This is a genomic window from Pseudomonas sp. BN417 (assembly GCF_029871205.1).
Lineage (GTDB): Bacteria > Pseudomonadota > Gammaproteobacteria > Pseudomonadales > Pseudomonadaceae > Metapseudomonas.
In genome coordinates this window covers 57,672-110,880 of record NZ_SSOJ01000069.1, presented here as the reverse complement: position 1 = coordinate 110,880, position 53,209 = coordinate 57,672, and the positions used below count along the sequence as shown (strand labels likewise).

The 53,209-nt window shown below is 65.8% G+C and carries 44 protein-coding genes and 1 riboswitch (1 of these 45 running past the window's edge); of the genes, 11 read left to right on the top strand and 33 right to left on the bottom strand.

What is annotated here, in order from left to right; genetic code table 11:
- Positions 1-696: 696 nt before the first annotated feature.
- The 9 genes from E8F11_RS07850 to E8F11_RS07810 all read right to left on the bottom strand — a co-directional run bounded on the left by E8F11_RS07850 (position 697) and on the right by E8F11_RS07810 (position 9,889).
- Positions 697-1,410, bottom strand: coding sequence for a PqiC family protein (locus E8F11_RS07850; protein ID WP_280288280.1), 714 nt, complete (start codon positions 1,408-1,410; stop codon positions 697-699).
- Positions 1,411-1,552: 142 nt separating this feature from the next.
- Positions 1,553-3,811 carry a DNA topoisomerase IV subunit A gene (gene parC, locus E8F11_RS07845; protein WP_280288275.1) on the bottom strand — a complete coding sequence of 753 codons (2,259 nt, stop codon included), beginning with the start codon at positions 3,809-3,811 and terminating at the stop codon, positions 1,553-1,555.
- A gap of 7 nt (positions 3,812-3,818) precedes the next feature.
- Positions 3,819-4,343, bottom strand: a complete 525-nt coding sequence (locus E8F11_RS07840; RefSeq protein WP_280288274.1) for a TIGR02281 family clan AA aspartic protease — start codon at positions 4,341-4,343, stop codon at positions 3,819-3,821.
- Positions 4,340-5,323 (bottom strand): esterase-like activity of phytase family protein, encoded by a 984-nt coding sequence (locus tag E8F11_RS07835; RefSeq protein ID WP_280288273.1) that lies wholly within the window; start codon positions 5,321-5,323, stop codon positions 4,340-4,342. Before E8F11_RS07835 ends, E8F11_RS07840 begins: the two co-directional genes overlap by 4 nt.
- On the bottom strand, positions 5,320-7,209 hold the full coding sequence (gene parE, locus E8F11_RS07830) for a DNA topoisomerase IV subunit B (protein ID WP_280288272.1): 1,890 nt from the start codon (positions 7,207-7,209) through the stop codon (positions 5,320-5,322). Before parE ends, E8F11_RS07835 begins: the two co-directional genes overlap by 4 nt.
- Before the next feature lie 14 nt (positions 7,210-7,223).
- Positions 7,224-7,889, bottom strand: coding sequence for a YqiA/YcfP family alpha/beta fold hydrolase (locus E8F11_RS07825; RefSeq protein WP_280288271.1), 666 nt, complete (start codon positions 7,887-7,889; stop codon positions 7,224-7,226).
- 10 nt (positions 7,890-7,899) lie between these two features.
- A complete protein-coding gene (cpdA, locus tag E8F11_RS07820) occupies positions 7,900-8,715 on the bottom strand; it encodes a 3',5'-cyclic-AMP phosphodiesterase (protein ID WP_280288270.1) in 816 nt (271 codons plus the stop codon).
- Positions 8,716-8,825: 110 nt separating this feature from the next.
- Complete coding sequence (locus tag E8F11_RS07815; RefSeq protein WP_280288269.1) at positions 8,826-9,281, bottom strand: DUF1249 domain-containing protein; 456 nt, start codon at positions 9,279-9,281, stop codon at positions 8,826-8,828.
- Positions 9,272-9,889, bottom strand: coding sequence for an NUDIX domain-containing protein (locus tag E8F11_RS07810; RefSeq protein WP_280288268.1), 618 nt, complete (start codon positions 9,887-9,889; stop codon positions 9,272-9,274). The genes E8F11_RS07815 and E8F11_RS07810 overlap by 10 nt, the downstream gene beginning before the upstream one ends.
- A gap of 195 nt (positions 9,890-10,084) precedes the next feature.
- Here E8F11_RS07810 and E8F11_RS07805 point away from each other — a divergent pair, with 195 nt between their 5' ends.
- Positions 10,085-10,825 (top strand): DUF3298 and DUF4163 domain-containing protein, encoded by a 741-nt coding sequence (locus E8F11_RS07805; protein ID WP_280288267.1) that lies wholly within the window; start codon positions 10,085-10,087, stop codon positions 10,823-10,825.
- Here the strand turns inward: E8F11_RS07805 and cytX are convergent.
- Both cytX and thiC read right to left on the bottom strand, forming a co-directional pair.
- Positions 10,782-12,083 (bottom strand): putative hydroxymethylpyrimidine transporter CytX, encoded by a 1,302-nt coding sequence (cytX, locus tag E8F11_RS07800; protein WP_280288266.1) that lies wholly within the window; start codon positions 12,081-12,083, stop codon positions 10,782-10,784. The genes E8F11_RS07805 and cytX overlap by 44 nt on opposite strands.
- Positions 12,084-12,208: 125 nt before the next feature.
- Complete coding sequence (gene thiC / locus E8F11_RS07795) at positions 12,209-14,092, bottom strand: phosphomethylpyrimidine synthase ThiC (RefSeq protein WP_280288265.1); 1,884 nt, start codon at positions 14,090-14,092, stop codon at positions 12,209-12,211.
- Between the two features lie 76 nt (positions 14,093-14,168).
- Positions 14,169-14,275, bottom strand: a riboswitch (TPP riboswitch).
- Positions 14,276-14,494: 219 nt separating this feature from the next.
- On the opposite strand from thiC, the gene E8F11_RS07790 reads away from it, so the two are divergent.
- Positions 14,495-15,940 (top strand): TolC family outer membrane protein, encoded by a 1,446-nt coding sequence (locus E8F11_RS07790; RefSeq protein WP_280288264.1) that lies wholly within the window; start codon positions 14,495-14,497, stop codon positions 15,938-15,940.
- Between the two features lie 150 nt (positions 15,941-16,090).
- Here the strand turns inward: E8F11_RS07790 and E8F11_RS07785 are convergent, their stop codons facing one another.
- Positions 16,091-17,197, bottom strand: coding sequence for a polyamine ABC transporter substrate-binding protein (locus tag E8F11_RS07785; protein ID WP_280288263.1), 1,107 nt, complete (start codon positions 17,195-17,197; stop codon positions 16,091-16,093).
- A gap of 158 nt (positions 17,198-17,355) precedes the next feature.
- Here E8F11_RS07785 and E8F11_RS07780 point away from each other — a divergent pair, with 158 nt between their 5' ends.
- Positions 17,356-19,326, top strand: coding sequence for an FAD-dependent oxidoreductase (locus tag E8F11_RS07780; protein WP_280288262.1), 1,971 nt, complete (start codon positions 17,356-17,358; stop codon positions 19,324-19,326).
- A 61-nt stretch (positions 19,327-19,387) separates the two neighbouring features.
- A complete protein-coding gene (locus E8F11_RS07775) occupies positions 19,388-19,978 on the top strand; it encodes a cupin domain-containing protein (RefSeq protein ID WP_280288261.1) in 591 nt (196 codons plus the stop codon).
- A 165-nt stretch (positions 19,979-20,143) separates the two neighbouring features.
- Here E8F11_RS07775 and waaA read toward each other — a convergent pair whose 3' ends face one another.
- Both waaA and E8F11_RS07765 read right to left on the bottom strand, forming a co-directional pair.
- The gene (waaA, locus tag E8F11_RS07770; RefSeq protein ID WP_280288260.1) at positions 20,144-21,412 is read right to left on the bottom strand and encodes a lipid IV(A) 3-deoxy-D-manno-octulosonic acid transferase; all 1,269 of its coding nucleotides are present in this window, start codon (positions 21,410-21,412) and stop codon (positions 20,144-20,146) included.
- Between the two features lie 189 nt (positions 21,413-21,601).
- A complete protein-coding gene (locus tag E8F11_RS07765) occupies positions 21,602-22,486 on the bottom strand; it encodes a LysR family transcriptional regulator (protein WP_280288259.1) in 885 nt (294 codons plus the stop codon).
- Between the two features lie 92 nt (positions 22,487-22,578).
- Between E8F11_RS07765 and E8F11_RS07760 the strand changes: the two genes are divergently transcribed.
- The 4 genes from E8F11_RS07760 to E8F11_RS07745 all read left to right on the top strand — a co-directional run bounded on the left by E8F11_RS07760 (position 22,579) and on the right by E8F11_RS07745 (position 25,919).
- Complete coding sequence (locus E8F11_RS07760; protein WP_280288258.1) at positions 22,579-22,911, top strand: multidrug efflux SMR transporter; 333 nt, start codon at positions 22,579-22,581, stop codon at positions 22,909-22,911.
- A 95-nt stretch (positions 22,912-23,006) separates the two neighbouring features.
- Positions 23,007-24,182 carry an FAD-dependent oxidoreductase gene (locus tag E8F11_RS07755; protein ID WP_280288257.1) on the top strand — a complete coding sequence of 392 codons (1,176 nt, stop codon included), beginning with the start codon at positions 23,007-23,009 and terminating at the stop codon, positions 24,180-24,182.
- Positions 24,179-24,988 carry an aldo/keto reductase gene (locus E8F11_RS07750; protein WP_280288256.1) on the top strand — a complete coding sequence of 270 codons (810 nt, stop codon included), beginning with the start codon at positions 24,179-24,181 and terminating at the stop codon, positions 24,986-24,988. The genes E8F11_RS07755 and E8F11_RS07750 overlap by 4 nt, the downstream gene beginning before the upstream one ends.
- A 25-nt stretch (positions 24,989-25,013) precedes the next feature.
- Positions 25,014-25,919 carry a metal ABC transporter ATPase gene (locus E8F11_RS07745; protein WP_280288255.1) on the top strand — a complete coding sequence of 302 codons (906 nt, stop codon included), beginning with the start codon at positions 25,014-25,016 and terminating at the stop codon, positions 25,917-25,919.
- A 175-nt stretch (positions 25,920-26,094) separates the two neighbouring features.
- Here E8F11_RS07745 and E8F11_RS07740 read toward each other — a convergent pair whose 3' ends face one another.
- The 6 genes from E8F11_RS07740 to msbA all read right to left on the bottom strand — a co-directional run bounded on the left by E8F11_RS07740 (position 26,095) and on the right by msbA (position 34,367).
- Complete coding sequence (locus tag E8F11_RS07740) at positions 26,095-27,300, bottom strand: acyl-CoA dehydrogenase family protein (protein WP_280288254.1); 1,206 nt, start codon at positions 27,298-27,300, stop codon at positions 26,095-26,097.
- 10 nt (positions 27,301-27,310) lie between these two features.
- A complete protein-coding gene (locus E8F11_RS07735; RefSeq protein ID WP_280288253.1) occupies positions 27,311-28,591 on the bottom strand; it encodes an acyl-CoA dehydrogenase family protein in 1,281 nt (426 codons plus the stop codon).
- Positions 28,592-28,696: 105 nt separating this feature from the next.
- Complete coding sequence (gene hldE / locus E8F11_RS07730) at positions 28,697-30,118, bottom strand: bifunctional D-glycero-beta-D-manno-heptose-7-phosphate kinase/D-glycero-beta-D-manno-heptose 1-phosphate adenylyltransferase HldE (RefSeq protein ID WP_280288252.1); 1,422 nt, start codon at positions 30,116-30,118, stop codon at positions 28,697-28,699.
- A gap of 63 nt (positions 30,119-30,181) precedes the next feature.
- The gene (locus E8F11_RS07725; protein WP_280288251.1) at positions 30,182-31,600 is read right to left on the bottom strand and encodes a PIG-L family deacetylase; all 1,419 of its coding nucleotides are present in this window, start codon (positions 31,598-31,600) and stop codon (positions 30,182-30,184) included.
- Between the two features lie 4 nt (positions 31,601-31,604).
- Positions 31,605-32,501 carry a GNAT family N-acetyltransferase gene (locus E8F11_RS07720; RefSeq protein WP_280288250.1) on the bottom strand — a complete coding sequence of 299 codons (897 nt, stop codon included), beginning with the start codon at positions 32,499-32,501 and terminating at the stop codon, positions 31,605-31,607.
- A 63-nt stretch (positions 32,502-32,564) separates the two neighbouring features.
- Positions 32,565-34,367: a lipid A export permease/ATP-binding protein MsbA gene (gene msbA / locus E8F11_RS07715; RefSeq protein ID WP_280288249.1), complete on the bottom strand. Its 1,803-nt coding sequence runs from the start codon at positions 34,365-34,367 to the stop codon at positions 32,565-32,567.
- 107 nt (positions 34,368-34,474) lie between these two features.
- Here msbA and E8F11_RS07710 point away from each other — a divergent pair, with 107 nt between their 5' ends.
- Together E8F11_RS07710 and E8F11_RS07705 are read left to right on the top strand one after the other, a co-directional pair.
- Positions 34,475-35,125 carry a toluene tolerance protein gene (locus tag E8F11_RS07710; RefSeq protein WP_280288248.1) on the top strand — a complete coding sequence of 217 codons (651 nt, stop codon included), beginning with the start codon at positions 34,475-34,477 and terminating at the stop codon, positions 35,123-35,125.
- A complete protein-coding gene (locus tag E8F11_RS07705; RefSeq protein ID WP_280288247.1) occupies positions 35,122-36,351 on the top strand; it encodes an O-antigen ligase family protein in 1,230 nt (409 codons plus the stop codon). Before E8F11_RS07710 ends, E8F11_RS07705 begins: the two co-directional genes overlap by 4 nt.
- 222 nt (positions 36,352-36,573) lie before the next feature.
- Here the strand turns inward: E8F11_RS07705 and E8F11_RS07700 are convergent, their stop codons facing one another.
- The 13 genes from E8F11_RS07700 to glnE all read right to left on the bottom strand — a co-directional run bounded on the left by E8F11_RS07700 (position 36,574) and on the right by glnE (position 52,040).
- The gene (locus tag E8F11_RS07700) at positions 36,574-37,449 is read right to left on the bottom strand and encodes a glycosyltransferase (protein ID WP_280288246.1); all 876 of its coding nucleotides are present in this window, start codon (positions 37,447-37,449) and stop codon (positions 36,574-36,576) included.
- Positions 37,450-37,457: 8 nt separating this feature from the next.
- Positions 37,458-38,414 (bottom strand): glycosyltransferase, encoded by a 957-nt coding sequence (locus tag E8F11_RS07695; protein ID WP_280288245.1) that lies wholly within the window; start codon positions 38,412-38,414, stop codon positions 37,458-37,460.
- A complete protein-coding gene (locus E8F11_RS07690; protein ID WP_280288244.1) occupies positions 38,411-39,319 on the bottom strand; it encodes a glycosyltransferase family 2 protein in 909 nt (302 codons plus the stop codon). Before E8F11_RS07690 ends, E8F11_RS07695 begins: the two co-directional genes overlap by 4 nt.
- Complete coding sequence (locus tag E8F11_RS07685) at positions 39,309-41,066, bottom strand: carbamoyltransferase (protein WP_280288243.1); 1,758 nt, start codon at positions 41,064-41,066, stop codon at positions 39,309-39,311. The genes E8F11_RS07690 and E8F11_RS07685 overlap by 11 nt, the downstream gene beginning before the upstream one ends.
- 5 nt (positions 41,067-41,071) lie before the next feature.
- Positions 41,072-42,529, bottom strand: a complete 1,458-nt coding sequence (locus tag E8F11_RS07680; protein ID WP_280288242.1) for a lipopolysaccharide kinase InaA family protein — start codon at positions 42,527-42,529, stop codon at positions 41,072-41,074.
- Positions 42,526-43,281, bottom strand: coding sequence for a lipopolysaccharide kinase InaA family protein (locus E8F11_RS07675; RefSeq protein ID WP_280288241.1), 756 nt, complete (start codon positions 43,279-43,281; stop codon positions 42,526-42,528). The genes E8F11_RS07680 and E8F11_RS07675 overlap by 4 nt, the downstream gene beginning before the upstream one ends.
- Complete coding sequence (locus tag E8F11_RS07670) at positions 43,278-44,015, bottom strand: lipopolysaccharide kinase InaA family protein (protein WP_280288240.1); 738 nt, start codon at positions 44,013-44,015, stop codon at positions 43,278-43,280. Before E8F11_RS07670 ends, E8F11_RS07675 begins: the two co-directional genes overlap by 4 nt.
- Positions 44,012-44,827 (bottom strand): lipopolysaccharide core heptose(I) kinase RfaP, encoded by an 816-nt coding sequence (rfaP, locus tag E8F11_RS07665; protein ID WP_280288239.1) that lies wholly within the window; start codon positions 44,825-44,827, stop codon positions 44,012-44,014. The genes E8F11_RS07670 and rfaP overlap by 4 nt, the downstream gene beginning before the upstream one ends.
- Positions 44,824-45,945 carry a glycosyltransferase family 4 protein gene (locus E8F11_RS07660; protein WP_280288238.1) on the bottom strand — a complete coding sequence of 374 codons (1,122 nt, stop codon included), beginning with the start codon at positions 45,943-45,945 and terminating at the stop codon, positions 44,824-44,826. Before E8F11_RS07660 ends, rfaP begins: the two co-directional genes overlap by 4 nt.
- Complete coding sequence (gene waaC, locus E8F11_RS07655; RefSeq protein ID WP_280288237.1) at positions 45,945-47,006, bottom strand: lipopolysaccharide heptosyltransferase I; 1,062 nt, start codon at positions 47,004-47,006, stop codon at positions 45,945-45,947. The genes E8F11_RS07660 and waaC overlap by 1 nt, the downstream gene beginning before the upstream one ends.
- Positions 47,007-48,050 carry a lipopolysaccharide heptosyltransferase II gene (waaF, locus tag E8F11_RS07650; RefSeq protein ID WP_280288236.1) on the bottom strand — a complete coding sequence of 348 codons (1,044 nt, stop codon included), beginning with the start codon at positions 48,048-48,050 and terminating at the stop codon, positions 47,007-47,009.
- Between the two features lie 93 nt (positions 48,051-48,143).
- Positions 48,144-49,067 (bottom strand): branched-chain-amino-acid transaminase, encoded by a 924-nt coding sequence (gene ilvE, locus E8F11_RS07645; RefSeq protein WP_280288235.1) that lies wholly within the window; start codon positions 49,065-49,067, stop codon positions 48,144-48,146.
- Positions 49,068-49,109: 42 nt separating this feature from the next.
- On the bottom strand, positions 49,110-52,040 hold the full coding sequence (gene glnE / locus E8F11_RS07640; RefSeq protein WP_280288234.1) for a bifunctional [glutamate--ammonia ligase]-adenylyl-L-tyrosine phosphorylase/[glutamate--ammonia-ligase] adenylyltransferase: 2,931 nt from the start codon (positions 52,038-52,040) through the stop codon (positions 49,110-49,112).
- A 280-nt stretch (positions 52,041-52,320) separates the two neighbouring features.
- Between glnE and aceE the strand changes: the two genes are divergently transcribed.
- A protein-coding gene (gene aceE / locus E8F11_RS07635; RefSeq protein ID WP_280288233.1) for a pyruvate dehydrogenase (acetyl-transferring), homodimeric type crosses the window boundary here: on the top strand, positions 52,321-53,209 show its 5' end (the start). It continues 1,757 nt past the right edge of the window; 889 of the gene's 2,646 nt are visible here — the first part of the coding sequence; the start codon lies at positions 52,321-52,323; its stop codon lies off the right edge, out of view.

Sequence of the window (53,209 nt, the reverse complement as noted above, 5' to 3'; positions counted from 1 at the left end):
TTAGCTGTTGCAGCACCGAATAGAGGCGTCTAGTACGGCTCTTTCAGACCTCCGCGCCTGCCTAATATAGCCCTCACCCCCGGCCCCTCTCCCTGAAGAGGAGAGGGGTGACTCGCGCCGGCGAGGAACGAACAGTCCTGAAGCCAACAGCGGCCTGAAACTGAGCAGAAGAGGTGGGGCAGCGACTCTGCCCCGTCAGGAGGCCGAGCGGAAGCGTTGCAGAGGGGGACGAGCGGCATGGATGCCGCGAGAGGCGTGCGGGGCCCCCGGAGCAATGATGGAGCGAGGGAACCCGACGAAGTCGGGCCGGATGCAGGGGCGAGCGTTCTTGGTTACTTCTTTGGCGTTTGAAAGAAGTGACTCGCCGAAAGGCGAAACAGAGATTCGAACCCCGCTCGATAAGCAGCTTGGCTCAAGACGTTCTCAACACTTAATGCAAACATAGCCAATGAATTCGCCCCCTATCGGGACATGCTTGCCTCACCTTCAGGAGCGACGAGTCTTTCGTAGGTTGGCGCTGAGCGCAGCGATGCCCAACTTTTCCACGCCAGGTCCGTTGAGCTGCGCGGACGCCGCCCGGCCCAATCTACGGGAAGACCGTGGGCCCCGATAGGAAAATGCCTTCAGAGGGATACGAGCTGCAGCGAACAGAAAGAAAAAAGCCCGCAAATAGCGGGCTTTTTCGTGATCTCGCAATCAGAAGCGGAAGACTTCCACATCCGTGCGCACCGGCGCCGCCATCGGGATCTTCGGCGGCTGCGGCTCCTTGGTCTTGGCCGGGGTGGCGGGTGCCGCCGGCTTGCGCGGTGCCTCGGCGGCTACCGGCTGGCCCTCAAGCGGCTTCACCGCAGCGGCCAATTGCTCGGCCAGCTGCTGCAGCAGTTGGCTCTGGGCCCGCACCTGATCGGCAGCGGTTCCGGCATGGGCCTCTTCCAGACGCACCAGGCGGCTGTCACGCAGCTTGCCGGCACGGTCCAGCAGGCGCCATTGCGCCTCCAGCACGGCCGGCCGCTGGGGGCCGGAGTCCAGGCGGCTGATGTTCAGCAGCACCTGGACCTCGGGGGTGAAGCCGGGGTTGCCCGGGGCCAGCACCAGGCGCTGGCTGTCCAGGCGCCAGGACAGCTGGCGCAGCAGCACCTGGTCGATGTCTGCCGCCAGACTGCCCGCCCAGCGACCATCCGGGGCGGCGGTGAGGCTGCCGTCGGCCTGACGCTGCAGGAGGGTTTCGCGCTGCAGGTAGTCGGCCACCGTAACCGGGCCGAGCAGCACTTGTATTCCAGCGTTCTGCGACGGCACTTCGGGAGTGCCGGCATCCAGCTGGAACATGGGAACGGGCGGGCTATGCACGCAGCCGGCGAGACCAAGCAGGCCAGCCAGCATCAAAGCCAAGGGAAAACGCACCACAGTCATCAATCTCACCCACGGCCGCCTTGTGGGCAGCCTGCAGTCGTATTCAATCATTCATGCCACGGACAAGGGTGGCGAGGGGACATATCATCCGTCAATGTGACGCGGGACTCCAGAGCCCCACGTCATTTCGTCGGAATCAAGGTCAGGCGAGCGCCTCCACCAGCAGCGCATCGACCCGCTGAAAGCCGCGGGGCAGCTTGTTGCCACGGCGCCCGCGCTCGCCTTTGTAGTGCTCCAGGTCATCGGCCTTGAGCGACAGGGTGCGCTTGCCAGCCTGCAGGACCAGGGTTGCGCCGGTCGGCAGAACGGCGAGATCCGTGAGGTATTCCTCGCGGTTCGCCACCCGATCGCCGGGGATGCCGATGATCTTGTTGCCCTTGCCCTTGGCCAGCTGCGGCAGGTCGGCGACCTTGAACAGCAGCAGGCGGCCTTCTGTGGTCACCGCCGCCAGCCAGTCTTCTTCGACACTCTGCACCGGTCGCGGCGCCACCACCTTCGCCCCATTGGGCAGGCTGAGCAGGGCCTTGCCCGCCTTGTTCTTGGCCTGCAGGTCGGCACCCTTGACCACGAAGCCGTAACCGGCGTCCGAGGCGATCACGTAGGTGGCGTCATCCTCCGGCAGCAGCACGCAGTCGAAGCTGGCGCCCGGCGGCGGAGTCAGCCGGCCGGTGAGCGGTTCGCCCTGGCCGCGGGCCGAAGGCAGCGAGTGGGCGGCCAGGGAGTAGCTGCGACCGGTGGAGTCGATAAATACCGCGTACTGGTTCGAGCGGCCCGGCGCGGCGGCCTTGAAACCGTCGCCAGCCTTGTAGGACAGGCCGGTGGCGTCGATGTCGTGCCCCTTGGCGCAACGCACCCAACCCTTCTCGGAGAGCACCACGGTTACCGGCTCGGTGGGCATCAGCTCGGTTTCGGACAAGGCCTTCGCCTCGGCACGGGCGACGATCGGCGAACGACGGTCGTCGCCGTAGGTCTCGGCATCCTTGATCAACTCGTCGCGCACCAGCTTCTTCAGCTTGGTGTCGCTACCCAGCAGGGCCAGCAACTTCTTCTGTTCCTTCAGCAGCTCGTCCTGTTCGCCGCGGATCTTCATCTCTTCCAGCCGCGCCAGCTGGCGCAGGCGGGTATCGAGGATGTAGTCGGCCTGGATTTCGGTGAGGTTGAAACGCTCCATCAGCACCAGCTTGGGCTGGTCCTCGGTGCGGATGATGTGGATGACTTCGTCCAGGTTGAGGAAGGCGATCAGCAAGCCGTCCAACAGGTGCAGGCGCTTTTCCACCTTGTCCAGGCGGAACTGCAGGCGCCGGCGCACCGTGCCGATGCGGTAGGTCAGCCATTCGCTGAGCAGGGTGCGCAGGTCCTTGACCTGAGGCTTGCCGTCCAGGCCGATGACGTTGGTGTTGACCCGATAACTGGATTCCAGGTCGGTGGTGGCGAACAGGTGCTGCATCAGCTCATCGGCATCCACCCGGTTGGAGCGCGGGATAATGACGATGCGAGTGGGGTTCTCGTGGTCCGATTCGTCACGCAGGTCGGCGACCATCGGCAGTTTCTTCGCCTGCATCTGGCCGGCGATCTGCTCCAGCACCTTGGCACCGGAGACCTGGTGCGGCAGCGCGGTGACCACTATGTCGCCGTCCTCGACGCGATACACGGCGCGCATGCGCACCGAGCCGCGGCCGGTCTCGTAGATCTTCAACAGTTCGGCGCGCGGGGTAATGACTTCCGCCTCGGTAGGGAAGTCCGGGCCAAGGATGTGCTCGCAGAGCTGCTCCACCGTGGCATTCGGCTCGTCCAGCAGGCGCACGCAGGCGGCGGCCACTTCCCGCAGGTTGTGCGGCGGCACGTCGGTGGCCATGCCCACGGCGATGCCGGTGGTGCCATTGAGCAGCAGGTTGGGCAGGCGCGCCGGCAGGGTCGCCGGCTCGTTCAGGGTGCCGTCGAAGTTCGGCACCCAGTCCACCGTGCCCTGGCCCAGTTCGGAGAGCAGCACTTCGGCGTAGCGCGACAGGCGCGCCTCGGTGTAACGCATGGCGGCGAAGGACTTGGGATCGTCCGGCGCACCCCAGTTGCCCTGACCGTCCACCAGGGTGTAGCGGTAGCTGAAGGGCTGGGCCATCAGCACCATGGCCTCATAGCAGGCCGAGTCGCCGTGGGGGTGGAACTTGCCGAGCACGTCGCCGACAGTGCGCGCCGACTTCTTGTGCTTGGAGTCGGCATCCAGGCCCAGCTCGCTCATGGCGTAGACGATGCGCCGCTGTACCGGCTTCAGGCCGTCGCCGATATGCGGCAGGGCGCGGTCCATGATCACGTACATGGAATAGTTGAGGTAGGCCTGTTCGGTGAAATCGGCCAGGGAGCGGCGCTCAACGCCTTCCAGACTCAGATCGAGGGATTCGCTCATGCGTGCCTCACGGGGAAGTGACTTGGCGCAGCACCAGGGTGCCGTCGCGCTGGGTGAATTCGAGTTGTTTCAGGGCGCTCATGCCGAGCAGCACCTCTTCGCCGTCCATGCCCGGCACTATGATTGCCGGCACCTGGGTCAGGCGGATGTCACCCAGGCGCAGGTCCTGCAGCTGGGTGCGTTGGCCGGTGACACGGCCGTTGGCGGTACTCAGGGTGACCGGCGCGCCGGGCGCGAGGCCGAGACGTTCGGCCAGCCTGGCGGGAACGGCCACCTGGGTGGCACCGGTGTCGAGGAGGAAAGTCACGCCCTGGCCATCGATGCGGCCATCGAGCAGGTAATGCCCCTGACGGCTGCTGACCAGGCGCACTTCGACATAACCGTCGCCGCGCACCGACTGGGGTTCGCGATTGGGATTGCGCTGGCGATCTTCCCAGGCGCCGAAGTAATGGGCCGCCAGGAGCAGGCCGATACCCCAGGCGAGCACCAGCATGACCCGTCCTGCGCGTTTGCCCGGCGTTTGCGTGGTCATTTCTCGCTCCAGCCGCCCTTGGGCGCGGTGAAGCGCCAGACGATGGGCCGCCGCTCACCGTCGGCACGCGCCTTGCCACCGTTATCGAGGCCGACCCAGGCACCTTCGGCATCTATCCACAGGCCCTCGGCCATGCCGAACGGCACGCCATAGCGGCGGGTATCGGCCAGGGCCTCCTCGGCGAAGGACCAGCAGCGCTCCACTTCGCCGTTGCTTGGCTTGCGCCGGCAGATCTGGTGCGCCAGGCGCTCCAGGGTGAAGAGTTTTTCTTCGTGAAAGGCGACGTCGGAGAAATCCCGCGGCATGCGCTGCTCGCTGCCGATCGGCGCCGGCGGCGGCTCGCGGCCGGCTTCGCTGAAGACCACGCAGCCACCGGTGCAGAGCCAGGTGGACTGCTGCTTGTGCAGTACCATCAGGCCACGGCGCTCGCGCTCGGCGGCAAGCCAGAGGCGCTCGCCCTGGGGGTCGACGGCGATGCCTTCGAGCAGGGCGTTGAAGTGCAGCAGCATGCCGCTGGCGCGAGCCTGGCGGATCAGGTTGTCCGGCAGCAGCAGCCAGTTGGGTTCGCCGGCGACGGGTACCTGCAGCACTGCCGCGTGGGTTTCGCTGACCAGATAGCGATTGCCGGTGGAATCGCAGCTGATGCCTTCGAAGTCCAGCTCGTTGCCCCGCAGCAGGCTGATCGCCCAGGTACGCGCACGCACACCCCAGGGCAGGTTATTCGGCGGCGCCGGCGGCACCAGGAAGGGCTCGGTCTCGGCCTGGAGCAGGCCGCCTACGGGCTTGAGCCGGTACAGGCGCTCATCGACCCGGTCGGAAACCGCCACCAGCTCGTCGCCGCAGTAGGCCAGCCCGGAGAGGTTGCCGTGCGGCATTCCCTCCACCGGGTATTCGGCGGCCAGGCGCAGCTGCTCCGTCGAGTCGGCGGCCCAGAGCGGTGCGGCGATAAGCAGGCCCAGGAGGAAGAAGGCTCCCCTCACACCATGACCTCGGCCAGGTTGCCCTTGGACTCCAGCCAGGACTTGCGGTCGCCGGCGCGCTTCTTCGCCAGCAGCATGTCCATGATTTCCACCGTGCCTTCGCTGTCTTCCAGGGTTAGCTGGACCAGGCGCCGGGTGTTGGGGTCCATGGTGGTCTCGCGCAGCTGCGGCGGATTCATCTCACCCAGGCCCTTGAATCGCGTGACCTGTGGCTTGCCACGCTTCTTCTCGGCCACCAGGCGGTCGAGGATGCCGTCGCGCTCGGCTTCGTCCAGGGCGTAGTAGATCTCTTTCCCCAGGTCGATACGGAACAGCGGCGGCATCGCCACGTAGACGTGCCCCGCTTCCACCAGCGGACGGAAGTGGCGGACGAACAGCGCGCACAGCAGGGTAGCGATGTGCAGGCCGTCGGAGTCGGCGTCGGCAAGGATGCAGATCTTGCCGTAGCGCAGCTGGCTGAGGTCGGCGGCGCCGGGATCGACGCCGATGGCGACGGCGATGTCATGGACTTCCTGGGAAGCCAGCACCTCGCCACCGTCCACTTCCCAGGTGTTCAGGATCTTGCCGCGCAACGGCATGATCGCCTGGAACTCCTTGTCCCGCGCCTGCTTGGCCGAACCGCCGGCGGAATCACCTTCCACCAGGAAGAGTTCGGAGCGCATTGGGTCCTGCCCAGCGCAATCGGCCAGCTTGCCGGGCAGTGCCGGGCCCTGGGTGATGCGCTTGCGCTCGACCTTCTTGCTGGCCTTGAGCCGACGGCCGGCGTTGCTGATGGCCAGTTCGGCCAACTGCATGCCCAGTTCCGGGTGGGCGTTGAGCCAGAGGCTGAAGGCGTCCTTGACCACGCCGGAAACGAAGGCGGCCGCCTCGCGGGAGGACAGGCGCTCCTTGGTCTGGCCGGAGAACTGCGGTTCCTGCAGCTTCATCGAGAGGACGAAGGCGATGCGCTCCCAGACGTCCTCGGGAGCCAGTTTGACCCCGCGCGGCAACAGGTTGCGGAACTCGCAGAACTCGCGCATGGCGTCCAGCAGGCCCTGGCGCAGGCCGTTGACGTGTGTACCGCCCTGGGCGGTTGGGATCAGGTTGACGTAGCTTTCCTGGACACTGTCGCCACCCTCGGGCAGCCAGAGCAGCGCCCAGTCCACCGCCTCCTTGTTGCCGGCCAGGCTGCCACAGAAGGGTTCGCTCGGCAGACGTTCGAATTCGCTGACCGCGTCCACCAGGTAGGAACGCAGGCCGTCTTCGTAGTGCCACTCGACCTTTTCGCCAGCGGCCCTGTCCTCGAAGCTGACCAGCAGCCCCGGGCAGAGGACGGCTTTCGCCTTGAGCACGTGCTTGAGGCGGCTGACGGAGAACTTGTGGGAATCGAAATACTTGGCATCCGGCCAGAAGTGCACGCTGGTGCCGGTGTTGCGCTTGCCGACGCTGCCGACGACTTCCAGCTCGCTGGCCTTGAAGCCGTCAGCGAAGGTCATCAGGTACTCGCTGGCGTCGCGCTTGACCCGCACTTCGACGCGGGTGGACAGGGCGTTCACCACCGAGATGCCGACGCCGTGCAGGCCGCCGGAGAACTGGTAGTTCTTGTTGGAGAACTTGCCGCCGGCATGCAGCTTGGTGAGGATCAGCTCGACGCCGGGCACCCCTTCCTCGGGGTGGATATCCACCGGCATGCCGCGGCCGTCGTCGATCACCTGCAGGGAATTGTCCTCGTGGAGGATCACCTGCACGCTCTTGGCGTGGCCAGCCAGGGCCTCGTCCACGCTGTTATCGATGACTTCCTGGGCCAGGTGGTTGGGCCGGCTGGTGTCGGTATACATGCCCGGGCGCTTGCGCACCGGGTCGAGGCCGGAGAGGACTTCGATGGCATCCGCGTTGTAAGTAGCCATGGACTCCCTTTCAGTCAGAGGTCGGAAAAGTCGATATCACGCCACAGCTGCGCGGGAAAGCCGGCGAAGGCCAGCAAGGCGGGCAGATGAGCAGGGAAATTCTGGAAACCGTGGTCGCCGCCGGCCTCGATGCGCAGCGCGCAGGCACGGTAGTAGCGCTCCGCCTGGCGGTAGTCGAGGGTCTCGTCGGCCGTCTGCAACCAGACCTGGTAACGGGTCGGGTCCTGTGGTGGCGGCACTTCCAGTTCGGCCAGCGCCATCACGTGCTCTGCCGTCAGCTCCCAGGTTTCGTCGCTGTAGTAGTTCTTCTGCGGGCCGAGACGCCCGTCGAACAACCGGTGCGGGGCCACCGCCGGGTTGATCAGCACGGCCTTCAGGCCGTGGCGCTCGGCCAGGTGGGTCGCATAGTAGCCGCCCAGGGAGCTGCCGACCAGCACCGGGCGGCCCAGCTCGGCGATGGCCGCTTCGAGCTGGCCAATGGCCTGGCGCGGATGATGGTGCAGGGCCGGCACCCGCAGACGTTCGGTAAGCCCCAGGCGTTGCATGAGCGCAGTGAGCTGGCGCGCCTTGTGCGACGCCGGCGAACTGTTGAGTCCGTGAATATAGAGGAGGCTGGGTTGGGGGCTGGACACGCGACTTCCTGGCAGATCGAGGGAGAGTTGTACTTCTTGCCGTGCCACGGCGAGAAGGTCAATAACCCTTGATGCTGTAGTCCACTTCGAAGGCGATGCCGCTAACCCTTGAGACGCCTGTTTCCAGGCTGCCGTCGTCCATCAGGCGCAGCCAGCGGTAGCCCGGCGCCTCCGAGCCGACGCAGAAGTCTTCGCTGCCGGGCGCAAATTGCACACAGGTGGATGGCGAAGCCAGCAGGCGCACGCCGTTGCGCACCTGGTCGAACTCCTGGTGGACGTGGCCCCAGAGCAGCGCGCGCACCCGCGGATAGCGGTCCAGCACGGCGAACAGCGCATCGCTGTTGCGCACGCCGATCGGGTCCATCCAGGCGCAGCCGATCGGCACCGGATGGTGATGGAAGCTGACCAGCACATGGCGCTCACCGGCGGTTTCCAAGGCCTGCTCCAGCAAGGCGAGCTGCTCGGCGGGGAAATGTCCGGGTACGGCGCCGGCGATGGTGGAGTCCAGCAGCACCAGGCGCCAGTGAGGGAAGTCGACTATGGGTTCGAGGGCGGCGGTCCCGGCGCAGACTTCGCGCATCACCGGCACCTCGTCGTGGTTGCCGGGGAACCAGCGGGCCGGCGCGGGGATGCGCTCGACCAGCTCGCGGAAATGTTGGTAGGAGGCGGCTGAACCGTCCTGGGAGAGATCACCGGTCGCCAGCACCAGGTCGATGCGGGGCTGCTCCTCGAGCACTTGGTCGATCACCCGCTGCAGGCTGTCGCGGGTTTCCATGCCCAGCAGCCTGCCGTCCGCTTCGGCGAACAGGTGGCTGTCGGAAAGCTGCACCAGCAGCACCGACTCGTCAGCAGCGTGGGGGAGTGGACTGGGCAAGGCCTTCTCCTTCGGCGGAATGCTCAGATTATGGTTGCTGCGCGCGTAACGGGTAAACCCGCGAAGCGGGAATGGTTCACAGTTAGCGGTGCCGGATTGGTCCGAAACGACTAGAGGACGACGGGTTCCAGCTCGTGGCCACAAGCCAGGCAGTGACTCAGCCATTCGCCGAGGAAGAGATTGAGCTGGCTCTTCTCATCGGGCTGGTGCATATCGGCATTGGGATAGGGATACACGCTGCGCAGGCGCCGCGCATTCTCGGCACCGACAACTTCCGCCATGCGCGCGTCATGGTAGACCCGTACTTCCAGCTGCGGCGACGGCAGCCAGGGCAGGCTGTGCTCCTGGCGCACCTGCAGGGTGGTGGTGTACGGGCAGGCCTCGACGACTTCCAGGGCCAGCACGCCGAGCAGGCGCTCGCCCTGGCTCAGCGCGACGCGCCGGGAACCGCGCACTTCGCGCATCTGCGGGAGCAGACGCATCAGGCGCGCATAGTTCGCCTCGCAGGCTGCCTGCAGCCCGACGAGATCGACCCGGTAGCGATCGCGCAACAGATTCACGTCCACAACCCCCTGACTTCGGTACGGTTCAGCGCCAGCCATTGCAGGGCCAGCATACTCGCGGCATTGTCCAACCGCCCTTCACGCATCAGGGCCAGGGCGTCTTCCAGCGGCAGCACGTGCACGCGGATATCCTCGCCCTCCTCCGCCAGTCCGTGGACACCGCCCGCGTTGCTGCTGTCGCAGCGGCCGAGGAACAGATGCACACGCTCGTTGGAGCCCCCTGGTGAAGGATAGTAGGTGGTGATCGGCCACAACGAAGTCAACTGTAGATCGGCCTCTTCGACGGCTTCCCGACGGGCGACCTCCTCCGGCTCCTCGCCCTTGTCGATCAATCCGGCCACCAGCTCCAGCAGCCAGGGGCTCTCGCTCTTGCCCAGGGCACCGACGCGGAACTGCTCGATCAACACCACTGCATCCCGTTGCGGATCATAGGGCAGTACGCAGACGGCATCATGACGGACGAACAGTTCCCGATGGATGACCGGCCCCATGCCACCGGCGAACAGGCGATGACGCAGGCTCAGGCGGTCCAGGCGGTAGAAACCCTGGAAGCAGGTCTCTCGTTCGATCATCTCGACGGCGTCGGGGCCTGGCTTGAAGGTTTCGGTCATGGGCATCTCGCTTGCGTGGAAAGGCTGTGATCCGCGCATCCTACCCCTTGGCCGCACACCGCGCAGCCTCTTTGCAGATCGTCGTCGGGCTGGGAAGATGCGCGGCGAAACGGCGCCGCGCCGCGCCCGAACTCATGGCCGCGACAGCAGTCGAAGCCTGCACTTTTCCGGAATCCACCCCTGAAGATGAAGCCGATGTACCTTGCCAGACTCCTCGCCGCCGCCAGCCTCGGCACCCTGCTCAGCGCCTGCCAGATGCTGCCCGGCACCAGCGACAAGCTGGAACCACAGCGCCACGCCTGGGAACACCTGAAGCCCGGCTGCCAGGGTGAGAGCTGCCCGCTGGTGAACATCGACACCATCAGTTTCGAAGGCGAGCCGCAGCTCAACGACCTGATCGGCAAGCGCCTGCTGCAGATGACCCAGGACGCCCCCGGCGCGCCGCTGCCGGCCTCCCTGGAATCCTACGAGAAGGACTTCCTCGGCAGCGCCGAGCCCGGCTGGAGCAGCTACCTGCAGGCCAAGGTGCTGGAACAGCATGACAAGCTGGTGTTGATCGAGCTGTCCAGCTACCTCTTCACCGGCGGCGCCCACGGCATGCCGGGGCGCGGTTTCATCAACTACGACCGCAAGCTGGAAAAGCCGCTGAGCCTTGGCGACATGCTGCTGCCCGGCCAGGAAGACGCCTTCTGGAAGGTGGCCGAACAGGCCCACCAGCGCTGGCTGGTGGCCAACAAGTTCGACCAGGACCCGGACTTCGCCAGGACCTGGCCCTTCGAGCGCACCGCCAACGTCGGCCTGGGCTATGGCGCCATGCTGCTCAAGTACGACGTCTACAGCATCGCGCCCTATTCCAGCGGGCACCCCGAGATTCGCATCCCCTACCCGCAGCTCAACGGAATACTGAAGCCCCAGTATTTCCCCGGACGCGGCTGAAGCGCCCCAGCAGGAACTGCAAGCCGCCGGCCGCCAGCAGCGCCGGCAGGGTAGCCCCCAGCTCCGGCCAACGGTTGGCCAGCAGGTGGTAGATCGCCACGCCGCAGGCCCAGGCCAGCAGGGTGTCCCAGCGCAGCGCGACGCGCGGTGCCAGCTCGGCGCGGCGGCGGCGCAGGATGAAGTGATCCACCAGCACCACGCCGAACAGCGGGGCGAACACCGAACCGATCAGCAGCAGGAAGTTCTGGTATTCGGCCAGCGGCGCGAACCAAGCGATCAGGGTGCAGATCGCGCCAATGGCCAGGGCCAGCTGTTCCACCTTCAGCGGCAGCAGGATGCCGATGGACACGGCCGCCGAGTGGATGTCGGCGAAAGCCTTCTCCGACTCGTCCAGCAGGATCAGCAGCAGCGGGATTCCCATGCCGGCGCCGGCCAGGGCCAGCAGCAGCGCGTTGGCATCGCTGCCTTCGGCGAAGGCCAGGGTGTAGGCGACGCCCAGGCCCATCAGGCACAGGCAGCCGATGAAGAAGCCCAGCGCAGAGCCGAAGAAAACCCCGCCGCCACGCCGGCCGAAGCGCGAATAGTCGGCGATCAGCGGCAGCCAGGACAGCGGCATGGCGATGGCGATGTCGAAGCCCAGGGCGAAGGACATGGAGCCGTCGCCGGCCCGCGCCATCAAGGCGGAGAGATCGGCACGGTTGAGCAGGTCCCAGGTCAGCCAGATGCAGGCGCCCAGCAGCAGCCAGATACCCCAGCGACGCAGGATACGGCGCACGAAGGCGAGCGGACCGGCCACTGCCAGCAGGGTGGCCAGGGCGCCGAATACCAGGGTCCAGAGCGTCGGCGAAGCCAACAGGCTGTCACCGCCCAGGCCGCGAGCGGCCAGCAGGCTGGCGGCGTCACGCATGACGATGATCTCGAAGGCGCCCCAGCCCACCAGTTGCAGCAGGTTGAGCAGCGCCGGCAGCGCCGCGCCGGCCGAGCCCAGGCTGAGCTTGAGCGAGGCCATGGCGGCCAGGCCCGTATCGCTGCCGATCATGGCCGCGCCACCCAGCAGCAGTACGCCGACGCCAGTGCCGAGCAGGATCGCCAGCAGTGCATCGCTGGCGCCCAGACCCGGCGCCAGCAGCGCGCCGGTCTGCAGCACCATCAGTCCCAGACCTAGGGAGAACCAGAGGGAAAACAGATCGCGCGTACGGAGAACGCGTTGGTCGAAGGCGACCGGTATGGACGGCGAATAGCTTGGCGGGGTGTTCACGATGGCAGATGCCCTGGATGGACTGTTGTTATGGATTGGCCACAAACCGGAAAGCCGGGCACGAGGCCCGGCTTCCAGCGTGGATGTGACAGGTCAGCGCCTGTCCGCGGTCACACGGCAGGCATTCACACCTGCTTGTAGATCACCGAACCCTCGTCCTTGAAGCGCGCGGCCTGCTCCTGGAAACCCGCCTCGATGGCCTTGCTCTCTTCCGACAGGCCGTTTTCCTTGGCGTAGTCGCGGACCTCCTGGGTGATCTTCATGGAGCAGAACTTCGGCCCGCACATGGAGCAGAAGTGCGCCACCTTGGCCGAGTCCTTCGGCAGGGTCTCGTCGTGGAAGGCACGAGCGGTATCCGGGTCCAGGCCGAGGTTGAACTGGTCTTCCCAGCGGAACTCGAAGCGCGCCTTGCTCAGTGCGTTGTCGCGGATCTGCGCGCCCGGGTGGCCCTTGGCGAGGTCGGCGGCGTGGGCGGCGATCTTGTAGGTGATGATGCCGGTCTTCACGTCATCCTTGTTCGGCAGGCCCAGGTGTTCCTTGGGCGTCACGTAGCAGAGCATGGCGCAGCCGAACCAGCCGATCATCGCGGCGCCGATGCCGGAGGTGATGTGGTCGTAACCGGGGGCGATGTCGGTGGTCAGCGGGCCGAGGGTGTAGAACGGCGCCTCGTCGCAGCATTCCAGCTGCTTGTCCATGTTTTCCTTGATCAGGTGCATCGGCACGTGGCCGGGGCCTTCGATCATGGTCTGCACATCGTGCTTCCAGGCGATCTTGGTCAGCTCGCCGAGGGTTTCCAGCTCACCGAACTGCGCGGCGTCGTTGGCGTCGGCGATGGAGCCCGGACGCAGGCCGTCGCCCAGCGAGAAGCTGACGTCGTAGGCCTTCATGATTTCGCAGATTTCCTCGAAGTGGGTGTAGAGGAAATTCTCCTTGTGGTGCGCCAGGCACCACTTGGCCATGATCGAGCCGCCGCGGGAAACGATGCCGGTGACGCGCTTGGCGGTCAGCGGTACATAGCGCAGCAGTACGCCGGCGTGGATGGTGAAGTAGTCCACGCCCTGCTCGGCCTGCTCGACCAGGGTGTCGCGGAACAGCTCCCAGGTCAGGTCCTCGGCAATGCCGCCGACCTTCTCCAGGGCCTGGTAGACCGGCACGGTGCCGATCGGGACCGGCGAGTTGCGGATGATCCACTCGCGGGTTTCATGGATGTGCTTGCCGGTGGACAGGTCCATCACGGTGTCCGAGCCCCAGCGGATGCCCCAGGTCAGCTTGGCCACTTCTTCCTCGATGGAGGAACCCAGGGCCGAGTTGCCGATGTTGCCGTTGATCTTCACCAGGAAGTTGCGGCCGATGATCATCGGCTCCAGCTCCACGTGGTTGATGTTGGCGGGGATGATGGCGCGGCCGCGGGCGATTTCCTCGCGGACGAACTCAGGGGTGATTTCCTTCGGTATGGATGCACCGAAGCTGTGCCCCGCGTGCTGCTCCTTCAGCAGGCCGGCAGCGCGTGCCTCGGCCAGCTTCATGTTCTCGCGGATGGCGACGTATTCCATCTCGGGGGTGATGATGCCCTTCTTCGCGTAGTGCATCTGGCTGACGTTCTGGCCAGCCTTGGCGCGGCGCGGGTTGCGCACGTGGGCGAAGCGCATGGCGGACAGTTCGGCGTCGGCCAGGCGGCGCTGGCCGAACTCGGAGGTCAGGCCCGGTAGGCGCTCGGTGTCGCCGCGGTCGTCGATCCACTGGGAGCGCACGTCGGCCAGGCCCTGGCGCACGTCAATGGTGACGGCGGGGTCGGTGTAGGGGCCGGAGGTGTCATAGACGGTGACCGGAGCGTTGATCTCGCCACCGAAGGCGGTGGGGGTCACGTCCAGGCTGATCTCGCGCATCGGCACGCGGATATCCGGGCGGGAGCCCTGCACATAGACTTTCTGCGAACGGGGGAAAGGCTGGATGGATTGCTGGTCGACCTGGGCGCTTTCGCTCAGGTTCTTTTGTTGTTTTGCGGTCATCGGCTGGCTCCTGGGGTGATGTCGGAGCGAACCTGAGGGCAGAGTGCACCAGGGCTGGTGCCGAGAGGGGCCGCGAACCGCGGCACATCTTGTTCCCTACGCAGGCCTTAACCTGATCAGGTTCAACGGGATCCGGAACTCTCCGATCTCAGCCTCCGATTCGAGGCACCCCGACAAGAACCCGGCCAGTCTAATCAAGCTCGCAGGATAAAACCAACCCGGTGGTCAGAATAAAATGACCAGCCCGTCGGGAAATGACGCTTCCCCTCGCCACGGAATTCGATTGTTGCAGGCAGGCAACATAGCTTGCCGCAAACTACACTGAGGCCGCCGCAGGGGCGTCTTGACCCGCCCCGAGCGGCCCCGTAGCCTTGCCCGACACCCCAGAATCCAGGATTGATCATGCTGCGCAGACTCTCGCTGGCCATCGCCGTGGCATCCGCCTTTGCCGGAACCGCCTGGGCCGAAGATGCCCCCCTGTCAGCCAAGACGGACCTCGTGACCGTCTACAAGGACGCCGTCGACAATAACGCCGACCTCGCCGCCGCCCGCGCCAACTATGACGCGGTGCGCGAGGTCGTACCCCAGGCCCGTTCCGGGCTGCTGCCGCAGATAAACGGTGGCGCCACGAGCAACGACACCCGTACCAAGCTGGACGAGCCCTCCAACACCTTCTCGCGCAGCGGCATCGCCTACCAGGCGACCCTGAGCCAGCCGATCTTCCGCGCCGACCGCTGGTTCCAGCTGCAGGCCGCCGAGGCCACCACCGAGCAGGCCGCCCTGGAGTTCTCCGCGACCCAGCAGAACCTGATCCTGCAGACTGCCGAAACCTACTTCGCCGTGTTGCGCGCCCAGGACAACCTGGCCTCGACCAAGGCCGAGGAAGCGGCCTTCAAGCGCCAACTCGACCAGGCCAACGAGCGTTTCGACGTCGGCCTGTCGGACAAGACAGACGTGCTCGAAGCCCAGGCCGGCTACGACACCGCCCGCGCCAACCGGATAATCGCCGAGCGCAGCGTGGATGACGCCTTCCAGGCCCTGGTCACCCTGACCAACCGCGAATACGCATCCCTCGAAGGCATCCTGCACACCCTGCCGATCGTGGTCCCGGCGCCGAATGACGCCAAGGCCTGGGTCGACACTGCCTCCCAGCAGAATCTCAACTTGCAGGCCAGCAACCATGCGGTCGATGCGGCCGAGGAAACCCTGCGCCAGCGCAAGGCCGGCCATGCGCCGACCCTGGACGCCGTGGCCAGCTACCAGAAAGGCGACAACGACAGCCTCGGCTTCAGCAACGTCGACTCCACGCCCGGACAGGCGCCGTTCGGCAGCGACGTGGAGCAGCGCAGCATCGGCCTGCAACTGAACATCCCGATCTACAGCGGCGGCCTGACCAGCTCCCAGGTGCGCGAGTCCTACCAGCGCCTGAATCAGACCGAGCAACTGCGCGAAAGCTTGCGCCGCACCGTGGTGCAGAACACCCGCAACTTCCACCGCGCGGTGAATACCGACGTCGAGCAGGTGAAGGCGCGCAAGCAGTCGATCATCTCCAACCAGAGCGCCCTGGAAGCCACCGAGATCGGCTACCAGGTGGGCACCCGCAACATCGTCGACGTGCTCGACGCCCAGCGTCAGCTGTACAGCTCGGTGCGCGACTACAACAACGCCCGCTACGACTACATCCTCGACAACCTGCGCCTCAAGCAGACCGCCGGCACCCTGAGCCCGGCGGACCTGGAGGCCCTGGCCGGCTTCCTCAAGCCCGACTACGACCCGGACAAGGATTTCCTCCCGCCGGATCTGGCCAAGGCGGCAGAAGCCGAACTGCGCGGTTACCCGGAATACTGAGGTCTGCGGCAAACGAAAAGCCCGGCATGATTGCCGGGCTTTTTCATTGGGCCGGGGATGGGCCTTGCAGGAGCGAATTCATTCGCGAATGACTAGGACGCGGTCCAGAGCCACGCAGGCCTTAGGCCTGCTTCGCGAATGAATTCGCTCCTACTTTGCTGCCCAGGCGTTGAAGCGCTGCTCCAGGTCCTCGCCATGGTCGGTCCAGAACTCCACATCCATGGGCAAGGCCTGGGCGATGTTCTGCGGCGCACTGGGCAGCCAGCCGGTCAGTGCCGGGTCGAGGCGGTCGAAGGCCTGCTGGTTGACTGGCCCGTAGGGGATTCGCTTGACGTAATCGGCCTGGTTCTCGGCCTTGTTGATGAAGGCGATCAACTGGTGGGCGCGCTCGACGTGCTTCGAGCCCTTGATGATCGCCCAGTAGTCCATGCCATACAGGCTGTCCGGCCAGACCACGGCAAACTTGTGCCCTTCCTGGTGGGCGGCGGCGATGCGGCCGCTGTAGACCGAGGTCATGGTCACGTCACCGGCGGCCAGCCATTGCACCGGTTGGGCGCCGGCCTCCCACCACTGGATATGCGGCTTGAGCTGGTCGAGCTTGGCGAAGGCCCGCTCCACCCCGGCCGGAGTGGCCAGCACCTTGTAGACATCCTCGCGCTTCACCCCATCGGCGAGCAGGGCGAACTCCAGGTTGTACACCGCACGCTTGCGCAGCCCGCGCTTGCCCGGAAAGTGCTGCACGTCCCAGAAGTCCGCCCAGGATTTCGGCGCCTCGGCCAGCTTGCCGGCGTCGTAGGCCAGGGCCACGCTCCAGACCATGGTGGCCGAGCCGCATTCCTGGGCCGCATCGGTGATCAGTTGGTCGGCATTGCCGATGCGCTGCCAATCGAGCCGCTCGAACAGCCCCTCCTCACAACCGCGAACCAGGTCGGGCGCCTCGATCTCCACCAGGTCCCAATCGACGCTGCCGGTATCGGCCATCACCTTGATCCGCGCCATTTCGCCGTTGTACTCACCCTCCGTCAGCGGTGCGCCGCTGGTCTGGGCGAAAGGTTTGAAGAAGGCGTCGCTCAAGGCCTTCTGCCCTGCCCCGCCGTAACCCACCACCACCATGTTGTCCGCGGCCTGGGCAACACCCAGGGTGGAAACCAGCGCCAGCCCGGCCAGCAGGCCGCGACAGAGTGTGTGGGAATGGACTGAAAACGAGGCAGCGAGGGGTGAATCGGAATTCTGGCGAGGGACGAACGAATGCCGCATGGTGCTTCTCCTCTTGTTGTTGTCATGAAGCTAGCCCGGCTCGGGGCTGACTCGAAACTAGCCAGGGAAAAGTAAAAAAACAAGTTGATTTTTTACTTAAGGTAAATTTCCATGGCTCCACAAGAACAAGCGGGACCGAAAGGTCCACAGGAGCCTCCATGTCCACTGCCGCCCAGCCAGCCCAAGCCTTCCCACACCTCTTCGAGCCCCTGGAAATACGCGGCAAGCGCTTGAAGAACCGCATCATGTCCAGCGGCCACGACACCTCCATGCCCGCCGACAACCTGGTCAACGACCCGCTCATCGCCTATCACCGTGCCCGCGCCCGGGGCGGCGTCGGCCTGATCGTGCTGCAGGTCGCCGGCGTGCACGACAGTGCGCGCTACACCTCCCATGTGCTGATGGCCACGGACGACGCTTGCATCGAGGGCTACCGTCGCCTGGCCGAGGCCTGCCACGCGGAAGGCACCGTGGTGCTGTCGCAGATCTTCCATCCGGGCCGGGAAATCATGGAGTCCAGCGACGGCCTGCTGGCGGTCGCCTGGTCCGCCTCGGCCTCGCCCAACGAGCGCTTCCGGGTGATGCCGCGGGCCCTGGACCAGCCGATGATCGACGAGATAGTCGCAGGCTACGCATCCGCTGCGCGGCGCCTCTGCGAAGCCGGGCTGGACGGGGTGGAGATAGTCGCCAGCCATGGTTACCTGCCGGCGCAATTCCTCAATCCGCGGGTGAACCAGCGTGAGGACGGCTACAACGGCGACCTGGAGGCGCGCCTGCGCTTCCTCCGCGAAGTGATCCAGGCCGTGCGCGCCGAATGTTCGGCAGACTTCATCGTCGGGCTGCGCATCTCCGCCGACGAACGCGACCCGGAAGGCCTGACCGAGGACGAATCCCTGGCTGCGGTGCTGTCCCTGCAGGCCGAGTTGGACTACGTCCACCTGGTAGCCGGCACCTCGGCGTCCCTCGGCGGCGCCATCCACATCGTACCGCCCATGGCCATCGAGGCCGCCTATCTGGCGCCCACTGCGGGCAGTTTCAGGGCGCGCCTGGACATCCCGCTGTTCGTCACCGGGCGGATCAACCAGCCCCAGGAAGCCGACACCATCATCGCCCGTGGCCAGGCCGACGTCTGCGGCATGACCCGCGCGCTGATCTGCGATCCGCTGATGCCGAACAAGGCCGCCGCCGGGCGCAGCGACGACGTGCGTGCCTGCATCGCCTGCAACCAGGCCTGCATTGGCCACTTCCACCGCGGCTACCCGATCTCCTGCATCCAGCATCCGGAGACCGGCCGCGAACTGACCTACGGCCAGCCCAACCCGGCCGCGAGACGCAAACGTGTGATGGTGGTGGGCGGCGGTCCGGCGGGCATGAAAGCCGCGGCGGTGGCGGCCCAGCGCGGCCACGAGGTGACACTGTTCGAAGCCGGCAGCCAGCTCGGCGGCCAGGTACTGCTGGCGCAGCTGCTGCCCCGGCGCAGCGAGTTCGGCGGAGCGTCCACCAACCTGCAGCGGGAGATGGAACTGGCGGGCGTGCAGGTGCAACGCAACGTGCGGGTCGACCGCAAACGGGTGGAGCGGGAACGCCCCGACCTGGTCATCCTCGCCACCGGCGCCCGCCCCTACTGGCCGCCTTTCGAACGTGGCGGCGAGTTGCAGGTGGTGGATGCCTGGCAGGTGCTGCGCGACGAGGTGCAACTGGGCCGCTCGGTGCTGGTCACCGACTGGCGCGGCGACTGGATCGCCCCCGGCATCGCCGAGCGCCTGGCGCGCAACGGCCACCAGGTGCGCCTGGCGGTGAACGGCCCGCATTGCGGCGAAAGCCTGCCACTCTACGTGCGCGATCAACTGGCCGGTGAACTGCACAAGCTGGGCATCCCGGTCACGCCCTACGCCCGCCTGTACGGCTGCGACGACAGCACGGTGTACATGATGCACGCGGCCTGCGGCGAACCCATGCTGTTCGAGGAGGTAGACACCCTGGTGCTCTGCCAGGGCCACCAGCCGGTAGACGACCTGGGCGCCGAATTGCAGGGGCTGGTGGAGTTCAAGCGGATCGGCGACTGCCTCGCGCCCCGGACAGTGGAGGAAGCCATCTACGAAGGGCTGAAGGTCGGCTGGAACATCTGAGGGCCCAAGCGGGTCACGGCTGCCTTACAATGCCGCGATCCTGCGCCCTCTGGAGGGAACCATGAGCCCCAGCCTGCCATCGCCGAACGCCAACGCCGAGAGCCAGTTCCTCGGCACGCGCATCCGTGCGCTGCGCAAACGCCAGGGCATGACCCTCAGCGAACTGGCGGAGCAGAGCAAGCTCACCGCCGGCTACATCAGCCAGCTGGAACGCAACCTGGCCTATCCCTCGATCCCGGCGCTGTTCAATATCGCCCGCAGCCTGGGGGTGACCATCCAGTGGTTCTTCGCCAGCGAGGCACCCACCAGCGAGGCCGACCGTGGCTACGTGGTGCGGCGCAATGCGCGCACCAGCCTGCACTACGAGGACGGCATCACCGACGAGCTGCTCAGCCCGCAGCCGTTGCGCCAGCTGGAAATGCTCCACTCGCGCTTCCCGCCCGGCACCTACAGCGAAGAGAGCTACAGCCACGAGGGCGAAGAAGCCGGCTATGTGCTCAGCGGCGAGTTCGAGCTCTGGGTCGGCGAGCGCCACTTTCGCCTCCAGGAAGGCGACAGCTTCAGCTTCTCCAGCCAGGAACCGCACCGCTATGGCAACCCCGGCGATAAGGATGCGCTGATCCTCTGGGTCATCACCCCGCCGACGTTCTGAGCCCCGCTCCTGCGGCACTTCCTTGTGGGGGCGAATTCATTCGCTGAGCAGGCCGAAGGCCTGCCTTTCGGAACCGCAAGGGGCAGCTGCGCTGCCCTTAGCGATTGAAATCGCCCCCACGAAGAGCGGTGCCCCGGCGGGGAGGGTGGGCCGGGCGGCGCCGATCTACGAAAGCAACCGCGAAAGCCCCGCCAGCAAGCGCTCCAGCGCCCCCTGGTTGGCCTTGAGCACGCCCAGGCCGGCCTCGCGCATGGTCGCCGCGCGCACCGGGTCGGCCCAGAGCCCACCTACCTGCGCAGCCAGTTGCCCGGCATCGCTCACCTCGGCCAGCGCGCCGGCCTCACGCAACTGCGCGGCGATCTCGAGGAAGTTGAACAGGTGCGGCCCCGCCAGTACCGGTTTGCCCAGGGCCGCCGGTTCCAGCAGGTTGTGGCCGCCGTTGGGCACCAGGCTGCCGCCGACGAAGGCGATATCCGCCAGGGCGTAGAGGAATAGCAGTTCGCCCATGGTGTCACCCACCAGCACCTGGGTGTCCGCTGTGACGGCCTCACCCGTGGAACGGCGCACGGTCGCCAACCCCTCGCGGCGGCAAAGCTCGAACATCGAGCCAAAGCGCTCGGGATGGCGTGGCACCAGGATCAGCAACGCGTCCGGCCGCTGCGCCAGCAAGGTCTTGTGGGCCGCGAGGATGATTTCGTCCTCGCCGGCGTGGGTACTGGCGGCGATCCATACCGGCCGATCCTCTGCATTCCACTGCCTATGCAGGGCGGCAGCGCGGTCGAGCAGGGCCGGATCGATGCGCAGGTCGAATTTGATCGAGCCGGTCACCCCCACGCACTCCGGCCGCGCGCCCAGGGCGCGAAAGCGCTGGGCCTCGGCCTCGGTCTGCACGGCGATCCAGCTCAGCTCCGCCAGCATGGGCGCGGTGAGCTTGTGGAAGCGCGCATAGCCACGTGCCGAGCGCTCGGACAGGCGGGCGTTGGCCAGCACCACCGGAATGCCGCGCACGGCGCACTGATGGATATGGTTGGGCCAGAGTTCGGTCTCCATGATCACCGCCAGCCTAGGCCGCGCACGGGCGAGGAAGCGCGCCGCCGCCCAGGGCAGGTCATAGGGCAGGTAGCAGTGCTGCACCCGATCGCCGAACAGCGCGCGGATGCGCTCGGAGCCGGTGGGGGTCATGCAGGTGATGGTGATGGGCAGGTCCGGGTGGCGTTCCAGCAAGGCGCGGATCATGGGAGCGGCAGCGATGCTTTCGCCCACCGACACCGCATGGACCCAGATGCCACCGGGCGCGAGCGTTGGCAGGCCGAAGGCGAAACGCTCGCCGATGCGCCGGGCATAGGCCGGCGCGCGCCAGGCCCGCCAGGCCAGGCGCAGGGCCACCAGCGGCAGGCCGAGATGGAACAGCAGGGTATAGAGGGTGCGATTCATGGGCGCGGAGATTAGCCAATTTGACGCGGATGATACCCGACAACACGTCAGAGCCCGTTCAAAGGATCGCGAGCTAGAGACATGCAAGGCAAAAACAGGCGAAGAAGCGGAGTTTACGACTGTAAATGAGCATTCTGAGCCTGTTTTTAACGCAGCAGGTCCGACGCGCAGCAGCCTTTGAACGGGCTCTCAGCCCATGGCCTGCAGGTGCTCGGCAAGACTGTCCGCCAGCCAGAGCGCCGCCGGGCCCAGGGCTTCGTCGCGGCGGCAGACCAGTTCCACCACCAGCGACGGTGGCGTCCAGTCGCTGCGCAGCTCCACCAGCTGGCCCTGGTAGCCCGGGTACTGGGCCACATGGCGCGGCAGCCAGGCCCAGCCGAGGCCGCGCATCAGGAGTTCAGCCATGACGTAGAAGCTGTCGGCGCGCCAGACCTGCGGGCCAATTTGCTCGCCGCCGGGGTAGTGGCTGTCCTGGGGCGCCATGAGCACCTGGCGATGGCGCGCCAGTTCATGCCGGTCAGCGTAGGACTGCGCCGCCAGGGGGTGGCCGGCGCCACAGACCGTGACCATCTCGATGGTGCCCAGGCGTTGGCGCTCCAGGGCATCGGGCATGCGCTCAAGGTGAAACAGCAGGCCGAGGTCGGCCCGGGCTTCGAGCAGCTTGCGCGCCACGTCCCCCTGGGCGCTGCTGGCCAGTTGCACCTCCAGCAGTGGGAAGGCCCGCCCCAGCGCCTCCAGGCTGGCCAGCACCGGCTGGTAGGGCATGGCCTCGTCCAGGGCCAGGCGCAGCCGCGCCTCCTCGCCCCGCGCCAACCCCAGGGCGCGACCGTCCAGGCGCTGGCATTGGCGCAACACCTCGCGCGCCTCCTCCAACAATGCAGCGCCCGCCTCTGTCAGGCGTGGCTGGCGCCCGCTGCTGCGATCGAACAACTGCACCCCGAGGTCTTCCTCCAACAGGGCGATGCCGCTGCTGACCGCCGACTGGGCGCGACGCAGCTGTCGGGCCACGGCGGAAAAGGACTGCCCCTCGGCGACGCCGACGAACAGACGAATCTGCTCCAGGTTCCATTGCATGACCGGCCACCCATCTCCAAAACAGATAGGTAATGACTTTATCCCATCGCCAGGGCACTTAGAATCCGCGTCATTGCACAGGAGGCCCGACCATGACCGGCTACGTTTATCTCGCTATCGCCATCGCCGCCGAAGTGATCGCCACTACCTCGATGAAGGCCATCGACGGCTTCAACAAACCCCTGCCCCTGATCCTGGTGATCGGCGGCTACGCCATCGCCTTCTGGATGCTGACCCTGGTGGTGCGCAGCATCCCGGTGGGCATCGCCTACGCCATCTGGGCCGGGCTCGGCATCGTGCTGGTGAGCGTCGCCGCGCTGGTGCTCTACCAGCAGAAGCTGGACACCCCGGCCATGCTCGGCATGGGGATGATCGTCTCGGGCGTCGTCGTCATCCAGCTGTTCTCCAACAGCACCGGCCACTGAGAGCCAGCCGAGGCGCCCGAACCGCCTCCAGGCCGCAGCTTCTCCGGCAGGGGCGCTATACTGCGCCCCTGTTTTTTCTGAGGCGCCTCCCTCCCATGGCCGATTCCCTATCCACCGACGTGCTCATCCTGGGCGGCGGCATCGCCGGCCTCTGGCTCAATGCCTCCCTGCGCAAGCAAGGCTTCGCCACCCTCCTGGTGGAAAACGCCTGCCTTGGCGGCGGGCAGAGCGTGAAGTCCCAGGGGATCATCCACGGTGGCGCCAAATACGCCCTGCACGGCGCCCTCACCGGCGCCTCCGAGGCCATCGCCGACATGCCGCGGCGCTGGCGCGAGGCCCTGGCCGGCACGGGGGAGCTGGACCTCTCCGGCGTGCGCCTGCTCTCCGAAGCGCATTACCTCTGGTCCCCCGGCACCCTGGCCGGCAACCTCACCAGTTTCTTCGCCAGCAAGGCGGTGCGCGGCCGCGTCGACCAGGTCAAGGGCGAAGAACTGCCACCGGCGCTGCAACACCCGAAATTCAAGGGCAAGGTTTATCGCCTGGCCGAACTGGTGCTGGATGTACCCAGTCTGATCGCGCGGCTGGCGGAACTGGCCGGCGACGGCCTGCTGGCCGCCCGCGAGATCGAACCGCTGCGGGAAGACGGCCAGCTCACCGGGCTGCGCCTCGACGGCCGTGAGGTCCGCGCCCAGCGCATCGTCCTCAGCGCCGGCGCCGGCAACCAGGCGCTGCTCGAGGCCCTGGGGCTGAGCCAGCCAGCCATGCAATGCCGACCGCTGCACATGGTGATGCTCAAGGCGCCCAGTCTGAAACCCCTCTACGCCCACTGCCTGGGCGGGGGCCCCAAGCCGCGGATCACGGTCACCAGTCACCCGGCCGCCGACGGCCAGTGGGTCTGGTACCTGGGCGGCGACCTGGCCGAAGCCGATGGCGTGGCCCGCAACGAAGCCGAGCAGATCGCCGTCGCCGAACAGGAGCTGCGCCAGCTGCTGCCCTGGATCGACCTGTCCGCCGCCCAGTGGGCGACCCTGCGGGTCGACCGCGCCGAGCCGGCGCAATCCGGACTGGTCCGCCCGGACAACGCCTTCCTCAGTGAGCAGGGCGCGCTGCTGGTGGGCTGGCCGACCAAGCTGGCCCTGGCGCCGGACTTCGCCGACCGCGTGCTGGCCGCCTTCGCGCGCGACGGCCTGCGCCCAGCGGCCCACGCACCCCTGCCCGAGCTGCCCCGCCCGCCCGTGGCGCAACCCGTCTGGGAGGAGCTGCTGGGATGAATAGCCTGCACAACCTCCATCGCCCCCTCGGCGACACCGGCCTGCTGGTTTCCCCGCTGGGACTGGGCACCGTCAAGCTCGGCCGCGACCAGGGCGTGAAGTACCCCAGCGGCTTCACCATCCCCGACGATGCCGAGGCCCTGCAGCTGCTGGCGCTGGCCCGGGATCTCGGCATCAACCTGATCGACACCGCGCCGGCCTATGGCCGCAGCGAGGAGCGCCTCGGCCCGCTGCTGCGCGGCCAGCGCCAGGACTGGGTGATCGTCAGCAAGGTCGGCGAGGAGTTCGAAGGCGGTGTTTCCCGCTTCGATTTCAGCCCCGAACACACGCGCTTCTCCGTCGAACGCAGCCTGAAACGCCTGGAAACCGACTTCATCGACCTGGTTCTGGTGCACTCCGACGGCAACGATCTGGCGATACTGCGAGACAGCGGCGTGTACGAGACCCTCGCCGAGCTGAAGCAGGCCGGCAAGATCCGCGCCTTCGGCCTGTCCGGAAAGACGGTGGAAGGCGGCCTGCTGGCCCTGGAGCAGGGCGACTGCGCCATGGTCACCTATAACCTCAACGAGCAGGCCGAGAAGCCGGTGCTCGACTTCGCGCTGCAACAGAACAAGGGCATCCTGGTCAAGAAAGGCCTGGCCAGCGGCCATGCCTGCCTCGATTCGGGGATCGATCCGGTGCGCGCGAGCTTCGAACTGATCTTCGGTCATCCCGGGGTGACCAGCGCGATAATCGGGACCATCAATCCGCTGCATCTGACCCATAATGTCGCGACGGCCGCCGCAGTGATCGGGGGTCTACCCTAGCCGCCCCCCTCCAGAAGGAGCCGACATGCCGCGAATCCTCGCCCGCAAGGACCCCAGCGCATTCAAGACCCTCCCGCTGCATGTCGAAGCCAGCGCCGACGCGCTGAGTTACCAGAGCCTGGGACGGCCGCTGAGTTTCTCGCAGATGCTGGAACGCCGCCGGCCGGTACAGGTGAACGACAGCCGGCGCTTCGCGGTGGAGCTGGCCAACCTCGGCGTTTCGGTGCGGCTGACCCTGAACCTCCAGGGCCGCGACTACTGGCTGGTGGTGCGCCAGCGCCGGCAGGACCGGGGCGATACCGTGCTCAAGCTGATTTCCGGCTATGTCCCGGCCCACGAGCTGAACCTGCCTCTGCTGACCGCTATCCAGGAGGTGGCCGAGGAATGCCTGATCGAAACCCCGGAAGGCTGGCTGGCCGGACGTTTCGCCGACACCTGGCTGCCCACGCCCTACCAACGCCGGCTGCACTATCGTGAAGCCAATCACTTCCGCCTGAGCCCCCTGTCCGGTGCGGCGCGGCCGGTGCGCAACGGCAAGCTGACCCTGTTGGAGCGGCCCCAGGCCTATGTCCACCTGCCTACCGCCTCGCTGCAGCTGGTCTACGACCTGCGCCTGGACCTGCCACGGGACAGTCATCAGATCAGCCTCTTCCATGTCGATGAAGTGCTGCAGGGCCGCGAGCTGGTGGCGAGCCTGGAGCGGCGCCGGCCCGACATCTACCTGCTGCCGCTGTACCAGGGCGCCCCCACTGGCGAGCTGCTGACCCTGCGCAATGGCGAGTTCTCTGCAACCAGCACCCGCGGCGTCTGGCTTTCGGAGAGCTTCGCCGAGCAGGACGGCTGGCTGGTCCATGAAGAGCGCGTGCGCTGGAAGGACTGGCTGGCGCGGGTGGGTACGGTGCGGCCGATGGGAAAGCGGGTGGCCTGCTGAGGCCCGGTGCGCGCAAGACTCCCCATCGCGAATGAGTCCGTCCGGCCCACAGGTGGTCTTCACGTAGCCCGGATGAAATCCGGGAGCCTCGGCGCGGCTTTCCCCGGATTTCATCCGGGCTACAGAATCCTGCAACCGCAACCATCAGGCCCCTGACTACTCGGAACCTGCCTGGCTACTTCAGCTCACTGGAACTCTTGCCCAGCAACCGCCGCGCGACGATCAGCAACTGGATCTGCTGGGTGCCTTCGAAAATGTCGAGGATCTTCGAATCCCGTGCCCATTTCTCCAGCAGCTCGTCCTCGCCGTAGCCCAGCGCGCCCACCAGTTCCACGCACTTCAGGGTGATCTCGTTGGCCACCCGACCGGCCTTGGCCTTGGCGATGGAAGCCTCTCTGGAGTTGGGCAGGCGATTGTCCGCCATCCAGGCCGCCTTGAGGGTCAGCAGGCGCGCGGCCTCCCATTCGGCCTCCAGGCGGTAGAGCGTGGCTTCGGCATGGCGTACCGCCAGCAGCGGGTTGCGGTAGTCGAACTTGCAGCCAGCCTTCTCCAGCAGCTCGCGGGTGCGGTCCAGCGCGGCCTTGGCCACACCCACCGCCATCCCGGCCACCAGCGGGCGGGTGTTGTCGAAGGTCTCCATGACCCCGGCGAAGCCCTTCTGCACCTCGACCTCGGCATCGCCCAGAAGATTCGTGGCCGGCACCCGGCAATCATTGAAGCTGATCGACGCGGTATCCGAGGCCTTGATGCCGAGCTTCTTCTCCAGGCGGGTCACCGTCATGCCCGGCGTGCCCTTCTCCACCACGAAGGACTTGATGGCTGCCCGGCCCAGGCCGCGATCCAGGGTGGCCCAGACCACCACCGCATCGGCGCGAGCGCCGGAAGTGACGAAGATCTTCTCGCCATTGAGGACATAGTGCTCGCCATCCTTGATGGCCGTGGTGCGGATCGCCGCCGAATCCGAACCGCAACCCGGCTCGGTGATGGCCATGGCCGCCCAGGTGCCTTTGAAACGTTCGAGCTGTTCCTCGTTGGCCACGGCGGCGATGGCGGCATTGCCCAGCCCTTGGCGCGGCATGGCCAGCAGCAGGCCGACATCGCCCCAGCAGAGCTCCATCACCCCCAGCAGCGCGGACAGGTTGCCGCCATTGCGCACGCCGGCCTCTGTCGCTGCACAGCGCTTGCTGGCGGAACCGGCGCCGATGGATTCCGGGGAGCCGGCGTTCATACCATCCAGCAACGCCGCCAACAGGTCCAGCTCGCGTGGATAGACATGTTCGGCCTTGTCGTACTTGCGTGACAGGGGGCGGAAGTACTGGGCCGCCACTTGCTGGGCCTGGTTGCCCAGGGCGCGGAATTTCTGCGGGATTTCCAGGTTCATGCGGCTCTCCTCACAAGTGCAGACCGCCGCTCATCACAGCGATGGCGCGTAGGTCGCGGTACCAGCGCTCGGCCGGGTGCTCCTGGGTGAAACCGTGGCCGCCGAGCAGTTGCACCGCGTCGGTCCCGATCTTCATGGCTTTTTCGGCGCAGAGCAGGCGGGCCAGGTAGGCCTCGCGGCGGAACGCCTCGCCGCGGTCCGCGCGGGCACAGGCACGCCAGACCATCAGGCGTATGGCGTCCAGTTCGATGGCCATGTCCGCGATCATGAAGGCCACGCCCTGGCGGTGGCTGATGGGCTCGCCGAAGGCCGTGCGTTCGTTGCAATAGCCGATCACGTAGTCCAGCGCGGCCTGGGCGGTGCCCAGGGCCAGGGCACACCAGGCCAGGTGGCCGAGGTCGAGGAAGGCCTGGTAGTCGAAATCGACGGAGGCCAGCCGGTTCTCCGCTGGCACCTTCACGTCCTTGAAGCGAATTCGCGCGGTACCGCAGGCTTTCAGCCCCATCGCCGGCTCGTGCCGCAGTTGCAGGCCCTTGCTGCCACCCTCGACCATGAACAGCGCCGGCCCCTTGCCGGTTTCAGCGGCCACGATCAGCCGGCTGGCGTCCAGGCCATCCAGGACCAGGCACTTTTCGCCGTTCAGCAGGTAGTGCCGGCTCTTGCGCCGCGCGCGGGTGGCAAGGCGCTGGGGATCGAAGAGCAGCGTGGGCTCGCTCACCGCTATCGCCGTGCGTGGCGCCGGCTGCGCGGCGACGAAGGCCGGCAGCCAAGCGGCCTGTTGCTCGGGGGAGGCCCAACGGCGAATGCAGTTGGCGGCCGAAAGTGGCGCCAGCAGTACAGCGGCCAGGCTCAGGTCGCCCTTGGCCAGGGCCTCGGCCATCAGGGCATTGGTCAGGATGGTGCGCTCGCCGGCCAGGCCCCCCAGCGCCTCGCCGACGCCATAGTGCGCCAGGCCCAGCTCATGGGCCTGGTTGAGCAGCCCGGCGGGCAGCGCAGCACGGGCATCGGCAGCATGGGCGGCCGGGCGCAGGGTCTGGAGGGCGAAAGCATCCAGCATGTCCACCAGCATGCGCTGCTCGTCGGACAGCGACAGGTCGAACAGCTCGTCCGCACTCGCCTGCTGCGGCGCCTTGCGCGCCCGCCGAGCGGCCAGCAGGAAGCCGACGCGGGTTCCGCGATAAAGCAGCTTTTCGAAGGCCTTGCGCAGTTTCAGACGATCGGGCCAGTCGGCCTGGGCCACGCGATTGAGCATGGCCAGGGCGCGCCCCTGGGCATTGGGATTCATCGGCATCGCACTCCATGCAGGATGAGGATGCCACGATGATGGGCTTCGCCGGCGCGGACGCCTATGACCGGGACGACGCAGGCGACTGGCAGAGCTGCCAGTGGCCAGGGGTCACTTGCTGCGGATCTTCTCGACGATGGCAGTGGTGGAGCTGTTCTCCACCAGGCCGAGCACCTTCACCTCGCCGCCGTAGGCACGGACGATGTCGGCGCCGACCACTTGGTCGATACCGTAGTCGCCACCCTTGACCAGCACGTCGGGTTTGACCTCGGCGAGCAGGCGCTCGGGGGTGTCCTCGGCGAAGCTGACGACCCAGTCCACTGCCCCCAGTCCGGCCAGCACGGCCATGCGACGCTCGACGCTGTTGATCGGACGGCCCGGCCCCTTGAGGCGGCTGACCGAAGCATCGTCGTTGACTGCCAGCACCAGGCGGTCGCCCTGGGCACGCGCCTGTTCCAGGTAGGTCACGTGGCCAGCATGGAGGATGTCGAAGCAGCCGTTGGTGAAGACGATCTTCTCGCCGTGGGCTCGGGCGTCATCGATGGCCAGCAGCAACTGGTCCAGACTCAGCACGCCGCGCTCGGAGCCCTGCTCGCGCTGTACCGCGCGGCGCAGCTCCGGGGCGCTGATGGCGGCGGTACCCAGCTTGCCAACCACGATGCCGGCAGCGAGGTTGGCCAGGGCCACCGCCTGGGGCAGTTCCTCGCCCGCGGCCAGGGCTGCGGCCAGGGTGGAGATCACGGTATCGCCAGCGCCGGTAACGTCGAACACTTCACGGGCGCGGGCCGGCAGATGAAGGGCGTGGTGATCGGGGCGCAGCAGCGTCATGCCGTGCTCCCCGCGGGTTACCAGCAGCGCGCCCAGTTCCAGCTCCTGCATCAGCGCGGCACCCTTGGCGACCAGCTCGGCTTCGTCCAGGCAGCGGCCGACGATGGTTTCGAACTCACTGAGATTCGGGGTGATCAGGCTGGCGCCGCGATAGATGCTGAAGTCCCTGCCCTTGGGGTCGGCCAGCACCGGCACGCCATTGCGACGGGCGGCCTGGATCAGCACCTGGTGGTTCTTCAGGGCGCCTTTGCCGTAATCGGAAAGTACCAGCACCTTGGCCTGGGGCAGCAAGCGTTCGACTTCCGCGGCGAGGGCCTCGGCGTTGGTGTCGAAGGCTTCTTCGAAGTCCATGCGCAGCAACTGCTGGTGACGGCTCATGACCCGCAGTTTGACGATGGTCGGCTGTTGGTTCAGACGCTGGAAGTGCACGTTGACACCCGCGGCGTTGAGGCTGTCGGTGAGGCTGTCTGCCGCCTCGTCGATACCGGTGATGCCCACCAGCATGGCCGGCGCACCCAGGGCGGCGATGTTCAGCGCAACGTTGGCCGCGCCGCCGGGGCGGTCCTCGATCTGATCGACCTTGACCACGGGTACCGGCGCCTCGGGGGAAATGCGCGAGGTACCGCCATGCCAGTAACGGTCGAGCATGACGTCGCCCACCACCAGAACGGGGGCCTGATCGAATCGGGGCATGGACAGCTTCATGGAGTCTCCGGACGTCAAAAACGGCGCGGATCATAACATAGCAGCTCAGCGCTCCCGAGGCCCTCAATCGGACTGCGTACGCACCCAGAACAGCTCATGGCGGCGCACCGCCTTGCGGAAGAAATCGTCCTGACCGACCTCTGGCCAACGTCTACCCGCCAGGACCCATTGGATTGCCCGACGCAGGCGCTTCTTCAGCGGCAGAGGCGTCTGCAGGTCATGCTGCATGGCCAGGGCCTGGGCCTTGTCGAGGCGCACTGCGCCGTCCAGCACGGGACTCCACAAACCATCGGTCGGCAAGGGCTGCATACAGGGCGGCAGGGCGATGCCATTGCCGGCCGGGCCCATGGGCCAGCGGTCGTTGTCGTCCAGGTGATTGGCATAGAGCAGCTGGACGTCCGGACGCCAGCCGCTCGCCGCAATGGCCTGGTCCAGGGCCTTGCTCGCATGGATATGGTCGGGATGGGGGTCGAGCTGCGGATGCGGCGTGACCACCACTTCGGGGCGGAAGCGCCTGAGCAGCGCAGCCAGGTCGGCCACCAGGTTGTTCCAGTTCGGCACGCCGTCGATATCGCCGGGTAGCACCAGCGGGTTGAAGCGACGAACGCTGCGGATATCCGAGTCGCCCGACTCCGTCGAGCCGAACGCCTTCGCCGGATCAGCGGCCATGGGAGCCAGCTGCATGCAGTAGTACCCCAGCTGCACGCAGCGAGTCGCCGGGACACCGCCCCAAAGCGGTACCGCCAGGCTGCTCCAGCTGCGCAGCCGGCCCTTGAGGCGCGCGGCCGCAGCCTTGTCCAGGCCCATGCGGCGGTAGTTCTGCGCCTCGATCTCGCCCTGGGTCAGGGTGACTATGCTGGCCTCGGCGCTGCGGCTGTACAGGCCGAAAGCGGCCAGTTCGGCGTCATCCGCGTGCGGCGCTATGAGCATGACGCGCCGCATGCCGTAATCCGGATTGCTGAAGGCGTGGAGGGTCGCCTCCCCCGCGAGGCGACAGAACCGGCCGAGCAGCTGCAACTTCCCCGCGCGCAGCACCGGCAACAGGCCCGACAGGTTCAGGTAGCGCCGCCCACGCACGCCACGTTCGAAGTCCTGGCGATCGATCGGCTCGCCGTCCCGGATCAGGACGTGGGGGTCCAGCCAGCGGCCAAGCCAGGTGCTGCGGATTTCCAGTTCGAGGATCAAGGTGTCGGCAGCGGCCGGCAACCGGCTCGCATCCAGGCCCAGTAGCTGCCCGTCGACCCGCGCCGGCAGCGCGACGGCCGTTTCCGGGAAGCGGTAGCGGTAGTCCTCTCGCGGGGAATAGAACAGGTGGTCGGCAAACCAGGCCTCATGGGCGATCCAGGCCAGCACCAGGAGAACCGGCAGGCTGTTCCAGGAGCCGAACCAGTCGAGGGCCGCCAGTACCAGCAATGCCGCGACCATGAACAGACGCTTGCTGCGCCGGTGCCGGCGCAACAACTGCTGCTTGCGTGTTTCCATTCACTCACACCTGAAAGGCGGCAACCCTGGTGCACCAACGATCCTTGTATTCGCGATCGGCCCGCCCGAAGGAGTAGCGCAGGGCCTTGCCCCGGGAGCGGGCATCTTCCCAGGCGGCCTGGGTATTGATGTAACTGAGGACGCTGCCTGGACTGAGGTGCTGGTAAGCGGGGTCGACGCCACCATTGACGTACTCGAAACTCAGCCAGTCTGGCGATTCGACCCTGAACAGAACCTGAACGGCGATCGGGCTGCCTTCGATCATCAGCAGGGAGCCGCTGAGAAACTCGCGCAACAGGCCGAAAACATCGGCCAGACGCTCCTTGCCCGGGACCTCGAAGCCCCAGCGACGCTCGAACAGTTCGGTGTAGATGGCGGCGAACTCGCCGGGACTGAAGTCATGCACCGGGAGCACGACACCGCCGGCCTCCTCGAACAGCCGCTGTTCGCGCCGCTGGTTGTAGCGGAATTTCTTCGACCACTCTTCCGGCGCACGGGCCAGTGCCAGTTGTTCCTTTTTCTGGCGCAAGCCGCTACAGCCGCGGAGGTTCAGTTCGGACAGGTAGTCGCCCCGGTGGCGCAACCGGGCACGGGCGCCCGGTGCCACCGGCAGTACGACCTCGGCATTGCCCAGGTCGAAGAGGTTGCGTTGCCCCCGCCGCTTCAGTACGCGACGAGACAGGGCCAGATGGCGTCCCCAGGTGGGAATGGCGGCCACGAGCTGGTCGTCGACCCGTCGGCCAAGGTAGCGCACCGGTATCCCTGCCAGTGCCGAAAGGCGCTCGACGACCAGCGGATGGGTGATGACACTGCCGCCGTAACGTTGCCAGGTTTCCCGGTAGGAGGCTGCCTCCAGCAGCTCCCACCCGCGTTCCCGATAAAGCCTGAATCTAGTGAGCAAATCCCTTCTCCGTCGCACCGGGGCGCGACACTTCCATCAAGCTCCAGGTCCCGTCGACCTCCGTCAGCTCGCCTCCACGTGAGCTTCCTCGGCGAACTGGTTCGCATGCAGGCGCGCGTAGTAGCCGTTCAGGGCCAGCAGCTCGGCATGAGTGCCACGTTCGACGATCCGCCCCTGGTCCATGACCAGGATCAGATCCGCCTTCTCGATGGTAGAGAGGCGGTGGGCGATGACCAGGGTGGTACGGCCATCCATGACTCGATCCAATGCCGCCTGGATATGCCGCTCGGATTCGGTGTCGAGGGCCGAAGTGGCTTCGTCGAGAACCAGCACCGGGGCATTCTTCAGCAGGGCCCGGGCAATCGCCAGGCGCTGGCGCTGGCCTCCGGACAGCAGCACACCGTTCTCGCCCACCTCGGTATCGAAGCCTCGCGGCAACTTGTCGACGAACTCCTTGGCGTAGGCGGCCTCGGCAGCTTTCTCGACATCTTCCCGTGGCGCACCTGCCAGGTCGCCATAGGCGATGTTGTTGGCCACCGAGTCGTTGAACAACGTCACCTGCTGGGTCACCAGGGCGATATGGCGGCGCAGGTTACGCAGGCGATATTGCTCTACATCCACGCCATCCAGCAGGATCTGCCCCTGATCGTGGTGGTAGAAGCGCGGAATCAGGTTGGCCAGCGTGGACTTGCCACTACCGGAACGTCCCACCAGGGCAACCATCTGGCCCGGCTCGGCGCTGAAGGAGATACCCTGCAGCACCGGCTTGTCGGTGCCGGGGTACTGGAAGCTCAGGTTGCGTACCTCGAGGCGGCCTGTCGCGCTCTCACGCTCAACGCCACCCTGGTCCAGTTCGAGCTCCTCGTCCAGCTGCTCGAAGATGCTCTCCGCGCCAGCGACCCCTTTTTGCACAGTCGAGCTGACCTCGGACAACTGGCGAATAGGCTTGGGCAAGAGGCCAGCGATGGTGATGTAGGCAACCAGATCGCCCGCCGAGGCGTCGCCACGCAGGTACAGCACGAGGAACAGCAGCACCGCCATGGCGGAGAAGATCACCAGCTGCAGCAAGGGGGTGTAGACCGCCGAGGTCTTGGTCATGCGCAGCTGCTTCTCGGTATTACTCTGGCTGGCCTTGAAGAAACGCGCCTGCTCGTAGGCCTCACCACCGAAGCTGCGCACCACGCGGTAGCCCTGGATGGTCTCGGAGGCGACATGGGTCACGTCGCCCATGGCTACCTGGATCTTCTTGCTCTGCTTGCGGAACTTGCGGCTGGCGCTGCTCACCATCAGGGCGATCAGGGGCAATATGGCGACCATCACCAGAGTGAGCTGCCAATTCATCCACAGCAGGGTGGCAAACAGAAATATCACCGTCATGCCTTCACGGATCACCACCTTGATGGCATCGGTAGCGGCGCCGGTAACCATGGTGACGTTGAAGGTGATCCGGGAAATCAGGTGTCCGGAGTTATGGTTGTCAAAATACCGGTTGGGCAGCACCAGCAGGTTGTTGAACAGAGCCACCCGCAGGTCATGCACCAGCCCCAGCGACACCTTGGCCAGGAAGTAGTTGCCGAGGTATGAACCCAGGCCCTGCCAGGCAGCGATCAGCACGATCAGCAGGGGCACCGCCTGGAGCAGTTGCAGGTCGCGAAGGTAGGGCACAGTGGGGAACAGCGAAGCCTCCGGGTTGGTCAGCCCGTCGACGAAGTACTTGAGGATGCCGCCGAGCATTGGCTGGGTGGAGGCGAAGATGATGAAGCCCAGAATGCTGATCATGAACATGCCGACGTAGGGTCGGACATAACCCAGCAGGCGCAGATAGATTTTCAGGCTGGAGGGCCGGGACTGGTCGTTGAGACTCATAGGGCTCGGGTGCTCGAAAAAGAGCGCGAGTGTAACACAGGGTCTATTTTGCCCATTCAACCTGAAGGGCTGGGGTAAGATACGTGGTCATTTTTCGAGGCCCCCGTATGCAAGCTCTGGATCACGACACTTACCTGAAGCTGAGTGCAGGCGCAGATGTCCTGGAGCGCGACAGGTACGGGGAGAAGGTGCTGCGCCTGACTGACGGAAGCTTCCTAAAGCTGTTTCGGCGCAAACGCCTACTGTCCTCAGCCGCGCTCTACCCCTATGCCCAGCGATTCGCCGACAACGCCATCCTGCTTCAGGCGCGTAATGTGCCGTGCCCGCGCATTCTCGGTGTGTACCGGATTGGTGCCCTGGCGCGAGATGTCGTGCACTATCAGCCCTTGCCCGGTAAGACATTGCGGCAGCTATACGAAACGAGGGACGAGGAACTCAATCACGGACTCAAGGGGCGCCTGGGTTCATTTATCGCCAGGCTCCATGAGCAGGGTATCTACTTCCGCTCGCTACACCTTGGGAACGTGATCCTCACGCCAGACGACAACCTGGGTCTTATCGATTTTGCCGACCTGAAAGGCCAAGCCGGACCCTTGGGCAAGGGCAAACGACTACGTAATTTTCGTCATTTGCTGCGTTACACCGAAGATCGCCATTGGCTCCTGACAGGCGAAAATCAAACGTTCTTCGAGGCCTATCTGGCTGACACCGGCCTGTCTGCAAAAGCCTCTTTCGTGAACCAACTGAAATCTCTATGACCGCTCCTCAAAATAAAAGTGGAAGGACTCACACCCAAGCAGCAACCCTATGGAGGGCACGAGGCTCCGACTGGCTGATCAAGATCGTCCTGCCCATCGGCTGGATCGCACTGCTTACCGGAATGTTCTGGATCGGGGATCGACCGTACTACCACAAGCTTTTCTATTCGCTGCTGGCTGTCCCTACGCTGCTGGCACTGCTGGGCGCGCCCCGCCTCCTGATGCCGCTGCTCCGCTCGCCAATGGTGATCGTCTTCCTCCTGTTCAGCGCCTATACGTTGACGACACTTCTGTGGTCCAGCACCGACGATCCCTTCAGCTCTCTCGGCAAGCGACCTGTCTACGTGCTGTTCCTGTTCTTTTCCGCAGGACTGCTGGCCATGAAGGCCCCCTCACGACTGCAGACCAGCGTCAAGGTCAGTGCCGTGATCGCAACCCTGGCAGGCGCGACGTTTCTCGTGCTTTTCCTGCAAGGGGGGGCGGCAGGCCGATTTGCGGGGTATGGCGCTCTTTACAATCCACTGCTCAGTTCGCATGTCTTTGGTTTCTTCATGGCCTACTGGGCGGCTTACTGGTTTTTCCAGAAAAACACCTTCGATCCGCTCTCACTGATCTCGCTAGGTATCCTGGCCGCGCTAATTCTCGCAACGGGATCACGAACCCCCCTGGTCGCCGTTGGCGCCTGCCTCCTTTGGCTGGCGATAGCGAATTGGAACAGACGCAGCCTGGTCGTCCTGGTTACTGCCGGGTTAGCCGGTGCACTGCTTCTGCTCTTCTATCCCGACACCCTTATCAGCCGTGGTGCGTCCTACCGTCCGGAAATCTGGGCAAAAGCCTGGCAGCAGATACTTGAAGCCCCGTGGCTGGGCCACGGCTATGACGCACCAATGGAAATATGGATATCGGCCCATACCTACGCAATGGCCGACCCGCACAACATGTGGCTGGCGGTGCTCTACTACTGCGGCGTGATCGGCCTGGTGCTCTGGGTGACGCTGTATGCCGTCGCATTCCGGTTCGCCTGGCAGCACCGCCGGCAACCGTGGGTGATGATCTCGTCAGCGCTACTGGTGTTCGGCCTTGCGGCCAGCATGACCGAGGGAGGTTCATTCCTTTCCCGTCCCAAGGAGCACTGGTTCCTGATCTGGATTCCCATGACGCTGATGGTTGCAGCCGAGTTGATCGACAGGTGCAAAAGAACGTCGGAGTTGCCAGAGGCGACCTGATTCGTCGGAGATGATGCCAGGTTCAGTCGAGCCACACCCCGTCCTATCCGAGACGGCCAGGGGCACGGGCACGGGCACGGTGCGACAGTTGCCGGAGGCACTCGCGTCAAGTCGCGATTGCCTGCCTGCCCTGCATTGCGGAACCCCGCCAATGGCGTTGAGGCGAAGAACTCCGCAATGAAGAGCTGATTCTGACTTGGCCGGAATGAGCCGACCAGGAAGTCAGGCCGGCAACAGCAGGCGCCAGAGCCCGCGCAGGGTTTTCAGATTCCAGGCAGTCCATGGCAGCCCGGCAAGCAGCTCCCGCCCGAGCACCTTGTCCTGGCGAGCGCACTTGAGCAGCATTGAATTGCGGAAACGCGCGCAGACCTTCGCGTAATCCGGATGGTCGCTGAAGCGTTCGTAGGTCTTCAGCACGTTGTCGACCATGAAACGGTAGTTCTTGTAGGTGTTGCTCTCGTGCACCCGATACAGCGCCAGCGGCTCACCAAGGATGTCGATAAAGTAGCCGGCACGGGTGATCTTGAGCTCGATCATCAGGTCCTCGAGACGAACCTCGGGGTCGAAGCCTCCGACCCGCTCCAGGGCCTCGCGGCGAAACAGCAGCGTCGGCGCCGGCGCACCGGTCTTGCGGTTGAGGAACACGTCCTCGAAATCCAGCCTACGCTGCGGCAAGTCGCGGTCCTTGCCGCTGGGCCGGCCCGTCGCATCGATGGTTCTGATGTTTCCCGCACAGATGCCGACTTCCGGCTTGTCCGCCATATAGGCGACCTGCGCGGCAATACGCCCGGGAAGCATGATGTCATCGGAACCGAATGGCGCGATCAGGCTGCCCTTCGCCCGTGCGATGGTCTCGTTGAGGGTTCTCGACAGCCCCTTGTTGGCTTGGCTTCGAAAGTCGAAACCATGGATAGCCTGCAGTGCCTGGATGCGGGAAACACTGTCGTCACGAGACCCGTCGTCCACCACCAGCAGCTCAATGTTCGGGTAACTCTGCGCCAGGACGCTGAGAATGCTCGCCTCGATATAGGGGGCGTGGTTGTAGGAGGCGATGATCACGCTTACCAGCGGCTGCTGGCCATTGTTCGTCGAAGACATGGGATAGCTCAGAATGGGTTGATCCGCGACCAGAAAGCCTGCCAGACAGAAACAGGGGCAGGCGACGGCCAGGGCTCCCCCAGCACTTTGATGAGGCGCTCGGCCAGTTGGGGATGGGAAAGGTGCTGCTCTACGAAACGCCGCCCACCGTCGGCTATGGCCTGCGCCAGGTTGGAGTCATCACGAAGCCTGGCCAGGTGTCTCCGCAGTTCGTCAACGTCGGAATACAAGAGCAGGTGTACGCCATCCTCCAGGCCAATGGCCTCCTCCTCGTGTCCCTGGCGCCAGGCCAGAAGGACGCAACCGCAGGCCATCGCCTCGAAGTTCTTGGCCATGTATTCGCCCAGCCCGACATCGGCACTGACGAAATAGCGAATGCGGTTCAGCATCTTCCGGTAAGGCTCCCCAGGAGCCGTACGCAGGAGCTGCAGCGAGTCCTCGGCAGCCAGCAGGTCCAGAAGTCGCTTCCGCTCCTGATAGGCAGCGCTGGCGGTCCGGCCGATGAAGCCCAGCTCTATGTCCCGCTCCACTTCTTCACGGAAGATCACCCGCGGGTCATAGCCCTTGGGAATGAACTGGACATTCAAGCCTTCGCCCTTCAGACGCTCGGCCACGCTGGCGCCGGTCACGACGATCCGCGCGTTGGGCAGCGCCCTGTAGAAGCGACTGAAGCGGCCGCGCCACCGGGAATTTTCCAGGTAGTTCTGGCAGGCATCCTCTTCGTAGATCAGGAGACCGTCGAGCCCGCTGAGGAATCGGGTCTGCCCATGAATGTTCTTGAAATGGAGATCGACCAGGATTCGATCGTAGCGAGAAAGGTCGACGGCGCTCAGTGAGCGACGCAGGTTGCGCTGGGCATCCTTGTCGAGGACCCGCAGATCGAGATCGACCTGTCCGCCCAGTTGCTCATAGACGCAGGAAAAATCGGGCTCCCGCCCTGCGGAACTGAGTGCCAGGACCTTCATTTGCCTTGCCGTAGCCACAAGCGCGCAGCCTTGCGGCTGTAAGACAGTTTGAACAGCACCCGCCAGTCCGTGCGCAGCGCCTCGCGGTAGTAGTCGCGGGCGCTGGACTCGTCGCCGGCGAGCAGGCAGGTGCGGAACAGCGACAGGCAGCGTTGGGCGCGATAGGCGGGCTTGAGCGGTTGCAGGCCGGCCGGCAGCTTGAGGAAGACTTCGTCCACCAGGGCCAGGCCCACTTTGCGCGCTGCCTCGGCGTTATGGCGCAGGCTGCCGGGGTGCTTGTGGATGCGCGCCAGCATCAGGTCGAGAACCTCCACCTGGCGCTGGGTCAGGCAGTAGGCGAAGACCGGGATGTCCTCGCTGTGGCGCAGGTGCTCGGGATAGGGGCGCTCGAGCAGCAGTTCGCGGAGGAAAACGCAGGCGCCGTGGCTGAGGGCGATCTTCTTGTCCAGCAGGTAGTCGTTGAGGCGCCTGAATGGATCGACGGGCACCGCGCTGGCCGGGTGCTCGCGCTCGCGGCCGTCGGGCTGCACCGCCACGTGGCCGGCGAGCCAGAGGCCGATGTCCGGCTGCTGGCGCAGGCACTCGCAGAGACCGGGCAGCACACCGGGCGCCAGTTCGTCGTCGGCGTCCAGCAGCAGCACATAGCGCCCCTGGGCAAGCTGCACACCGTTGTTGCGCGCGGCCGAGGGGCCGGCATTGGCCTGGCGCACGCCCTGGAAGGCGGCGCCATGGCGCTGGCTCAGGGCGGCGAAGACCGCCGGGGTGTCGTCGGTGGAGCCATCGTCCACCACCCAGAGTTCGACCTCCGGGGTGGCCTGGACCAGCACCGACTCGACGGCACGCGGGAGCTTGCCCGCGTAGTTGTAGCTGGGAATGACGACACTAAGCAGCGGCTTAGCCGACATTGTCATACCAGTCCTTGCCTTCCTTGACGACGAGGATGTCTTCCATGATCAGGTACTGCAGGTCGGAACCGTAGAACATGTTCAGCGCGTCGGTGGGCGAGCAGATCATCGGTTCGCCGCGACGGTTCAGCGAGGTGTTCAGCGACACGCCGTTGCCGGTGAGGTTCTCCAGCTCCTTCATCAGGTCGTACCAGCGCGGGTTGTGGCGGCGCTCCAGCACCTGGGCGCGGGACGTGCCGTCCTCGTGCACCACTTCGGCCACGCGGGTCTTCCACTCTTCGTTGACTTCGAAGGTGAAGGTCATGAAGGGCGACGGGTGATCGACCTTGAGCATCTGCGCTGCGACCGTGTCGAGCATCGACGGGCAGAAGGGGCGCCAGCGCTCGCGGAACTTGATCTGTTCGTTGATGCGGTCGGCCACGCCGACCGCGCTCGGGCAACCGATGATGGAACGGCCACCCAGGGCGCGCGGGCCGAATTCCATGCGGCCCTGGAACCAGGCCACCGGATTGCCGTCGACCATGATCTTGGCGATGCGCTGCGGGGTGTTGTCGATGCGCTTGATAACCGGTTGCTTCGGGTGTTTGGCGCAAGCGGCGATCACGTCTTCGTTGGAGAAGGACGGGCCGAGGTAGACGTGCTCCATCTTCTCCACCGGCACGCCGCGCTTGACCGAGACATAGGCGGCGGCGCCGACGGAGGTGCCGGCGTCACCGGACGCGGGCTGGACGAACAGCTCCTTCACTTCCGGGCGGGCGATGATCTTCTGGTTCAGCTTGACGTTAAGCGCGCAGCCGCCGGCGAAGGCGATCTTGCCGGTCTGGCGGATGATGTCGCCGAGGTAGTAATCCATCATCTCCAGCGCCAGCTTCTCGAACAGCGCCTGCATGCTGGCCGCATAGTGGATGTAGGGGTCGTCGGCGATATCGCCCTGGCGTTTCGGGCCCAGCCACTCGATCAGCTTGGGCGAGAAGTAGTAGCCCTTGCCGTTTTCCTTGTGGCGGCGGAAACCGATGACATTGGCGTAGTCGGTGTTGATGATCAGTTCGCCGTTCTCGAACTTCGCCAGGCGCGAAAAATCGTACTTGGCGGCGTCGCCGTAGGGCGCCATGCCCATCACCTTGAATTCGCCGTCGAGCATCTCGAAGCCGAGGTACTCGGTGATCGCGCCATAGAGGCCGCCGAGGGAATCCGGATCGTAGAATTCCTTGATCTTGTGGATCTTGCCGTTCTCGCCCCAGCCGAAGAAGGTGGTGGCGTACTCGCCCTTGCCGTCGATACCGAGGATCGCCGTCTTCTCCTTGAAGCCCGAGCAATGGTAGGCGCTGGAGGCGTGGGCCAGGTGGTGTTCCACCGGCTCGATCTTCACCTTCTTGGCGTCGAAGCCCAGCTGCTCCAGGCACCAGACGATCTTCTTGCGGTAGCGCTTGTAGCGGCGGTTGCCCATGAGGATGGCGTCCAGCGCACGATCCGGGGCGTACCAGTAGCGCTTGGCGTAGTGCCAGCGGGCCTTGCCGAACAGACTGATGGGGGCGAAGGGGATGGCCACCACATCGACGTCGGAAGGCTTGATGCCGGCCTGCTCCAGGCAGAACTTGGCCGACTCGTAGGGCATGCGATTCTTCGCGTGCTTGTCGCGCACGAAGCGCTCTTCTTCGGCGGCCGCGATCAGCTTGCCGTCTATGTAGAGCGCGGCGGAAGGATCATGGCTGAGGGCGCCGGAAAGACCGAGAATCGTCAATGCCACAGGGGTTAACCTCTTTCAGGGCAGGTGCCGGGCACCTGCGGTAAACGTTTGTCCAGTAGCTGGTACAGCGCCGACTCGGCCGGCCAGTTCCTCAGGAAGCGCGCGCGGTCGCGGGCATAGGCCCGGGCGAATCCACGCTGGCTGCGATGCTGGCACACGGCATCGAGGTCGATCAGGGTCCAGCGGCCCTCCTGCCAGAACAGGTTGTAGCCCTTGAGGTCGCCATGGCTGATGCGTTCGCGGATCAGCGCGGCGAACAGCTGGTCAAGGGCCTGCAATTCGGCTTCGGGGGGAGCGCCGGCCCCGTCCGGGTCGTCCAGATAGGGTCGAAAACGGGCGATTATATCTTGCCCGGAGAGATATTCGGTAATCAGGTACGCACGTCCGCGCAGCCAGCAGAAGCGCCGTTCCAGCACGGCCAGCGGGCGCGGCGTGGCGATGCCGAGGAAGTCCAGGCGATTGCCTTCGCGCCAGCTGTGCCAGGCGCGACTGGGCCGCCAGAAGCGCGTCAGCCAGTGCAGCAGCCCCTTGATGTTGTAGCGCTTGACCAGCAATTGCCGCCCGCCGAGCGAAACCCGGGCCACGGTGGCGGTGGCGCCCCGCTTCAACGGATGGCCCTGTTCCAGGAAGGCATCCGGGGCGTCCAGCAGCTCGTCGAGCCCGGCCTCGGCCTCGCGGCGCACGGCGCGTAGACCGAATGCGCCGCGAACCACGCTGAACAGGCTGCAGTCGCGGGCGATCTTCTTCAGGTAGTCGCCGAGCCGCCAGCGCCGCATGCGGGCGATTTCCTTCTCCAGGGCCTCCAGTGGCAGGGCGTGTTCGCCATTGACCAGCAAGTAGTGCACCAGCAGCTCTTCGAGGGAGGAGTCCAGCTCCGCAGGCAATTGGGCGAAGAACACACCGAGGTTGGCCAGCGCCTTGTCCCGTGGCAGCGGCGTACCGGGGCTTTCGGCGCGGATGCCGCCGCCATCGATCACATGCAGCTTGTCGCCATGGCGCAGCAGGTTGTCCAGGTGCAGGTCTTCCTGGGCGAGGCCGGCCAGATGCAACCGGCCGATCGCCGTCAGGGCCTCGCCCAGAACGGCCTGTTGGCCATCGGACAAAGGTACGTCGCGTTCCACTTGGCGCCAGGCATCCCAGAGGCTTTCAGCGGATTCCAGGTACTCGAACAACAACCAGCCGCCCTGCCCTGCCAGATTGCCTTCCGCCAGCAGCGCCGGGGAGTCCAGCCTCTGGTCGTGGAGCGCCTTGACGCCGGCCAGCTCACGCTGGAAATGCCGCCCGGCCTTGCCCCCTACCAGCAACTTGGCCAGCACCTTGCGCCCCTGCCAAAGAGCCACGCCCACATAGCGCTGGCCGGGCAGGACCCGCAGCAGGCTCAACAGCTCCAGACCGCCGGCGATATCCAGGTTGATGGGTAATTGCGGGTTTCGTCCCGCCCGGGCCAATTCCGCCAGGGTCATTGATTGCGTTCCTTGGTGCGGCGTCGACGCCCCATTTGCGCCAGCCAGTCGCTGACTTCACTTGATTCCCGCGCCTGCCCCAGATAGCCGGCCAGCAGCTCACGCACCTCGGCCTCGCCCCAGGCGTCGGCACGCCGTACCAGGGCTTCCAGGTCCTTGACCCGGTCGCGACGGCCAAGCAGCAGGGGCCGGGTCTTTTCCAGGTCGATCAAGCAGGCCTCGAAGCTGCTCCCGACCTCGCGCAGGAACACATGCTTGGGATAGAAGCAGCCATGCACCTGACCAGCGTCGTGGAGACGCCGGCCCAGCCAGGCGACCGCCGCGACTATGGCCGTGCGTCGTTCTGCGGAAAGGTCCGACCAGAGTTCCAGCCAACCTGCCAGCTCGCGCCAGCCGTCCAGCGCCCGCGACACCAGAATCGCACGGCGCTTGCCATCGACCAGGCGGGTGCCGAAGTAGGCTGCCTGCAGGGCGGGAACCCCCAGCGCCTGGTAGCGCCGGATATTGCGGAATTCGCGGGCGAAGGTGGGCTCGCCGAATGGCCGCAGCAGGCTGCGGCTGAGAAAGTTGCTCTGCCGCTTGAGGTAGTAGGCGTTGTCGCCCAGGTCCAGGCGGAACACGCTGCTCCAGCCGCCACGCCCCGTGTTGGGCTCGTCCACCGCTTCCAGGCGCAGGGCCCAGAGCGAGTCGAAACTGTCCAATCCATGGCGGGCGAGGATGTCGCGATCCGCCGGCGCGATAAAGTCGCTCATTCGCGTCCCTCGAAGAAACTGAGGATCCGTCGCACCTGGCGCTTGTCGCCGGCTTGCAGGCTCGAACGGCCGAGGTACTGCAGGTAGAAGCGCAGGCGCTGGCTGCGGCTGAGGTGGTACTTGGCAAGCTTGTCCAGGCACGCCAGGTCCTTGATGACCCTGTAGCGCAGGAATGGTCCCCACCAGAAGGTGCCGGTCGGGCAGTCGATCAGGAACAGGTTGCCAGCCTGGTCGACCAGCAGGTTGCGCCACTTCAGGTCGTTGTGGGCGAAGCCGTGCTGGTGCAATTGTCGCGTAGCCTTCGCCAGCTGCCGGCTGACCCGGTCGACCCAGCGCGGGTCGAGCAGCCGCGGGTCGCCCTCGCGGGCCATTTCGGCCAGGTCGACCGTACCGGCGAGTTCGCGGGTGATCAATGCGCCGCGGTGAAAGGCACCGGCACGACGCTCCTGGCCCCAACCCACCACGGGTGCGGTGGGGATGCCCCACTGGGTGAAATACCGCAGGTTCTGCCACTCGGCCTTGACCCGCGACCGGCCGAGCCAGCGGCGCAGCCCTTTGCCCGCGGCCCAGTAGCGTTTGACGTAGTAGCGCACGCCACGGTGCTCCACACGCAGCACTTCGGACAGCGGGTCGCCGGTGATCCAGTCGCCCTGGAGGGCGAATACCCTGTCGAGGTCGCCGAAGAGCCCGACGGTTTCCGCATCCAGCCCCTCGGCCAGTTTCCATTGACTCAAGCGCCCTCTCCTCCCGCGTACTTACGCTCGTAGCGCGACAGCAGTCTCGCCGCCTTCTGCTCGAGCCAGGCCAGCAGGCCGATCTCATCGCGCAGCACATCTCGCAATGGCTGGCGGAAGTAGGCCTTGAGGAAGCGCAACTTGTCGCGCTGCGTCAGGCCGATATTCAGCGCGGAGAAGTAGAGGCCGGCCAGGTCCTTGTCACGCCAGCGCCGCGGCGTGCTCGCGCGCGTCTGCGCACGGTGCAGGTCGATCAGCGACAGCTTGAAGTCATCGGCGGTCACCGGCCGCTCCGTATGCAGCAGGAAATGACAGATATAGCAATCGCGGTGATTGACCCCGGCGCGATGCATGGTACCGGTCATCCGCGCCACTTCGCCGATCAGTGCCCACTTCAGGCGCGGTGACGGCGGGTTGCGCTGCCAGTCGACGCAGAAATCTTCGAGGCTGATGGTCGGCGCCAGCTCCTCGGTGACGATGAAGGAATGCTGCTGCGCAGGATTGCTGCCACGCTCGCCGAAAGCCACGGCGGTCATGGTCGGCACGTCGGCCTGGTGCAGGCGCTGGATGGCCGTCCACTCCTGCCCGGCACCAAGCACGGGCGCCTTGGCGGTCAGCAGGTTCTTGGCGATCTCGCCCCAGCCGATACCCCGGTGGATCTTGACGAAATATCCGCGCCCCTCGACTTCGGTACGCAGGGTCCGGCGCCCCTCCAGCTCGCGGTAGACCTGCCCCTGCAGCGCCTCCACTTCGGCAAAGGCGTCGCGGCCGGACCAGAGGCGCTCGAAGGGCTCTTTCAGCACAAGCTTCATGGGCGCTCCGCGAGAATCACGTCAGCCGCGTGCTGCGGCATGCTGTAGAGGTCGGCACTGTCGGCGAAGGCCAGGCCGTTGGTGCTCCAGCGCGCGCGCGCGGCCGGGTCGGCGAGCATCGCGGCGAGAAGCTGGTTCAGCGCCTCCTGTTCGAACGGGCCGGGCAGCACCCGGCCGCTGTCGGCCTCGGCAATGTAATGGGCATAGCCGCAGACATCCGTGACCAGCACCGGCAGGCCGGCCACCAACGCCTCGAGCAGCACCGTGCCGGTGTTCTCGTTGTAGGCCGGATGGATCAGCAGGTCGGCGCCGAGCAGGAAGCGCGGGATATCGCTGCGGCCCTTGAGAATGTCCACCTGGTCGGATATCCCCAGGGCTTTCATCTGCAGCAGGAAGGGCTTGGGGTCGTCCTGGCCGATGACGATCAGCCGGGTACGCTTGCGCAGCTCGCGGGGCAACGCGGCTACGGCCTTGAGGCTGCGATCCAGGCCCTTGGTCTTGAAGCCGGAGCCGATCTGCACCAGCAGCAGGTCATCCTCGCCCAGCTTGAACTCGCGGCGGAACTCGGCGCGGATTTCCGCGGCGTTGGCCGGCGCACGGCGGTCGGCGGCGATACCCGGCGGCAGCAGGTGGAAACGCCCCGCCGGCGTGGCGTAGTGCTTGACGAAGAGCGGCTGCTGCACCTCGGAGATCATCAGCACCGAGGTTGCAGACTCGGGGGCGAAGACCGCACGTTCGTAGTCGGAGAAGTGCTTGTAGCGGCCCCAGCGCCGGTAGAGGCCGTTGCGCAGGTTCTGCGCCTTGTCCTCGAAGCAGGGGTCGGCGGCGTAGTAGACGTCCAGACCGGGCATCTTGTTGAAGCCGATCACCCGGTCCACCGGACGGCGCGCCAGGTCGGCCTCGACCCAGGCCGTGAATTTCTCGTTGCGCTTGTGATTGAACAACGCCTTGACCGGCGCGATCAGCACTTCGAAGCCTTCCGGGATGTCACCTTCCCAGATCATGGTGTAGACGCGAATGGCATGCCCACGGCGCTGGCACTCCAGGGCGATGCGCATGAAGTCGCGCTGCAGGCCGCCGAAGGGGAAGTACTTGTAGAGCACGAATGCCAGTTGCATCAGTGGATATCCTCGGTCAGCAGCAGGGCTTCCAGCTGGGTCGCCACGCGCTGCGGATTCAGCCGGGTGAAACATAGCGGCTGTTCGCGCGTGAGGTCGAACAGGCGGCGATCCTCCGCCGTCGGCTTATAGGCGCAGGTCTTCTTCAGGCAGGGCGCACAGGGGAAGTCGCTGCCCAGGTGGATCTGCGCCCGCCCGTAGGCACCGGTGAAACCCGGGTTGGTCGGCCCGTAAAGCGACAGGGTGGGCACGTCCAGCGCTGCGGCCAGGTGGCCGAGGCCGGTATCCACTGCTACGCAGGCGCGGGCGCCGGCCACCACCTTGGCCATCCCTGCCAGGGACAATCTGGGGAGCACGGCGGCGTTTTCCAAGCCCTCGGCTATACGCTCGGCACGCGCCTTCTCCGTCGGATTGCCCCAAGGCAGGCGCACATGCCAGCCGTGTTCGCAGGCCCGCTCGGTCAGTTCGCGCCAGTATTTTTCCGGCCAGTGCTTGGTGTCCCAGGTGGTGCCGTGGAGGAACAGCAAGTAAGGCGCGCCGCCCTGGGCGTCGGCCAGGGCGGCACGGTTCAGGCCGTAGTTACCCATGCCTTCCGGCACGCGGTAGTCCAGGGCCTGGGCGAACAGCTGGCGCACGCGGTCGACCGCGTGCTGGCCCCAGGCTACCGGGTAGCAGCGGTCGTAGAAGCGGCTGGCGACCGGTTCGCGGGCCGAATCGCGGTCCAGGCCGGCCACCGGCGCCTTGGCGTAACGAGTCAGCAGGGCGCTTTTCAGCAGGCCCTGGGCGTCTATCACCAGGTCGTAACGGGTTTCCCGCAGGCGACGCTTGAAGCGGCGCCACTCGCCACTCTTCAGGGTCTGCCAGAGGTTCTTGCGCCAGCGGCGGATGGCCACCGGAATGACCCGCGCCACCGCTGGGTGCCAAGCGGGAATCTCGGCGAAGCCTTCCTCCACCACCCAGTCGAACTGGATGCCGGGAATCGCCCGCGCGGCATCGGTCAACGCCGGCAGGGTGTGGATGACATCGCCCAGGGAAGAAGTCTTGATCAGCAATACCCGCACTCAGCGAATCTCCACCAGGTCGAGCGGGTCCGGCGCCAGGCGGTCCAGGGCTTCGATCACCGGACGCGACTTGAGCTCGCGCAGGCAGTTGTAATGGCCGAAGCGGCAGGTACGGTCGAAGCAGGGGCTGCACTCCAGTCCCAGGCGGACGATTTCCACCCGCTCCGCCAGGGGCGGGGTGAACTGCGGCGAGGTGGAGCCATAGACCGCCACCAGCGGGCGCGCCAGCGCCGCCGCCACATGCATCAGGCCGGAGTCGTTGGAGACCACGGCGCCAGCGCAGGACATCAGGTCGATGGCTTCGGCCAGGCTGGTTTCGCCGGCCAGGTTCACCGCCTCTTCGCGCAGGCCGGGAATCAGGCGCATGCGGATGTCTTCACCGCCAGGATGGTCGTTCTTCGAGCCGAACAGCCAGACCTGCCAGCCCGCGCGAATCTTCAGCTCGGCCACCTTGGCGTAATGCTCGGCGGGCCAGCGCTTGGCTTCGCCGAACTCGGCACCCGGGCAGAGCGCCAGCACGGGCCGATCCAGGTCCAGGCCGAACTTGGCCAGGGCCGCATCACGGCTGGCCGGGTCGATCTGCAGCGTGGGCCGCGGATAGGGCGTGGGCAGCTCGGCGCCAGGTTCATAGGCCAGCGCCATGAAGCGCTCGATCATCAGCGGGTAGCGCTCTTTGTCGAGGCTGCGAATGTCGTTGAGCAGGCCGTAGCGCATCTCCCCCTTCCAGCCGGTGCGCTTGGGGATGCTGGCGAACCAGGGCACCAGCGCCGACTTCAGGGAGTTGGGCAGGAGGATGGCCTGGTCGTACCGACCGGCCAGGGACTTGCCGATCTTGCGCCGGGCGGCGATATCCAGCACGCCATGGCCAAGCGGGAAGCTCAGCGCCTGGCGCACTTCCGGCATGCGCTCAAGGATGGGCCGGCTCCATTCGGGCGCCAGCACGTCGATCTCGCAGTCGGGATGGCGGGCTTTCAGGCACTGGAAAAGTGTCTGCGCCATCACCATGTCGCCGACCCAGGAGGGTCCTACGATCAGAATGTTCATAAGGGCAGCTTCAAGCCTCAAGCGACAAGCCGCAAGCTTCAAGCGGTGGTGACCACTTGCGGCTTGCGGCTTGCTGCTTGCAGCTTTGTCGGTTTACTTGACCAGGGTGCGCCACTCGGGGTGAGCGGAGGTCTTGCCGGCCACCAGATCGAAGTAGGCTTTCTGCAGCTTTTCGGTCACCGGGCCACGGCGGCCGAGGCCGATCTTGCGGCCATCCACTTCGCGGATCGGGGTGACTTCAGCGGCGGTGCCGGTGAAGAAGGCCTCGTCGGCGATGTACACCTCATCACGGGTGATGCGCTTCTCCACCAGCTTGATGCCGAGCTCGTCGGCCAGGCGCAGCACGGTGGCGCGAGTGATGCCGTTGAGGCAGGCGGTCACCTCGGGGGTGTAGAGCACACCGTCCTTGATGATGAAGATGTTCTCGCCGGAGCCTTCGGCCACGTAGCCTTCCGGGTCGAGCATCATGGCTTCGTCGGCACCGCCGGAAATGGCTTCCTGCAGGGCCAGCATGGAGTTGATGTAGGCGCCGTTGGACTTGGCGCGGGTCATCGAGATGTTCACATGGTGGCGGGTGAAGGAGCTGGTGCGCACCTTGATGCCTTGCTGCAGGGCCTCTTCGCCCATGTAGGCGCCCCAGTTCCAGGCGGCGACTATCACGTGGACCTTCAGGCCGGTGGCGCGCAGGCCCATGCCTTCGCTTCCGTAGAACACCATCGGGCGGATGTAGGCGCTTTCCAGGTTGTTCTCACGAACGGCGGCGCGGGTGGCCTCGTTGATCTCGTCCTTGGAGTACGGGATCTGCATGTTCATGATGTGGGCCGAGTCGAACAGGCGATCGGTGTGCGCCTGCAGGCGGAAGATGGCCGTGCCGTCCGGGGTGTTGTAGGCGCGCACGCCTTCGAACACGCCCATGCCGTAGTGCAGGGTGTGGGTCAGCACATGGGTGGTCGCTTCGCGCCACGGTACCAGTTCGCCGTCATACCAGATCACGCCATCACGATCGGCCATCGACATATTGCCAGCTCCTCAAGAATTCGATTGGTTCAGCCAGACGAGTCAGTTCAAGCCCAACTCACGCCAGATCCGCATCACGCCTTGGCGCTCCGCGTGGAACTGGTCCCCGCCCACTACCCCCGGCTGCTTCTGCAAGGCCTGGCGATGGGCCGCTGAACGATAGGCTTTGTAGGCCTCCTGCAGCAGGCGAACCTCGTCGCCGGTCAGCAGGTCTGCCTGCTCCAGGCCATCCAGAATGCGGATGTTATCGGTGTAACGAACCAGCTCAGGGTGCTGTCGTGACCAGGCCAGGGCCGCATATTGCACCATAAATTCGATATCGACGATACCGCCGGCATCCTGCTTCAGATCGAAGGCGGCCGCGGCCTCGAAGGCATTCGGCGTGGTTCCGGCAGCGGTTTCGCGGGTGCCGAGGTTGTCGCGCATCTTCGCCCGCATCTCGCTGACCTCGGCGCGCAGCTTGGGCAGGTCGCGTTCGCGGCCGAGCACCGCCAGGCGCACCTGTTCGAAGGCGCTGGCGACCCGTGGCGAGCCCACCAGCACCCGCGCGCGCACCAGCGCCTGGTGCTCCCAGGTCCAGGCCTCGTTTTCCTGGTAGCGCTGGAAGGCACCGAGCGAGCTGACCAACAGGCCCGCCGCGCCCGAGGGGCGCAGGCGCATGTCGACGTCATAGAGGGAGCCGGAAGTGGTCTGGGTGGTGAGCAGGTGGATGATGCGCTGACCCAGGCGAGTGAAGAACTGGGCGCCATCTATGGGCTTGGCGCCGTCAGTCTCGGCCTCGGGATCGCCATCATGGATGAACACCAGGTCCAGGTCCGAACCATGGCCGAACTCCAGGCCGCCCACCTTGCCATAGCCGACGATGATGAAATCCGGGTCGCAGAGGCTACCGTCGGCGCGCTTCGGCGTGCCGAACTTGGCCACGTTGTAGCGCCAGGACAGCGCCAGCACTTGGTCGAGGATGGCCTCGGCCAGCCAGGTCAGGTAGTCGCTGACCTTCATCAGCGGCAGGGTGCCGGCGATCTCCGAAGCCGCTACCCGCAGGCTGTGGGCCAGCTTGAAGTGGCGCAGGGCCTCCATCTGCTGTTCAAGGTCGTCTTCGGGAATGCGGGTGAGGCGCTCGCGCAGTTCGGCGGCCAGCTCCGGGGCCAGCGGCGGACGGTACAGGCGCCCTTCGTTGAGCAGCTCGTCCAGCAGCAGCGGGAAGCGGGTGATCTGTTCGGCGATCCAGGGGCTGGCCGCGCAAAGCTCGATCAGCCGCTGCAGCGCCCCGGGGTTCTCGCTCAGCAGCACCAGGTAGGCCGAGCGGCGCGCCACCTTCTCCACCATGGGCAACACGCGCTCCAGCACCAGGTCGGGATTGCCGTGTTCCACGGTCATATTCAACAGGCGCGGCATGAAGGCATCCAGACGCTCGCGGCCGAGGCGCTGCATGGCGCGTACTTGTGGACCGTTGCGCAGGTCGCTGAGCCGGCGCCTGGCAGTGGCCGGCTCGGTGAAGCCCGCCTCGCCCAGCTGGCGACAGGCGCCCTCTTCGTCCAGGGCCTCCTCCCAGAGCGGCAGCCACTCGCCGCCGATGCAGCTTTCACCGCCACCCTCTTCTTCATCCGGGTCGGCGATCACTTGCTGGAAGTGCCACTCGACGCGCCCACGCCAATACATCAGGCGCTCATGGAAGGCCGACCAGTCATCGAAGCCCATGATGAAAGCGACGCGAGCGCGGTCCAGGTCGCTGTCCGGCAGCATCTGCGTCTGGCGATCGGCAATCGCTTGCAGGGCGTGCTCGGTATAACGAAGGAACTCGTAGCCCTCTTTCATTTCCGCCACCACTGGCGGCGGCAGGTAGCCTTGACCTTCCAGGGTATCCAGCACCTTGAGCAACGGCCGCTGCTGCAGGCTGAGGTCGCGCCCGCCGTGGATCAACTGGAAGGCCTGGGCAATGAACTCGACTTCGCGAATGCCGCCGGAGCCGAGCTTGACGTTGTCGGTCATACCCTTGCGCCGCACTTCCTGCTGGATCAGTTGCTTCATCGAGCGCAGCGCCTCGATGGCGGAGAAGTCCAGGTAGCGGCGATAGACGAAGGGCCGCAGCATCTGCAACAGCTGGCCCCCGGCCGCCTGGTCGCCCCCCACCACCCGCGCCTTGATCATGGCGTAGCGTTCCCAGTCGCGCCCCTGGTCCTGGTAGTACTGCTCCAGGGCATTGAAGCTGAACACCAGCGGCCCGGAGGAGCCGTAGGGGCGCAGGCGCATGTCCACGCGGAAGACGAAACCGTCCACGGTGATCACGTCCAGCGCCTTGATCAGCCGCTGGCCGAGGCGGGTGAAGAATTCCTGGTTATCCAGGGCACGCTTGGCGCCCTCGGTTTCGCCGCCCTCGGGGTAGCCGAAGATCAGGTCGATATCCGAAGACAGATTCAGCTCGTGCGCGCCCAACTTGCCCATGCCGAGCACTACAAGGTGCTGCGGCTGGCCGGAGCGACGGCCGATGGGGGTACCGAACTGGGCGCAGTGGCGGCTGTAGAGCCAGTGATAGGCGAGGTCGATGCAGGCGTCGGCGAGGTCCGAAAGGTCGCAGCAGGTTTCCGCAAGATCCGCCTGGCGGGTCAGGTCGCGCCAGATGATGCGCAGCTGCTGGCGGTTGCGGTAGCGGCGCAGGCGCCGGCCCAGCTCATCTTCCTCGGCGCAGCCCTCCAGCAGCTCCGACACCTGGGTCCGCAGCTCGCCCGGCGCCAGGCTCCGTTCCAGTTCACCGGAAGCGGCCAGCGCCAGCAGCATGGCTGGGTCGCGCTGGGCCTGCTCGGCGACAAAATCGCTGGCAGCAGCGACACGAACGAAGGCTTGCTGCCGTTCGTCGGGCCAGGCGGCGAATTCCTGGATCTGTTCGGCGAGGGCGGAGCGGAAGGCCGACAACGCCCGATCGGCGCTGGGCTGGAGGTTGGCCGACAGGGCGGCCGGCGGCGGCAGGCTCATGGTCTATCCTTTGTGGGCTGCGGGTCTCGGCTGGGCCCGCAGCTAGCGCAGCGGTGGCGGAATAGCTCTAACTCGGGGCTTTCAGCCGACTGCGCCGCGCGATCTGTAGTTTTACTACGAAAGATTGTATCCAGAGTGCTGAAACCTTCGTCGATTTGTAGTAAAACTACACGAGCCCGGTTCTACCCCCCGGTAACAAGAATTTCGCCGCGGTCGCCCATAAGGCCGGCCGTGACCACTGGCATCCGATTCTGGAAGCCTTTCCGCCCTGGAGCAAGCCATGCAAGACCTCGATATCGTCGAAACCCAGGAATGGCTGGACGCCCTGGAGTCCGTACTCGACAAAGAAGGTGAAGACCGCGCGCACTACCTGCTGACCCGCATGGGCGAGTTGGCCACCCGCAGCGGCACCCAACTGCCCTACGCCATCACCACGCCGTATCGCAACAGCATTCCATTGACTCACGAAGCCCGCATGCCCGGCGACCTGTTCATGGAACGCCGCATCCGCTCCCTGGTGCGCTGGAATGCCCTGGCAATGGTCATGCGCACCAACCTGCACGACCCGGACCTGGGCGGCCACATCTCCAGCTTCGCGTCCTCGGCGACCCTCTACGACATCGGCTTCAACTACTTCTTCCAGGCTCCCACCGACGAGCATGGCGGCGACCTGATCTTCTATCAGGGCCACGCCTCCCCCGGCATCTATGCCCGCGCCTTCCTCGAAGGCCGCATCAGCGAAGACCAGATGACCAACTTCCGCCAGGAAGTGGACGGCAAGGGCCTGTCCTCCTACCCGCACCCCTGGCTGATGCCGGACTTCTGGCAGTTCCCCACCGTGTCCATGGGCCTCGGCCCGATCCAGGCCATCTACCAGGCGCGCTTCATGAAGTACCTGGAAAGCCGCGGCTTCATCCCCGCCGGCAAGCAGAAGGTCTGGTGCTTCATGGGTGACGGCGAGTGCGACGAGCCGGAATCCCTCGGCGCCATCTCCCTGGCCGGCCGCGAGAAGCTGGACAACCTGATCTTCGTCATCAACTGCAACCTGCAGCGCCTCGACGGCCCGGTCCGCGGCAACGGCAAGATCATCCAGGAGCTGGAAGGTGTCTTCCGCGGCGCCCAGTGGAACGTGAACAAGGTGGTCTGGGGCCGCTTCTGGGACCCGCTGT

Bases quoted from the DNA above. Each gene is read 5' to 3' on its own strand.
- E8F11_RS07850 (WP_280288280.1), bottom strand. From the start codon at position 1,410: ATGACTGTGGTGCGTTTTCCCTTGGCTTTGATGCTGGCTGGCCTGCTT.
- parC (WP_280288275.1), bottom strand. From the start codon at position 3,811: ATGAGCGAATCCCTCGATCTGAGTCTGGAAGGCGTTGAGCGCCGCTCC.
- E8F11_RS07840 (WP_280288274.1), bottom strand. From the start codon at position 4,343: ATGACCACGCAAACGCCGGGCAAACGCGCAGGACGGGTCATGCTGGTG.
- parE (WP_280288272.1), bottom strand. From the start codon at position 7,209: ATGGCTACTTACAACGCGGATGCCATCGAAGTCCTCTCCGGCCTCGAC.
- E8F11_RS07810 (WP_280288268.1), bottom strand. From the start codon at position 9,889: ATGACCGAAACCTTCAAGCCAGGCCCCGACGCCGTCGAGATGATCGAA.
- E8F11_RS07805 (WP_280288267.1), top strand. From the start codon at position 10,085: ATGTACCTTGCCAGACTCCTCGCCGCCGCCAGCCTCGGCACCCTGCTC.
- thiC (WP_280288265.1), bottom strand. From the start codon at position 14,092: ATGACCGCAAAACAACAAAAGAACCTGAGCGAAAGCGCCCAGGTCGAC.
- E8F11_RS07790 (WP_280288264.1), top strand. From the start codon at position 14,495: ATGCTGCGCAGACTCTCGCTGGCCATCGCCGTGGCATCCGCCTTTGCC.
- E8F11_RS07785 (WP_280288263.1), bottom strand. From the start codon at position 17,197: ATGCGGCATTCGTTCGTCCCTCGCCAGAATTCCGATTCACCCCTCGCT.
- E8F11_RS07780 (WP_280288262.1), top strand. From the start codon at position 17,356: ATGTCCACTGCCGCCCAGCCAGCCCAAGCCTTCCCACACCTCTTCGAG.
- E8F11_RS07775 (WP_280288261.1), top strand. From the start codon at position 19,388: ATGAGCCCCAGCCTGCCATCGCCGAACGCCAACGCCGAGAGCCAGTTC.
- waaA (WP_280288260.1), bottom strand. From the start codon at position 21,412: ATGAATCGCACCCTCTATACCCTGCTGTTCCATCTCGGCCTGCCGCTG.
- E8F11_RS07765 (WP_280288259.1), bottom strand. From the start codon at position 22,486: ATGCAATGGAACCTGGAGCAGATTCGTCTGTTCGTCGGCGTCGCCGAG.
- E8F11_RS07760 (WP_280288258.1), top strand. From the start codon at position 22,579: ATGACCGGCTACGTTTATCTCGCTATCGCCATCGCCGCCGAAGTGATC.
- E8F11_RS07755 (WP_280288257.1), top strand. From the start codon at position 23,007: ATGGCCGATTCCCTATCCACCGACGTGCTCATCCTGGGCGGCGGCATC.
- E8F11_RS07750 (WP_280288256.1), top strand. From the start codon at position 24,179: ATGAATAGCCTGCACAACCTCCATCGCCCCCTCGGCGACACCGGCCTG.
- E8F11_RS07745 (WP_280288255.1), top strand. From the start codon at position 25,014: ATGCCGCGAATCCTCGCCCGCAAGGACCCCAGCGCATTCAAGACCCTC.
- E8F11_RS07740 (WP_280288254.1), bottom strand. From the start codon at position 27,300: ATGAACCTGGAAATCCCGCAGAAATTCCGCGCCCTGGGCAACCAGGCC.
- E8F11_RS07735 (WP_280288253.1), bottom strand. From the start codon at position 28,591: ATGCCGATGAATCCCAATGCCCAGGGGCGCGCCCTGGCCATGCTCAAT.
- hldE (WP_280288252.1), bottom strand. From the start codon at position 30,118: ATGAAGCTGTCCATGCCCCGATTCGATCAGGCCCCCGTTCTGGTGGTG.
- E8F11_RS07725 (WP_280288251.1), bottom strand. From the start codon at position 31,600: ATGGAAACACGCAAGCAGCAGTTGTTGCGCCGGCACCGGCGCAGCAAG.
- msbA (WP_280288249.1), bottom strand. From the start codon at position 34,367: ATGAGTCTCAACGACCAGTCCCGGCCCTCCAGCCTGAAAATCTATCTG.
- E8F11_RS07710 (WP_280288248.1), top strand. From the start codon at position 34,475: ATGCAAGCTCTGGATCACGACACTTACCTGAAGCTGAGTGCAGGCGCA.
- E8F11_RS07705 (WP_280288247.1), top strand. From the start codon at position 35,122: ATGACCGCTCCTCAAAATAAAAGTGGAAGGACTCACACCCAAGCAGCA.
- E8F11_RS07700 (WP_280288246.1), bottom strand. From the start codon at position 37,449: ATGTCTTCGACGAACAATGGCCAGCAGCCGCTGGTAAGCGTGATCATC.
- E8F11_RS07695 (WP_280288245.1), bottom strand. From the start codon at position 38,414: ATGAAGGTCCTGGCACTCAGTTCCGCAGGGCGGGAGCCCGATTTTTCC.
- E8F11_RS07690 (WP_280288244.1), bottom strand. From the start codon at position 39,319: ATGTCGGCTAAGCCGCTGCTTAGTGTCGTCATTCCCAGCTACAACTAC.
- E8F11_RS07680 (WP_280288242.1), bottom strand. From the start codon at position 42,529: ATGACCCTGGCGGAATTGGCCCGGGCGGGACGAAACCCGCAATTACCC.
- E8F11_RS07675 (WP_280288241.1), bottom strand. From the start codon at position 43,281: ATGAGCGACTTTATCGCGCCGGCGGATCGCGACATCCTCGCCCGCCAT.
- rfaP (WP_280288239.1), bottom strand. From the start codon at position 44,827: ATGAAGCTTGTGCTGAAAGAGCCCTTCGAGCGCCTCTGGTCCGGCCGC.
- E8F11_RS07660 (WP_280288238.1), bottom strand. From the start codon at position 45,945: ATGCAACTGGCATTCGTGCTCTACAAGTACTTCCCCTTCGGCGGCCTG.
- waaF (WP_280288236.1), bottom strand. From the start codon at position 48,050: ATGAACATTCTGATCGTAGGACCCTCCTGGGTCGGCGACATGGTGATG.
- ilvE (WP_280288235.1), bottom strand. From the start codon at position 49,067: ATGTCGATGGCCGATCGTGATGGCGTGATCTGGTATGACGGCGAACTG.
- glnE (WP_280288234.1), bottom strand. From the start codon at position 52,040: ATGAGCCTGCCGCCGCCGGCCGCCCTGTCGGCCAACCTCCAGCCCAGC.